Raw genomic sequence first — 56,478 nt, 5'->3', positions numbered from 1 at the left:
CAATATAAATTCTTGAAAGATCAATATTTAAGTAAGGTCATTGCTGAAATGATTAACGTACCAAAAGTGGATTATGATTATATCATTCCTATACCATCTCCCCATGAACGTAATATAATGAGAACTTTTAATCCAGTTGTAGAAGTATTAAAAGCTAAAAATGTGACTTACGATAATATATTGTCAATGAAATTAAGACCTAAACAAGCAAACTTAAATAAAAGATTACGCATAAAGGAAAGTAATCCATTTTATGTTAATGAAGAAGTTGATTTAACTAATAAAGCAATATTACTCATAGATGATATTTATACAACAGGATTAACTATTAACCATGCAATGTGTAAATTATCTGAATTAAATGTCAGAAAATTCAATGTGTTTGCGTTTGCAAGATAAGTGCGACGTGGTAAAATATAATTAAGCATTACCAATATAAGAGGTTAAAGGAGAGATTGACTATGATTAGATTTGAAATTCATGGAGATAACCTCACTATCACAGATGCAATTCGCAACTATATTGAGGAAAAAATTGGTAAGTTAGAGCGTTACTTTAATAATGTGCCAAATGCAGTTGCACACGTTAAAGTTAAAACTTATTCAAATTCAACTACTAAAGTTGAAGTAACAATCCCTCTTAAAGATGTTACTTTAAGAGCTGAAGAAAGACACGATGATTTATATGCAGGTGTTGATTTAATTACGAATAAACTTGAACGTCAAGTTAGAAAATATAAAACTCGTGTAAATCGTAAGCACCGTGATCGTGGTGATCAAGAAGTATTTGTTGCTGAAGTTCAAGAAGCACCACCTGAAGAAATTAGTGGCGCAGAAGAAAGTACAGACAATGATATTGAAATCATCCGTTCTAAACAATTTAGTTTAAAACCAATGGATTCTGAAGAAGCAGTTTTACAAATGAACTTACTAGGTCATGATTTCTATATCTTTACTGATCGTGAAACAGATGGCACTAGTATTGTATATCGTAGAAAAGATGGAAAATACGGTTTAATCGAAACATCTGAACAATAAAACTTAGATAAAGCTTATCTTAATTGAAATAAGCAAATTTGTTTTTATAATTAAATGGACAGATAGATATGGGGGAGTGAGATTAGGGATTCATATAGGAATTCCTTCTCACTTCCTTTTTATATTTAAAGCTACTTGATAGATTAATGAATGAAAATTTATGGTTTAATAGAGGGTAAATAAAGCTTATTTATATATAGTCTCACATATCATACAACGTTAACCATTATTGAAAATAACGAATTTCATATACCGTATAATAAATTTCGTAATTTATGCGAAGTTTATTTATTTGAGACGAGAAATAATACATAGTAACATGTTAGAATTAACTTGTTGACAATTCATTAGATTCAACATAAACATAGCATCATGCTAACTAAAATTTAGATGTTTGAATTTATGAAGAAAATAGCGTAAAGTATGTAAGCCTTAAAGACAAAAAATATTTACGTCATTGATAAAGGATAATTAGATATCCGAATGAGTATTTAAGTATAATTCTAAATGTATAAATGGTAAGATAAATTGTTGAAAGCCAAACAGTTTTTTAGCTAAAGGAGCGAACAGAATGGGATTTTTATCAAAAATTGTTGACGGCAATAAAAAAGAAACGAAAAAACTAGGTAAATTAGCTGACAAAGTACTCGCATTAGAAGAAGATACAGCTATTTTAACTGATGAAGAGATACGTAATAAAACGAAAGAATTTCAAGAAGAACTTTCTAAAATTGAAGATGTAAAAAAACAAAATGATTATTTAGATAAAATATTACCTGAAGCATATGCGCTTGTAAGAGAAGGTTCAAAACGTGTATTTAATATGATTCCTTACAAAGTTCAGGTAATGGGTGGTATTGCGATTCATAATGGTGATATTGCCGAAATGAGAACTGGGGAAGGTAAAACATTAACTGCAACAATGCCTACATATTTAAATGCATTAGCAGGTCGTGGTGTGCATGTTATCACTGTCAATGAATACTTATCTAGTTTCCAAAGTCAAGAAATGGCTGAATTGTATGAGTTCCTAGGTTTAACAGTTGGTTTAAACTTAAACAGTAAAACAACGACAGAAAAACGTGAAGCATACGCTCAAGACATCACATATAGTACTAATAATGAATTAGGCTTTGATTATTTAAGAGATAACATGGTAAATTATGCTGAAGAACGTGTAATGCGACCACTTCATTTTGCTATCATCGATGAGGTCGATTCTATTTTAATTGATGAAGCAAGAACACCATTAATTATTTCTGGGGAAGCTGAAAAATCAACATCTTTATATACTCAAGCAAATGTATTCGCCAAAATGCTTAAAGCGGATGAAGATTATAAATATGATGAAAAAACTAAATCTGTAAACTTAACAGAACAGGGTGCCGACAAAGCTGAACGTATGTTCAAAATTGATAATCTATATGATGTACAAAACGTAGATATTATTAGTCACATTACAACAGCATTAAGAGCTCATGTTACGTTACAACGTGACGTTGACTATATGGTTGTTGATGGAGAAGTACTTATCGTAGACCAATTCACAGGTCGTACAATGCCTGGTAGACGTTTCTCTGAAGGTTTACACCAAGCGATAGAAGCTAAAGAAGGCGTTCAAATTCAAAATGAATCTAAGACAATGGCATCTATCACATTCCAAAACTATTTCAGAATGTACAATAAATTAGCTGGTATGACTGGTACAGCTAAAACAGAAGAAGAAGAGTTCAGAAATATATATAATATGACAGTAACTCAAATTCCTACTAATAAACCAGTTCAACGTGTTGATAAATCAGACTTAATTTATATTAGTCAAAAAGGTAAATTTGATGCAGTTGTAGAAGATGTAGTTGAAAAACACAAAAAAGGTCAACCAGTTCTATTAGGTACTGTAGCTGTTGAAACGTCAGAATATATTTCAAACTTATTGAAAAAACGAGGCGTTCGACACGACGTTTTAAACGCTAAAAACCATGAACGTGAAGCAGAAATCGTAGCAGGAGCAGGTCAAAAAGGCGCTGTAACGATTGCCACAAACATGGCAGGTCGTGGTACAGATATTAAACTAGGTGACGGCGTTGAAGAAATCGGTGGTTTAGCGGTTATAGGTACAGAACGTCATGAATCACGACGTATTGATGACCAATTACGTGGTCGTTCTGGTCGTCAAGGTGATAATGGTGATAGCCGATTCTATCTTTCACTACAAGATGAACTAATGGTACGTTTTGGTTCAGAACGTTTACAAAAAATGATGAACCGACTAGGTATGGATGATTCTACACCTATTGAATCTAAAATGGTTTCAAGAGCTGTAGAATCCGCACAAAAACGTGTTGAAGGTAATAACTTTGATGCACGTAAACGTATCCTAGAATATGATGAAGTGTTACGTAAACAACGTGAGATTATTTATAAAGAAAGAAACGATATCATTGATAACGAAGATAGCTCACAAGTTGTAGATGCAATGTTACGTTCAACATTACAACGAGGCATTAACTATCATATTAACGAAGAAGAAGAAAACTTAGATTATCAACCATTTATTAACTATATAAATGATGTTTTCTTACAAGAAGGCGAATTAAAAGAATCAGAAATTAAAGGTAAAGATTCTGAAGATATTTTCGAAGTGGTATGGGCTAAAATTGAAAAAGCTTATGCTGAACAAAAAGAAACACTTGGCGATCAAATGAACGAATTCGAACGAATGATTTTATTACGTTCAATTGACAGTCATTGGACAGATCACATTGATACAATGGATCAATTACGTCAAGGTATTCATTTACGTTCATATGCACAACAAAATCCATTACGTGATTATCAAAATGAAGGACATGAATTATTTGATATAATGATGCAAAATATCGAAGAAGATACATGTAAATTTATTTTGAAATCAGTAGTACAAGTTGAAGATGACATTGAACGTGATAAAACAACTGATTTTGGTGAAGCAAAACATGCATCAGCTGAAGATGGTAAAGAAAAAGTTAAACAAAAACCTATAGTTAAAGGTGAAGAAATAGGTCGTAATGACCCTTGTCCTTGTGGAAGTGGCAAGAAATATAAAAATTGCCATGGTCAAGCATAATTTTGTGTAAAACAATGACAATAATATTTGATAGCCTGGGGCATAATTGTCTCAGGCTTTCACTTTTTGTAGAATTTAAAAAAACGGAGTTTAAAGAAGAGTTAAATGCTGTTAGCAAGCATTCATCTCTTTGATGACACGTTTATTTATCATACACTGCACTTAATCTTGAATATGATAGAATATAAATGTATAAAAATGATGGATCTGTTTATTTAAGATTAATTAAAAATAATATTTATGTTAAAACAATAAATCAAACTACAAGTGAAATAGGAGAGACATTATGGAATTATCAGAAATCAAACGAAATATAGATTCGTATCAAGACAATTTAAGTCAAATTAGGGGGTCTCTTTGACTTAGAAAATAAAGAGACTAATATACAGGAATATGAAGAAATGATGACTGAACCTAATTTTTGGGACAATCAAAATAAAGCACAAGATATTATAGATAAAAATAACGCTTTGAAATCTATCGTTAATGGTTATTATAAATTAGACGAAGCTGTTGAAGATATGTCAGCAACTGTTGAACTTTTACAAGAAGATTATGACGAAGACTTGAAACAAGAATTAGAAAATGACGTCGTTGCATTTAAAGAAGATATTGATCGTTTCGAATTACAATTACTGTTAGACGGTCCATATGATGCGAATAATGCTATTTTAGAGCTACATCCTGGCGCAGGTGGCACTGAATCACAAGATTGGGTGAGTATGTTATTAAGAATGTACCAACGCTATTGTGAACAGAGTGGTTTCAAAGTAGAAACAGTTGACTATTTACCTGGTGATGAAGCAGGAGTGAAAAGTGTGACATTATTAATTAAAGGTCATAACGCTTATGGTTATTTAAAAGCTGAAAAAGGTGTGCATAGGTTAGTTAGAATTTCACCTTTTGATTCGTCAGGTCGACGTCATACATCATTCGCATCTTGTGACGTTATTCCAGACTTTGATAACGATGAAATTGAAATCGAAATTAATTCTGATGACATTACAGTTGATACATTTAGAGCATCTGGTGCAGGTGGACAACATATTAATAAAACAGAATCAGCAATTAGAATTACCCACCATCCTACTGGTATTGTTGTTAATAACCAAAATGAACGTTCACAAATTAAAAACCGTGAAGCAGCTATGAAAATGTTGAAATCAAAATTATATCAACTTAAATTAGAGGAACAAGCACAAGAAATGGCAGAAATTCGTGGAGAACAAAAAGAAATAGGATGGGGAAGTCAAATTCGTTCATATGTATTCCATCCTTATTCAATGGTAAAAGATCATCGTACCAATGAAGAAACTGGTAAAGTAGATGCTGTAATGGATGGAGATATTGGTCCATTTATTGAATCGTATTTAAGATGGCAAATGGATAAATAAGTTATAAGTTAAATAGGCAACAATTGGAATAATATTTTGAAAGGTGCTTACGTGATAAGCGCCTTTTTAATTTATAATTTTTTAAGTATGTAGTAGTTAAATGTTTTGAAATCCATTTTAATAACGCAAATACGTATATTTGAAAAAGACTATAACTAAATAACTCTATGCAATTAGTAGTTTGTAATATTACTCAGTAATATTTTGACTAGGTGTAAAAATAGCCTAAAAAATTAATGGGATGACTGATACTAATGAATTTGTAATGAAATATATATGGCAAGTTTATATTATTGTGTATAAATATTATATTACATCAATTTAACATTACGCATTTTAAAATAATATTGTGGTATATTAAATTCATCAAATTAGAATTTACAACAAAGGAATGACATATTAATGAAGAAGACGTTTTTAGTATCATTATCATCAGCAGCTGCATTTATTGCATTAAGTAATGTTGCAGACGCTCAAGAACAAACATCTATATCTAATGTTAATGCATCTCAGAATGTAGCAGCAGTTGAAGCTGACAGCACGAGCCAATATATCGTCAAATCAGGTGATACGTTGTATCAAATCGCTTTAGATCATGATATTACTTTAGACGAATTGTATAAACTTAATCCTGGAGTAACACCATTAATTTTCCCTGGAGATATTATTGTAGTATCGCCAACAGGATTAGCAAACCAAGTTCAAAATACATCATATAGCTCTAATCAATTCGAAGCTGAAGAACCAATTCCATCAGCAAGTACACAATATAATAATGTGCCACAAGTATCAGCACCTCAAGTACAATATACAGCAGAACCATCGTATGAAGGTTCAAATGGTTTACATTCAATAAGTAATTCTGGGAACTTATATGCATTTGGTAATTGTACTTATTATGCATTTAATAGACGTGCTGAATTAGGCAAACCAATTGGTAGCCTTTGGGGTAATGCTGCTGACTGGGCTACCAGCGCTAGAAATGCAGGTTTCACAGTAAACAATACTCCAGTTGCAGGAGCAGTATTCCAATCTAATCCAGGTACTAATGGTGCTGGAGGATATGGGCATGTAGGTGTTGTTGAAAAGGTAAATAGTAATGGTACACTTACAGTTTCTGAAATGAACTGGAACGGTGGATTTAATGTTAAATCATATAGAACAATCACAAATCCAGGAAGTTATAATTATATACACTAATCTTTAACATTTAATAGGATTAAAATAGCAGTAATACAATGACTTAAAATTATTGTATTGCTGCTCATTTTTTATCGATATTTTGTGTACTAAGTGAAGGTTTTGAAAACGATATTAGGATATTGCTTTTAATCATAACGATGATTGGTATAATAAAAAATAAGTCTTCATCTATGATTAAATATAAAGGAGGCATCACACAATGGGCATTCATCAATATTATAAAAGATTATCTGATTTGGAAAAGCTTATTAGGTTGCCTGGCAAATTTAAATATTTTGAACATAACGTAGCTGCGCATTCATTTAAAGTAACTAAAATAGCACAATATTTAGGTACTGTAGAAGAATATAATGGTAATGTCATTGACTGGAAAAGTTTGTATGAAAAAGCTTTGAACCATGATTTTGCAGAAGTGTTTACTGGAGATATCAAGACCCCTGTAAAATATGCTAGTAGAGAGTTGAAAATGCTTTTTTCTCAAGTTGAAGAAGAAATGGTAGAGAATTTTATCGAAGAGGAAATTCCTTCTCAATATCGTGATATTTATAGATTGAGACTACAAGAAGGTAAAGATGACTCTATAGAAGGTCAAATACTAGCTGTAGCAGATAAAATTGATTTACTTTATGAAACGTTTGGAGAAATACAAAAACGTAATCCCGAACCATTATTTTTCGAAATATATGAAATGAGTTTAGAAACGATTATGCAATTCGATCATTTAGCTTCTGTTCAAGATTTTATTGATAATGTAATTCCTGAAATGTTAACTGAAAACTTTATCCCAAGAACAGAATTACGTGAAACGACAATGACAATACTTAATAAAAGAAACAGGTGAAATAAATGATTTGGTATGCATGTGCTGCATTTTTTCCTTGTATATTAATCGTTCTCTTTAGTGTAGTTACTAAAAATAAATGGATTGGTACTTCCGTAACTTTAATATTAATAGCTACGTCAATTTATAAAGGCTTTTTCCACAATGAATGGATTATCTTTATAGATGTTGTATCATTGCTAGCCGGATATTTAATCATAGATCAATTAGAATTTCACAAAAGAGAAGAATAACAGAAACAATACACTGAATTAACCATCATGATAAATAAATATTAGTTTAGAAAGCAAGCATAGTTCGTTAACTATGTTTGTTTTTTGTTTATCATATAATATAAAAAATTTAGCGAACAAATGTTTGTATTTCGTGGTAAAAATTTGATAAAATAGATAATAAATTATGAATAAATAATCCCATGTATACTTATAAGAACAGACTGATGCATGACTAATAAATAATAAGGGAAATAGATTAATAAATTCGTATAGTAGGAGTAACACTCTTTCAAAGATACTCAATTAACAATAAGTAATAGATTTTAGATGTAAACAACATAGGAGGCGTATGTCGTAATGGTCGAACATTATCCATTCAAATTAAATTCAGAGTTTGATCCACAAGGTGACCAACCTGAAGCTATAAAGAAAATTGTAAAGGGTGTTGAAGAAGGTAAAAGACATCAAACATTACTTGGTGCAACTGGTACGGGTAAAACATTTACAATGAGTAATGTGATTCAACAAGTGGGTAAACCTACATTGATAATCGCACATAACAAAACATTAGCTGGCCAATTATATAGTGAATTCAAAGAATTTTTCCCTGAAAATAGAGTGGAATATTTCGTTAGTTATTATGATTACTATCAACCTGAAGCATATGTACCATCTACGGATACCTTTATAGAAAAAGATGCTTCTATTAATGATGAAATTGATCAATTAAGACACTCTGCGACAAGTGCATTGTTTGAGAGAGACGATGTTATCATCATTGCTAGTGTAAGTTGTATTTATGGTTTAGGTAACCCAGAAGAATATAAAGATTTAGTTGTTAGCGTCCGCGTTGGTATGGAAATGGAACGCAGCGAATTACTAAGAAAATTAGTAGATGTACAATATACTAGAAATGATATAGATTTCCAAAGGGGTACATTTAGAGTCCGCGGTGATGTGGTAGAAATTTTCCCAGCATCTAGAGAAGAAATGTGTATTCGAGTGGAATTTTTCGGAGATGAAGTAGATCGAATTAGAGAGGTTAACTATTTAACTGGCGAAGTTATTAGAGAACGTGAGCATTTTGCTATATTCCCAGCATCTCACTTCGTTACTCGTGAAGAAAAAATGAAAGTAGCAATCGAACGTATTGAAAAAGAATTGGAAGAACGATTAAAAGAATTAAGAGATGAAAATAAATTACTTGAAGCCCAAAGATTAGAACAACGTACAAATTATGATTTAGAAATGATGCGAGAAATGGGCTTCTGTTCAGGTATTGAAAACTATTCAGTTCATTTAACATTACGACCACTAGGTTCTACACCTTATACATTATTAGATTACTTTGGTGATGATTGGTTAATTATGATTGATGAATCTCACGTAACATTGCCTCAGGTTAGAGGGATGTATAATGGTGACAGAGCGCGTAAACAAGTTTTAGTTGATCATGGTTTCAGATTGCCAAGTGCTTTAGATAACAGACCACTAAAATTTGAAGAATTTGAGGAAAAAACAAATCAATTAGTATATGTATCAGCAACGCCAGGACCATACGAACTAGAACATACTGATGAAATGGTCGAACAAATTATTAGACCTACAGGATTACTAGATCCGAAAATTGATGTACGTCCAACAGAAAACCAAATTGATGATTTGTTAAGTGAAATTCAAGATAGAATTGATAAGAATGAAAGAGTACTTGTTACAACGTTGACGAAAAAAATGAGTGAGGACTTAACTACCTATATGAAAGAAGCGGGTATTAAAGTAAATTATCTTCATTCAGAAATTAAAACGCTTGAAAGAATAGAAATTATTCGAGATTTAAGAATGGGTACATATGATGCCATCATTGGTATTAATTTACTAAGAGAGGGTATAGATATTCCTGAAGTTTCTTTAGTAGTCATTTTAGATGCGGATAAAGAAGGATTTTTACGTTCTAATCGCTCATTAATTCAAACAATTGGACGAGCAGCACGTAATGATCGAGGCGAAGTAATCATGTATGCTGATAAAATTACAGATTCTATGAGATACGCCATTGATGAAACACAAAGACGTCGTGAAATACAAACAGCGCATAACGAAAAATATGGTATTACGCCTAAAACAATTAATAAGAAAATTCATGATGTTATTAGTGCCACTGTTGAAAATGACGAAACAAATGAAAATAAACAAACTGAACTACCTAAGAAAATGACTAAAAAAGAACGACAAAAAACGATAGAAAATATAGAAAAAGAAATGAAAAAAGCAGCTAAAGATTTAGACTTTGAAAAAGCAACAGAACTAAGAGATATGTTATTTGAATTAAAATCAGAAGGGTGACAATTAAATGAGAGAACCATCCATAGTAGTGAAAGGTGCAAAAGCGCATAATTTAAAAGGTGTCGATATTGAATTACCTAAAGACAAATTAATTGTAATGACAGGTATTTCAGGTTCAGGTAAGTCTTCATTAGCCTTTGACACTATTTATGCAGAAGGTCAAAGAAGATATGTAGAATCATTAAGTGCATACGCACGACAATTTTTAGGTCAAATGGATAAACCAGATGTAGATACTATTGAAGGATTATCACCGGCTATTTCTATTGATCAAAAGACAACAAGTAAGAACCCACGATCTACAGTTGCAACCGTAACTGAAATTTACGATTATATCAGATTATTATATGCTCGAGTGGGTAAACCTTATTGTCCAAACCATAATATTGAAATAGAGTCACAGACTGTTCAACAAATGGTAGATAGAATATTAGAATTAGAAACGCGAACAAAAATTCAATTGTTAGCTCCTGTGGTTTCACATCGTAAAGGAAGTCATGAAAAGCTAATCGAAGATATTGGTAAAAAAGGTTATGTACGTTTACGAGTAGACGGAGAAATTGTTGATGTTAATGAAGTGCCAGATTTAGATAAAAACAAAAACCATACTATAGAAGTTGTTGTTGATAGACTAGTAATTAAAGAAGGAATTGAAACAAGACTAGCAGATTCTATAGAAACAGCACTTGAATTATCTGAAGGAAGTTTAACAGTTGATGTGATTGATGGAGAAGACCTAAAGTTCTCTGAAAATCATGCATGTCCTATTTGTGGATTCTCAATTGGCGAATTAGAACCCCGAATGTTTAGTTTTAACAGCCCATTTGGTGCTTGTCCTACTTGTGATGGGTTAGGTCAAAGATTAACAGTCGATATGGATTTAGTTATACCTGACCCAAACAAAACACTAAACGAAGGTGCCATTGAGCCATGGGAGCCAACAAGTTCAGATTTTTATCCAACTTTACTAAAACGTGTCTGTGAAGTTTATAAAATTAATATGGATAAACCTTATAAAAAACTTACCGATAGACAGAAAAATATATTAATGCATGGCTCAGGCGATAAAGAAATTGAATTTACATTTAACCAACGATTTGGTGGCGGCAAACGTAAAAGAAAAATGGTCTTTGAAGGTGTTCTTAATAATATTGATCGTCGATATCATGAATCACCATCAGAATATACTCGTGAAATGATGAGTAGATACATGACCGAGTTACCTTGTGAGACTTGTCATGGCAAGCGTTTAAGTAAAGAAGCATTGTCTGTTTATGTTGGTGGATATAATATAGGCGAAGTTGTTCAAGATTCGATTAAAGAAGCATTGAAATATTATCAAAACATTGAACTATCAGAACAAGACCAAGCAATAGCAAATCAAATTCTTAAGGAAATTATTTCACGTCTAGCTTTCTTAAATAATGTTGGGCTTGAATACCTTACATTAAACCGTGCTTCTGGAACATTATCTGGTGGTGAAGCACAACGAATTCGATTAGCAACACAAATTGGGTCTCGTTTAACAGGTGTACTTTATGTTTTAGACGAACCTTCAATAGGTTTACATCAGCGTGATAATGATCGTCTAATTAACACACTTAAAGAGATGCGGGATTTAGGAAATACATTGATTGTTGTAGAACATGATGATGATACGATGCGTTCTGCAGATTATTTAGTGGATGTAGGTCCAGGTGCTGGTAGTCACGGTGGTGAAATTGTTGCACAAGGTACACCAAAACAAGTGATGAAAGATAAAAACTCATTAACTGGACAATATTTAAGTGGTAAGAAGAAAATTGATGTACCTGAATATCGTCGGGAAGTTACGAAAAAGAAAATTAGTATTAAAGGTGCTAAAAGCAATAACTTAAAAAATGTAAATGTTGATTTCCCTCTATCAGTAATGACTGTAGTGACAGGTGTATCAGGCTCAGGTAAAAGTTCATTAGTTAATGAAGTGTTATATAAATCTCTAGCACAAAAAATTAATAAATCTAAAGTGAAACCTGGAGAATATGATTCTATTAAAGGCATAGATCAATTAGATAAAATTATCGATATTGATCAATCACCGATTGGTAGAACACCACGTTCAAATCCAGCAACTTATACAGGCGTGTTTGATGATATAAGAGATGTTTTTGCTCAAACCAATGAAGCTAAAATACGTGGCTATCAAAAAGGTCGTTTTAGTTTTAACGTTAAAGGCGGACGTTGTGAAGCTTGTAAAGGTGACGGTATTATTAAAATAGAAATGCATTTCTTACCAGATGTTTATGTTCCTTGTGAGGTATGTGACGGTAAACGATATAATAGAGAAACACTTGAAGTCACATATAAAGGTAAAAATATTGCTGATGTTTTAGAAATGACTGCTGAAGATGCAACTCATTTCTTTGAAAATATCCCTAAGATTAAACGTAAACTACAAACATTAGTAGATGTTGGTTTAGGATATGTCACATTAGGACAGCAAGCAACAACTTTATCTGGTGGTGAAGCACAACGTGTTAAACTCGCATCAGAATTGCATAAACGCTCTACTGGACGTTCCATTTACATTTTAGACGAACCAACAACTGGTTTACATGTTGATGATATTAGCAGATTATTAAAGGTATTAAATCGTCTTGTTGAAAATGGTGATACTGTTGTGATTATTGAACATAACTTAGATGTCATTAAAACTGCAGATCATATTATTGATTTAGGACCAGAAGGTGGCGATGGTGGTGGAACAATCGTTGCTACTGGTACGCCTGAAGACATTGCGAATGTAGAAAACTCTTATACAGGACAATATTTAAAAACAGTATTAGAAAGAGATAGAAATAAAGATTAATCATAAAAGAATGATGTTATAATTTATATTAAGGTGATTTCAGAGTATACTGGAATCATCTTTTTTAGATGTAGATATTTATCATCCAAATTAAAAAGGATTCACATTTTTCAAAAACAATATACATAATAAAGTATTCAATAAGGCTTAATTTATAGAGCGTATTTTCTAAATATTAAATAAGCGTAACTTTTTGATATAGAAAGTAGTTTGATTTTTGATATGATTAAAGAAAGCGAAATTGTAGTAACATTTCAAATAGAGGTGAACACATGTTAACAACTGAAAGATTAGTTGAATTATTAAAATTAGAATTAATAGCTGGGGAAGAAGGATTAAATAAACCTATTAAAAACACAGATATCTCTAGACCTGGTTTAGAAATGGCTGGTTACTTCTCACATTACGCTTCAGACAGAATACAATTATTAGGTACGACTGAGTTATCATTTTATAATTTACTTCCAGATGATGAACGTCAAGGAAGAATGAGAAAATTATGTCGACCAGATACACCTGCAATTATAGTAACAAGAGGATTAGAGCCTCCTGAAGAATTAGTTGAAGCAGCAAAAGAATTAAATACACCACTTATTGTTGCTAAAGATGCAACGACAAGTTTAATGAGTAGATTAACTACATTTTTAGAACATGAACTAGCAAAAACAACATCATTACATGGCGTACTAGTTGATGTTTATGGTGTAGGTGTTCTCATAACTGGTGACTCTGGTATCGGTAAAAGTGAAACAGCATTAGAATTAGTTAAAAGAGGACATAGATTAGTTGCTGATGACAATGTTGAGATAAGAGAAATTACTAAAGATGAATTAATAGGTAAACCACCAAAATTAATAGAACATTTATTAGAAATACGTGGTTTAGGAATCATTAATGTGATGACATTATTTGGGGCGGGCTCAATTTTAACTGAAAAACAAATCCGTTTAAATATTAATTTAGAAAACTGGGATAAAGAAAAGTTATACGATAGAGTCGGCTTAAACGAAGAGACTTTACGTATTTTAGATACTGAAATCACGAAAAAAACAATTCCTGTAAGACCTGGACGAAACGTTGCAGTTATTATTGAAGTTGCTGCTATGAACTATCGTTTAAATATTATGGGAATAAATACAGCAGAAGAATTTAGCGAACGACTTAATGATGAAATTGTTCGTAACAGTCATAAAAGTGAGGAGTAATTAGTTTATGGATTTAACTTTGAGTTATATTGATCCTGTCGCATTTCACCTAGGTCCATTACAAATACGATGGTATGGAATTATAATTGCTTGTGGTATCTTAATAGGGTATTTTGTAGCACAAGAAGCTTTGAAGAGAGTTGGTCTACATAAAGACACATTAGTAGATGTTATCTTTTATTGTGCCATATTTGGTTTTATTGTAGCTCGTATATATTTTGTAATATTCCAATGGCCATATTACATGCAAAATCCAGGAGAAATACCTAAAATATGGCATGGCGGTATAGCTATCCATGGAGGATTAATAGGTGGCTTTATTACAGGAGTTATCGTATGTAAATTAAAAAATTTAAACCCATTCCAAATTGGAGACATTGTCGCACCGAGTATTATTTTAGCTCAAGGTATCGGACGATGGGGCAATTTCATGAACCATGAAGCACACGGCGGTATAGTATCTAAAACATTCTTGGAACAACTTCATATACCTCGATTTATTATTAATAATATGTATATTGATGGTCATTATTATCATCCAACATTTTTATACGAATCAGTATGGGATGTGTTAGGATTTATCTTATTAATTTCGATTAGAAAGCATTTGAAACTAGGAGAAACATTCTTCTTATATCTAATTTGGTATTCAATAGGTCGTTTCTTTGTTGAAGGACTTAGAACAGACAGCTTGATGTTGACAAGTCATATAAGAGTGGCACAATTAGTATCGGTTATACTTAGTATTATTAGTATTATTTTAATTATTTATAGACGATATAAATTTCAACCACCTGTTTATAAAAATGCTGGTCCATTAAGTTGGCCAAAGCAAAAGGTGTAGATTTTCAATGAGAAAACTCCAAACACATGATAGATATCAAAAATCATCGATTAATCCATTATGGCAAATATATCGACTAATACGTTTTCCAAAAGTGTTTAAACAAACATTAATAATTTAAATTTGTCGAGTAATGCCAAATTTAAAATTAAAAAATGTTATCTATCGTAAGTATTTAAAAATGAATATTGGCAAACAAACTGTATTCGCATATAAAGTAGTACCAGATTTGTTTTATCCCGAATTAATAACTGTTGGCAACAATAGTGTGATTGGTTATAATACTACAATATTAACGCACGAAATTTTAGTGGATGAATTTAAATATGGTAAAGTTCAAATAGGTCTTAATACATTAATAGGTGCTAATGTGACAATACTTCCTGGAGTAACTATTGGAAGTCATGTCACCATTGGTGCAGGAACAGTTGTCTCAAAAGATGTGCCAGATTGCGCATATGCGATTGGTAATCCTATAAAAATAAATTAAAGATGGAGGTGACAATCTTTGGCAGATAAAAACAATAAAATTATTTCAATGGCTTTTGATGAACCGTTTTATCGTAAAATGGCTAATCAGAAGTGGAAGCAACAAGATTATAAAAAAGCAGTCGATTATTACGGTAAAGTGCTAGAATTGTCACCTGAGGATTTTGATATTCAATTAAACTATGCTCAATGTTTAGTAAAACTAGGTTTTGGAAGCCAAGCTGAAAAGGTATTTTATGAAAATATTATAAATGATAGACGTAAGGCAGATAGTTTTTATGAGTTGAGTCAGTTAAACATTGAATTAAATGAACCAAACAAGGCATTCTTGTTTGGTATTAATTATGTATTAATTACAGATGATCAAGATTTCCGAGATGAGCTTGAACAAACATTCGATGTGTCGTATTCAAACGAACATCAAATAGAAATCGAAGCACAACTATTTGCAGTACAACTATTATTTCAATTTTTATTTTCACAGGGACGTTTAGAAGAAGCGAGAACTTATATTTTAAATCAAGATGAAGATATTCAAAATCATCGAGTGATAAAAAATTTATTAGCGATGTGTTATTTATATTTAGGCGAATATGATATAGCAAAGGACATGTTTGAAGAGTTACTAAATGAAGATAATTCAGATGTTCATGCACTGTGTCATTATACGTTACTACTTTACAATACAAATGATATGGATAAATATAAGCGTTACTTAAATATTTTAAACAAAGTCATGCCAATGAATGACGATGAAAGTTTTAAATTAGGTATTGTCTTAAGTTATTTGAAACAATATCATGCTTCTCAAAAATTATTGCTTCCTTTATATAAAAAAGGGAAATTTGCTTCTATTCAAATGTTTAATGCCTTAAGCTACAATTATTATTACCTAGGAAATAAAGATGAAAGTATTCAATTTTGGAACAAGTTATTACAAATTTCTAAAGTTGATGTAGGTTTTCCACCATGGGTAATTGAAGAAAGTAAACATGTATTTGATCAACGTATTTTACCTTTATTAATGGACGACGATAGTCATTATAGATTATATGGTATATTCTTGTTGAATCAATTGAATGGTAAAGAAATATTGATTACAGAAGAAATTTGGGCCGTATTAGAAACGATGAATGATTATGAGAAACTATATTTAACATACTTAGTTCAAGGTTTGACACTAAATAAATTAGATTTCATACATCGTGGCATGGTCAAATTATATCAATTTGATGAATTTAGAAATGATACATCTTTATTTGTTCAATGGATAGATCAAGCTGAATCAATTATTGCAGATCAAGCTGATTTAACAGAATTAGATAGATATTTAGGTGCGTTCTTATATTTGTATTATCAACATACCAACCAAAAATTGACTAAAAAGCAAATAAAAGAATGGTTTGATATAAGTAATTATAAACTTGATAAAACGATAACTTATATTCTGAGCATATAAATTTATGAAATACTTATTTTGATATATAATGCGTTTAATGATTATTAAGTAGGAGGGCAAGTAAATGACTGAAGTAGATTTTGATGTAGCAATTATAGGTGCAGGCCCTGCTGGTATGACGGCTGCAGTTTATGCATCACGTGCAAATTTAAACACTGTTATGATTGAACGTGGTATGCCAGGTGGCCAAATGGCAAATACAGAAGAGGTAGAAAACTTTCCAGGATTTGAAATGATTACTGGACCAGATTTATCTACAAAAATGTTTGAACATGCGAAAAAATTTGGCGCTACTTATCAATATGGTGATAGTAAATCAATAGAAGATAAAGGCGACTATAAAGTAGTTAATTTAGGAAACAAAGAAATTACTGCACATGCAGTTATTATTTCAACTGGTGCTGAATATAAAAAAATAGGCGTACCAGGTGAACAAGAATTAGGCGGACGTGGCGTAAGTTATTGTGCAGTATGTGATGGTGCATTCTTCAAAAATAAACGTTTATTTGTTATCGGCGGTGGTGACTCAGCAGTTGAAGAAGGTACATTCTTAACAAAATTTGCTGATAAAGTGACGATTGTCCACAGAAGAGACGAATTACGCGCACAAAGTATTTTACAAGATCGTGCATTTAAAAATGATAAAGTTGATTTTATTTGGAGCCATACATTAAAAACAATAAATGACAAAGATGGCAAAGTAGGATCAGTAACTTTAGAGTCAACTAAAGATGGTTCAGAAGTAACATACGATGCAGATGGTGTATTTATTTATATTGGTATGAAACCATTAACTGCACCATTCACTGATTTAGGTATTACAAATGAAAATGGTTATATTGTAACTCAAGCTGATATGAGTACAGATGTACCTGGTATCTATGCTGCAGGCGACGTAAGAGATAAAGGTTTACGTCAAATTGTAACAGCAACAGGTGATGGTAGTATTGCGGCACAAAGTGCGGCTGATTATATTGAAAGTATTAAAGATAAATTAGAAGCTTAAATATCGTTTATAACAAGAAATAAAGCTAGAGCAATAGGAGGATTATAACAATGATAATCCATTTGTTGTTCTAGCTTTTTTATAAGTATTGATTACATTCCTTTGTGAAAATGAGTGTGGTATGATGAACCTATTAATATATGAATATCAACTGAACTGGCGGTGAACCGATAAAATGGTAAATTCTGAAAAAGAAATTGGGAAAAGTGAATTACTTGTTGTCACTGGATTATCTGGTGCAGGAAAATCTTTAGTGATTCAAAGTCTAGAAGATATAGGTTATTTTTGTGTAGATAACTTACCACCCGTACTATTACCTAAATTTGTTGAATTGATGGAACAAGGTAATCCATCATTACAAAAAGTGGCTATTGCAATAGACTTAAGAGGTAAAGAACTGTTTAAATCATTGGTTAAGGAAATTGATTTAATTAAAAGTAGAAATGACGTTATTGTAGACGTCATGTTTTTAGAAGCAACAACTGAAAAATTAATTTCAAGATATAAAGAATCTAGAAGAGCACATCCTTTAAATGAAAAGGGACAACGTTCACTTATTGATGCTATTAATGAAGAACGTCAACATCTTTCACGAATTAGAAGTATTGCAAATTATGTCATAGACACAAGTCAACTTAAACCTAAAGAATTAAAAGCTAGAGTAGTTAATTACTATGAAGATGAAAACTTTGAAACATTTACAATAAACGTCACTAGCTTTGGTTTTAAACACGGTATACAAATGGATGCAGATTTAGTATTTGATGTTCGATTTTTACCCAACCCATACTATGTTGAAGAACTACGTCCATTAACAGGAATGGATGAAGAAGTTTATACGTACGTTATGAAATGGAAAGAAACCGAAATCTTCTTTGATAAATTAACTGACTTATTGAAATTTATGATTCCTGGTTATAAAAAAGAAGGCAAGTCACAGTTAGTCATAGCAATTGGCTGTACTGGAGGTCAACATCGCTCAGTAGCATTAACTAAACGTTTAGGAGAATATCTTAACGACGTTTTCGATTATAAAGTATATGTTCATCATAGAGATGCACATATTGAAAGTGGAGAACAACAATGAGAAGAATGAAAGTAGTTTTAATTGGCGGAGGGACTGGTTTATCTGTATTGGCAAGGGGTCTAAGAGAGTTTCCTATAGATATTACTGCCATAGTTACTGTTGCTGATGATGGTGGAAGTACGGGTAAAATTCGTAATGAAATGGATATTCCAGCACCTGGGGATATAAGAAATGTGATTGCTGCACTGAGCGACTCGGAGTCTGTACTAACTCAATTATTCCAATATAGATTTGAAGAAAATCAAATTAGTGGTCATTCTTTAGGAAATTTATTAATTGCGGGGATGACAAATATTACTAATGACTTTGGACATGCTATTAGAGAACTAAGTAAAGTTTTAAATATTAAAGGTAAAGTAATTCCATCTACCAATACAAGCGTTCAGTTAAATGCTATTATGGAAAATGGTGAAATCGTATATGGCGAATCAAAAATTCCGAAGAAACAAGAAAAAATAGAAAAAGTCTTTTTAGAGCCAGATGATGTAGAACCTATGGAAGAAGCGGTTGAAGCGTTAGAAGAAGCTGACTTGATTGTATTAGGTCCTGGATCACTATACACGAGTGTTATTTCTAATCTTTGTGTCAAAGGGATTTCTAAAGCCTTAATTAATTCATCTGCACCTAAATTATATGTAGCTAATGTTATGACTCAACCTGGTGAAACAGACGGCTATACCGTGAAAGAACATATTAATGCATTGCATCGCCAAACAGGTCAATCATTTGTAGATTATGTTATTTGCTGTACCGATCAATTCAATGAGAATGTTTTAAGAAAATATAAAGAGAAAAATTCTGATCCTGTTGATGTAAATGTTGAAGAATTAAAGCAAGATGGAATAGAAGTCATTACGGCTTCAAATCTAGTCGAAATATCTGATGAACATTTTGTAAGACATAATACAAAAGTTTTATCAAAATTAATTTATGAAAAAGCATTAGATCTTATTAGTACAATTCAATTTGATCCAAATGATAATCGTAAATAATATTTTAGTTATTGGATACAGATGAAACTTGTTTTTTATTGAAAGAAAAAATATTGAGATGAAGATATTTAATCCATTTTGAAATAAAATTAAAAAATGTAGTTATTATCTTATAAATCTAAAGGGTAATGTTAGAAAGGAATGAATGTTCTATGAGCTTTGCATCAGATATGAAAAATGAATTAACTCGTATAGATGTAGATGAAGCTAATGCAAAAGCAGAGCTCAGTGCATTAATTCGTATGAATGGGGCATTAAGTCTATCCAATCAACAGTTTGTGATTAATGTTCAAACTGAGAATGCAACTACCGCAAGAAGGATATATTCCCTGATCAAACGTATTTTTAATGTAGAAGTAGAAATATTAGTACGTAAAAAAATGAAATTAAAGAAAAATAATATTTATATTTGTCGTACAAAAATGCGAGCAAGAGAAATTCTTGATGAGCTAGGTATATTAAAAAACGGTGTATTTACACATGAAATAGATCCAGATATGATTCAAGACGATGAAATGAGACGTAGTTATTTACGTGGCGCATTTTTAGCGGGTGGATCAGTCAATAACCCAGAAACGTCATCATACCATTTAGAAATATTTTCTCAATTTGAAAATCATTCTGAAGGTTTAACGAAGTTGATGAATAGTTACGAATTAAATGCGAAACATCTTGAGCGTAAAAAAGGTAGCATTGTTTATTTAAAAGAAGCAGAAAAAATTTCTGACTTCCTTAGTTTAATTGGTGGTTACCAAGCGCTGTTGAAATTTGAAGATGTAAGAATCGTCCGTGATATGAGAAATTCAGTAAACCGATTAGTGAATTGTGAAACAGCAAATTTAAATAAAACAGTAAGCGCTGCAATGAAACAGGTTGAAAGCATTCAATTAATAGATCAAGAAATAGGTTTAGATAATTTACCAGATCGTTTAAGAGAGGTTGCCAAGTTAAGAGTTGAGCACCAAGAAATTTCCTTAAAGGAATTAGGGGAAATGATATCAACTGGCCCCATATCAAAATCAGGTATGAACCATCGTTTAAGAAAATTAAATGAATTAGCTGACAAAATTCGAAATGGTGAGAAAATAGAATTGTAAAAAAGAACCCCATTAACGTGGGATTCTTTTTTGTAAATATATAATAGTTGCTTATTTTAGCCCCCTCGAAGGAGATTTATAAATGCTATAACTATGGTGATTAAAGCATTTGAAGTCCCTACAGAGTCCCTAAACTACATCTTTTCTAAAATATTAGTCGTTTTTGTTTCTTCTTCACTGTATTTTTCTTCTAATAAATGTGAGTAAACAGATGTAGTAATTGCTATATTTTTATGACCTAACCGTTTTGAAATATAGTAAATAGAAATACCTTTGGCTAATAAATATGAACAATGTGTATGTCTAATAGCATGTGATGTAATGATAGGTATTTCATTTACTTCACATGCTTTTTTTAATGTTTTGTTTATTGCATTCACAGTAATAATACTACCAGTATCTTTAAAAATGTAACCATCATAACTGATGATTAAATTATTTATCATATCTAAAATATGTTTCATATCTGATTTGGCTACACTTACATATCTAGGAGAAGTATCTGTTTTATGTTCGTTAATATATATTTGATTTTTCAACTGGTTTATATATTCTAATTTCATATATCTAACACCGCTGATTCGACAACCAGTACAAATCATGATAAATAAAGCTAATGCTGATCTACTATTTATAGTTTTTAAATATGCTTTTAACTTTTCATAATCGTTTAAAGATATATATTTTTCTTTTTCTGGCTTAGTCGGATTGCCAGCTTTATAATTCACTTTGTAAGTTGGATTTTTGTGTATTAACCCATCATAAACTGCGTCTTCTAAAGCAGAACGAATAGCACCGTTTGTTTTTCTTATCGTTTCTTTAGCGTGTTCTTTAGAAAAGTCATTTATAAACTTTTGATAGACTTGTTTGTTAATTTTTGATAATTCCGTGTTACCAATTTTATGATCCTGAATATGCTTTAAAGTAAAACGATAATGACGATAAGTGTTTTCATTAACAACTGGTTGTTTATATGTTTTAATCCAGTTCTCAAAGTATGCTTTTAATGTAATATTGTGGTCTGTATTAAAGCCATTTCGCAACTCATTAAGTTTATCCATTCCTGCAGAATTTGCCTCTCGTTTTGTCCTAAAACCTTTTTTGCGATATCGTTTACCTTCATATTTAAACTCATATTGCCACTTTTCACCATCATAACGTCGTGTTTGCATACTATCTCTCCTCAAAAAGGTAAAAATAATAAGGGTAAGTATATTACCCTTTTAAAATATTCTCAAATTAAACCTTTAAAAATAAGTAATAATATTATTAGAATTACAAAATAAATTAATATGTATATTAAATACCCTTTTATTGTCATTTTCTTTTCTTGAATACGTAGAATTAGATAAAAAGAATGTAAAAACAACATAACGATTATGATGATAGTACTAAAAAGGAAATAAAACATAATAAGAAATAGTCCTTTCTCACATAAGAAATATTAGCTGTTGTTGATTTTGTCGTTGTTGTGATTTACATCTCTTTAATGTATCAATTATTTGAGTTATGATCTAATTTACTTTCGACATTTTTAAGCACTTTTCGTACTTTATAATTAGAAATATTTTTAGGTAAAGCGTATTTAAAATATTTATTTTTATTTGTTTGTACTTCATAAATTACTTCACTTAATTTTATTTTACAATTTAAAATTTTCAAAATTAGTCTCCTTACCAATAGAATCTTAATTTAGTACAAAAAGTCATAAAGCATAATTGCAATAATAAAGATGCACAATGCATATAATATAGTCCATATAGCGTAAGTTCTTTTTAAAATTCCCATTTTTATTTTAAGAAACATATATGCATTGTATACAAATAATAGTATACATATACCACATAAAATAAAAAGCCAATTTATAACTAGAGTCATTTCTACACCTCGAAACTATACTGCTATACTGAATTACTTTTGTTTATATATAAAACCATCACTAGATACAGAATAAATAATAGGGGTAGGTGAACTACCCGGTTATTTATTCTTGAAATAGTAATCAATGTAACTTATAATATATTTAAGATAACTCGAGAAGGATTAGCTTTGGGTCCCCGAATGGGGGTAGGCGTAAGCTGAGAATTCCTATGACCCTGGGGTTATCTTTTTTTTATTTGCTTTTTTAATGTTATCTATCCCCATGATAAATGCTTCTTGACATTTAAGTAATAAACGCTCTTTCAAGTTTTCTTTCTCCATCCCTCAACTTCCTTTGGAAGCATTACATTATCTTTACTTATTAATCCCTCTTATTTCAACATCATATAATTCTTTGTATCTTTGTCTCATTTTACTATCTAAGAATTCTTCGTATGAAGAATTAAAGAAATCAGCAAGAATTAGTGCGTCCTTCATTTTAGGGTCTTTTTGATGATTTTCCCACTCCCATAAATGATGTGGTTCATAATCAGTACCGTAAATTTTATTGAGTTTGTTTGTTAATTCATCGATTTCTAAATTATTCTTTTTACGTAAATTATATAAAGTGTTCATCTTATATTTCTCCTTTATTATATTTATATTAAAGCGCCGCTAGGACGCTGTTAATCAATTTGATGTAGTTCATATACTCTTAACGGCTCAAACGTAATAGAGTAAAATAAAAGGGTACTAAGTACCCAATAAATTATTTGCCTGTTGCGTCTATATAAGTATCTCCATTTGAATCAGTTTTTTTGTGTACCCACTGGAACATCACTTTTACCAAACGCTGATGGGTGACCACCAGAATGGTTTTGTGGCACTTGTTCCATTTGTGACTCGTTATGCGTAGTAGGTTTTGCTCTATTCCATTCATCAATTTCAGCTTGTGTCATATAACCTTTATTGTTTTGTGGATTTTGATTGTTGTTACTTTGTTGCTGATTATTTTGTTGTGTTACTTGAGCTTGTTTACCTTCTGTGCGTTCATTATTACCGTTGTTGTCTTGTGCTTTGCCATTGTCGTTTTTAGATGTGCTTTCAGATTCATTGTTAGCAGTATCATTATAACTATCATCTGAACTAGCTTGTTGTTTATCGTCGCTAAAAGTGTCGTTTGATTTTTCTTTGCTATCTGCTTTTTTATCTTTCTTTGAATCATTAGGTTTCTTGTTTGATTTGCTTTCAGACTTCTTATTATCACCTTTATTTAAAAAATATCTTATCTTCATCGTAAGCATCTACAGAATTTGCAATGTATACTCGTGTTTTTAAAATTAAATAATCTTGATTTCTTTTAAAACTAACTTCAGGAAGATTGAATTTAAATTCTTCACTTCTTTGTTCCTCTTTATTAATATTTATGTTTTTGTGTAAAATAAGGGTTTCTAATTCGTTTTCTAATACAGGTATCTGACTGCGTTCATCAGGGTTGTCATACCTTTCTATTAAAGATAGTTCAATTTTATTAACAATTTGAGTTGTATTTCCACCATATAAGTTTATTATTCCTGACAATGAATCGTTAGGTGAAATGTATTCAGATTTGACTAAAGTGTCTACTTTAAGAGAATTAATACCTATAGAAGTTAATAAATTTTCGAACATGATATTTCCTCCTTTAAATCTATTCAGATAATAAAATAACCAAGTGACCTATGAAAGAAAAGAAACCTAATAACAAAAAAGCTAAGGCTATAGTCCTGCAAGTCCTTTTATAGGTAAGCCCTTCCGTCTGCGATAAAAAGAAACTGAAAATAAATAAAAAAATACTAATTAAAAACAAACCGATAATCACATAGATCAATGTATTCATCCCCTTAGATTAAGTTTATTTCATCTTGATCATATGCAGTAACTAAATGTGAATTATATAATTATAAAAAAATAAAATTATATAGTATTATCACGATAATAGAGATAAAAACTATAGTTAATACCGTCCACATGGTATAAGCTCTTTTAGAAATTTGTTCGTTCGCTTTTATAAGTTTATAAATATTGATGATTAACAAAATAACATTTACAATTAGTAAAATTAATAGGCATTCAATAACGAATGTCATCATCTACGCCTCCTTTGGACTTACTGTCTTTTTTTATCAATTTCTCTGGCGTATTTTTGTAATTTTCTGCGTGTTTTTATAATACTTTCCTTTTTAGGACGTGACTTCCTAAAAACATTACCTCTGTTAGTTCTCACGGTATAAAAAATTTTCCTCAGTTTAACTTGATAATTAATTATTTTCATTATATTTCTCCTTTATAAATTTATATTATAGCGTCAGTAGGACAGAGTTAATCAACTCTATGCAATTTGTACACTTTCAACGGCTCAAACGTAATAGAGTAATTACCGTAGTGAGTTTTAATAACCGTATTCAGTTCTCATTATGTGATTATATTCTGCCAACTGCTCTCCTAACATTTCTTCAAGAAATGACATATAAGTTTCCATGTGCCTATGTTCAAACATTGAAATATGATATTCTAATCCACTGTCCATGTGTTCATCAAAGATATCTAATGCAACTTTTGCAGCTTGATAACTAATTTTGAATAGATCTGCCGCATCACCTACACTCAATACATTACGATATTTGTATCTAACATTAAGAGGGAATAGGAGGCATGAGGCAAACGAGTTAGCTTCATATTCCTCTAAATGAGTACGTTGAGAATCTTGGAATATAGGTGTTTTCTCGTAGCTCATACCATCATGTTCCATGATATAGTGACCATATTCATGAGCTAGAGTAAAACGTAATCTTCTATTATATATATTGTCGTTATAAATAATGGCGAATTTATTTCCCTTTTTAATATGAAAAGCCTCATCAGAACCACCGTATGTTTGTAATTCATTTAAAGTGTATCCAGTCATATTACAAAAATCTTCAAACGTAAATAATTCCACATTACTATCATTCTCTATTATTTCTTTAATAGGTAAAGGGAATCTATCTATATAATTAGTTTCAATTAATGCACTTACAGCTCGTGCTGCTTTTAAAAATGAATTTTGATATACAAAATGCAAAATAAAATCCCCTTTATTTGTCTTTAGTGTATTCGTCCCAATTATCGAAGAAAGTTTCAAACATTTTTAATGCTTTTTCTCTATCTTCTTTAGTCATGTTTTTTACGCCACGATGCATAATACGAATTTCTTCATCTTCTTGCTCGCCAGCGTATTCATCTTTTTCTCTTCCTAATAAGTAGTCAACAGATACGTCGAAGTAGTCGGCTACTTTTTGAATTTTATCAATTCCTGGTTTAGTTTTTTTCCATCTTCTTATTTGTCCGTTAGAAAAACCTAAAATCCTCTCTAATTCAGCAAAAGTCAAGCTTTGTGAGTTACATAAGTTGCGTATTCTTTGTACTAAATTCATAAAATTCTCCTATCACAGTTAACTTATTTGTTATTTTAGTTTGACAAATAGCATATAAGTTATTATACTGTATTTAAGCTTTAAATTTAGCCATTAAACAAATAACAAATATTCGTTAGGGAACGAGTGACAGCAACCGATTTAACAGTGCTTAATTGCGTTGTTATAGGTTTATTAAGCTATGCTTAAATATTAGCACAAAAGTTATTTTAATTCAATGGATAATTTATATGCTTAGTAAAAAAGTTAATGGAGGTGTAATCATGGCAACAACAGAATTCGGCATGAAAGTAAGAATGGAATTACTTAAACGTAACATCACGAATAAGCAACTAGCAGATATGTTAGGTATTTCAAGTGCTTACTTATCAGATATCTTACGTGGACGTAGAGATGCATTTGAACAAAAGAAACGAATTGCGAAAATCTTAGAAATCAAAGAAGAGGTGAAAAGTTAATGAATGAAATTCAACAGCTATTCAATTTAAAACGTAATGAAGATGGAACAGTTGCAGTAAGTGGTCGTGAATTACACAAAGGATTAGAAATCGGAACTCAATATGATAAATGGATGGAACGGATGATTGCATACGGTTTTGAAGAAAATATCGACTATATCATTCAAAGTGTAAAAGTACAAAGTCAAAAAAGACTACGTACTTATGAACAACTCGACCACATCATGACACTAGACATGGCGAAAGAAATTTCAATGATACAACGTAGTGAAATTGGAAGAAAAATCAGAGGTTACTTCATCAAAGTAGAAAGACAACATAATGAGTTAGCGAGTGCATACGGAATTACTTCATTAGATGATATGAACCAACTTATTGAACAATTAGTTAGTGACAAACTCGATTACTTAATTTCAACAGGAAAAGTAAGTAATCAGAAATTAGAAGAATTAAACGAAAAATTCGAAGGCGAATATGTAACGCCACAAGACATTGACGCTATCAAATTTGCTATCAAGTCTAAAGCTGAACAAATTCTAGGTAAAGCTGGTATTCAAGTAACGATAGATGAATTCCTAATCGGAGATGTATATGAACAAGCATTAGCAAACAGGAAAGCTAAAGAAGAGTATCGTCATCAATTAGGAAAAGTTAAATCTAAATTATTAGTTAAGTCTAAAAAAAATCTTGGTATGAAAGGTAACGCACCTAACAACCACATCAAACGTAAAGACGTAGACCTAATAATTCAATTCATCAAAGATGTTAGACCATCTGCGATTGAAATATAGGAGGAATCATGATGACACCAGAACAAAGAAACATACTTACGATTGTTCATTATTACTTACAAATGGATAGTAACGATGAATCAGAAACATACGAACACACTATAGAAGAAGCAGGCAAGATAGAAACAATAGAAGTAAGCAGAGAACAACACTTAGAAGAAGTAATGCGTTGGGCAGCACAAGAATTAGAAAAACACTTCGAACTATTACCAGAACCCAAAAATGATTAATACCCACAATCGAACAAACAACTTAAAGGAGTGAATGGAATGCGAGAAGAAAATAAAAAATCTCGATGTAGTGACAACCACATCAAGATTACTGGTTGGGAAATAGTTGATATTAACAGAAAACTAAACTTCTTTAATTACTTACTAATAATTTTAATAGTGCTAGAAGCATTCCAAATACTCCTGTTATAGAAGGGATTAAGACTTTAAAAGTCGTTTTCCAGAAAGCTTTTCTACCAACGGTGATTATACCAAACAATCGAACAAACAATTTAAAGGAGGAAATGGAATGAAATATTTAAATCTAATCAAAAAAGCACTCTTAATAGCAACTACTGCAATAGTTAATAAAAAGGTGCTTGATAGAAAAAGACCTAAACTTATTCATCAATTAAACATTAACGGAAAAGATTTAGAAATTAAAAAATTAAAAATAAACAAAGCTATTAGAGAATTAGAAAAATCTAAAAACACGATTGATGAATTAATTGATGAAGGTATACCATTCGAGACTACTTTCTAACAAAATCGAGTTTACATCTTGGACATTTATTGTGTTTCTTCTTGGTTGTAATTTTCATACGTTTACCACAATTAGGACAAGATGTCTCGATGGTCATATGATCCTTAGCCATAGGCAACACCTCCCTTCACAAAGGGATAACAACATTATACACGAAAGGAGCACCTAAGATGACGCAAACACTTAGCGTAACCGTCCCAATTCCCGACACACATGTACTCATCGCAAAAGATGAATACGATGAATTGTTAAATTACTCACTTGATCCAGTTTGGGACTTAAAAGAGTTAAAACGCAAATTGAAAATGTCATCTGATGACACTATCAAAGACAGATTATTATTCAATCCTAAATTTGAAAAGTTACTTAAACAACAAGGAATCGCACATTATCCAGATGAAAGTTTAAATCGTTGGAGATTCAACGCAAGAAAGATGAATAAATTCATTGATGAACATTTCGAAGAAATACACAGAAAGGGGAGATGAATATGAAGATACTACAACTCATTAAAATAGCACTCCTAACAGCAATTTTGGTAGAGGAAGTTAGGAATGCTAAGAGAATTAAGAATAGATTAAATTACTTAGATTCTGAAATAACGAAATTAAGAGTTATTGATCTTCGGGTGCCAAACTAACCGCAGAAATCTTTTCGTAACAAACAAAAAGATGAGTCAAATTAATTTGAGTATTACCTGAATATAACATTACTTCTTTTAAGTTAAAACCAATTTCCAAATCATGATAATTTTGTGCGTCATCACTTAAATTTTGGAGTTGGCTTATAAAATTATCATCTTTATTTTCAGAAGTATAAGGTTTCCCAATAACCAAATTACCATCGAGTACAATCATCATTTTGAAATTGTTATCTAAAGCATTCGATAGATATTGACGTACTAAATCTATTTTTACTTCGTTCTCCATATTTCTCACCATCCTTTCACGTTAGATAAAAGGATTATAGCACGAAAATATGGAGCGAAAATTAATTGCAGTAAAGATATACAAGTATACAACAGAAAGGAGTGTTACCAATGAACAAATCATTCTTAATCGCATTATTAGCATGGGTAGTGTTCTCGCTGTTCTTCACTTTTGCAGGAATAAACTTCATCACTGCAGTAGGAGTTGCAAATGTTATTAGTATTGGAGTGTTTATATTCTTCGAATACATCTACTTCGACAACAAAAAAAAGACTGAATGCTAGTCGAATAGCATTCAGTAAAAAAAGTAAAAGTTTAGAAAAAAGGCACAAATAAATTATAAAACTAGGAGAGGTATTATGCAAGAGCAATTATTGGAATTACTCAAAATCGCATGGCAGAACGAATGGCGACTTAAATCTCAACTAGCTGAACGTGATGAAGAATTAGAGCGTCAACGACGAATTATGCAATCAGAAATCAATATGTATAAAGAACAAAAAGAAATGTACAAAAGAGCATTCAAAATTTTAAAAGGAGAATGTGCAGATGAAAGAAACAGTGACTTATCTCATTAAACGTAAAGACATTGACGATGAATTATATATTACTAATCGCCCTAGTGAAAACTTTCCAGATATCAAATACTCAACTAATAGACGAGACGCAAAAGACTTCGACGGTATGGATAACTCAGTAATTGACATGACTAAACACAAAGCTATTAAAAAAATCGTTAAAGAAACAACTGAATATGAGGAGGTTGAGTATGACTGAACAAACATTATTCAATCAATTAAACAGTAAAGATGTAAATGAACATGTAGAAAAGAAAAACGGTTTAACTTATCTTGCGTGGTCTTATGCACATCAAGAACTAAAGAAAATAGATAGCAATTACACAGTTAAAACACATGAATTCCCACACCCAGATATACCTTTAGAAAACTATTTTGTACCATATTTAGCTACACCAGAGGGTTATTTTGTACAAGTGTCAGTGACTGTTAAAGGTCAGACTGAAACAGAGTGGTTACCAGTATTGGACTTCAAAAATAAGTCACTACCTAAAGGTAACGCAACAACATTTGATATAAACAAAGCTCAAAAGCGTTGTTTCGTGAAAGCTGCAGCACTTCATGGATTAGGTCTTTATATCTATAACGGCGAAGAAGTACCAAGTGCAAGCGACAATGCAATTACTGAGTTAGAAGATAAAATAAATCAATTTGTAACTTTATCACAAGAAAAAGGTAGAGACGCAACATTAGATAAAACAATGCGTTGGCTAGGCATTAGTAACATAAACAAAGTGAATCAAAAAGAAATCGCACAAGTATATCAAAAATTAGATGCAGGACTAAAACAGTTAGATAAAAAGGAGACTGAATAATGAACACAGTAAATCTAATCGGAAATATAGTAGCTAATCCAGAACTAAAAGGTCAAAACAGTAATGTGGTTAATTTCAGAATTGCAGTCCAACGACAATTTAAGAATAAACAAACGAATGAATACGAAACAGACTTCATCAATTGTGTTGCGTTTGGTAAGACTGCAGAAATTATCGCTAATAACTTTACAAAAGGTAATAAAATCGGCGTTACTGGTTCTATTCAAACTGGTAGTTATGAGAATAAGCAGGGTCAGAAAGTGTTCACTACAGACGTTGCAGTTAACAACGTAACTTTTATTGAACGAAAGAATAACAATCAATCTAACAACCAACCACAACAGCAAAGTGGTAATAATCCATTCAATAATGACAACAACGTAAATATAGATAATGACGATTTACCATTCTGATTGGACTGATTAAATGGCTTTAATCAAAAATTACATCACTGAAGATGATGGCACAACAACCGTCGTCATCTCTGGTGTTGAATTAGGAAACAAAGAAACGTTACTACTCGATAACGGTTTAGAAGTCGAGGTCGATGTGCAGGTCGTAGATCCGTTCAAAATCACTGGTAAACAACGTAGAAAGATATTTGCACTTGTAAAGGACATAGAGGCTCATACAGGCTCGTCAATGGATTACATGAGGCATTTATTCATCGAATACGTAAGGACTTACTACGGCTACGACAACCGCATTTCATTAAGTGACTGTACACGTACACAAGCAGGCCAAGTTATAGAAGTAACGTTGGACTGGATATTCCACAACGATATACCACTTAACTATAAAACAAGCGACCTACTAAAAAATGATAGATCATTTCTTTACTGGTCGACGGTCAATCGTAACTGTGTCATATGTGGCAAACCACATGCAGAACTTGCACATTATCAAGCAGTAGGACGAGGACGTAACAGACGCAAGATTAATCATATAGACAACAAAGTATTAGCTTTGTGTTCAAGTCATCATCGAGAACAGCACAACATAGGCATGGACAGTTTTAATGAGAAATACAAATTACATGACAGTTGGGTGGACGTAGATGAACGACTCAATAGAATGCTTAAAGGAAGGTGAATGTATGAAAAAACGTGATCATATCATTTATCTATCGATACTGATCCTAAGTTTAATAGCGATTGTTCTTTCAATTGTTTCTCTTTGTATTTAGTAATATAAACACCTTTACTAGTGTAAATTTCAAAATTGTAAGCATTCAAAATTTTTTCTAAATCAAAAACAATAAATATCTTATGAGAAGCATAGGCATTTAGGTTAATTGGTAACAAACTGCTTTCATTTCTAATGTGTTTAGTTTTAGTTAATAACACTTTGTTTTGAATACATTCAAATTTTGAGCTTTTATCTTCATCTATTAAGACTATTTTAGTGATAGAAACTGGATTTTTAGTTTCATTTATTACATTCAATTCAAATACATTCCTTTCATAAGAGACAAAATGATTTTTTAAATCTACTGAAATTTTCAATTGATTTTCTTTGTAGTCATGCCAGTACTTATAAGCTGTTAAACATAAAGAAATTATTGAAACTATTAACGCAATTAAAGAAATCCAATTCATTTTTTAACACCTCAAAAATATTATATCAAAAAGGAGTTGAGTGGATGAACAACTTGTTGATTGACGATTATCCAATACTCGTACTGCCTAAGTTAGCAACTGAGATAGGACTTAACGAGGCAATCATATTACAACAAATTCATTACTGGTTAAATACCAGCAAGCACCATCATAATGGTAAAAAATGGATTTACAATTCTTACCCTGAATGGCAAAAGCAATTTACGTTTTGGAGTGAAAGGACTATCAAGCGTACATTTGGAAGTTTAGAAAAACAAAATTTATTACATGTTGGCAACTATAACAAAGCTGGCTTTGACCGTACAAAATGGTATTCAGTTAATTATGAAACGTTAAACAAACTAGTGGAACGACCATCGGGACAAAATGACCCGACGATGAGGTCAAATTGGCACGATGGAATGGGTCAAAATGACCCGACCAATACCAGAGACTACACAGAGACTTCTTCAGAGAGAGACAAGGACGTCGTGTCACATGTATTTCAATACATTAGTAATAATTTAGAAATTATACAAAGTCCATTAAAAGCACAACAACTAGAAGAGACTATAAATGACTTTAAAGATAACAAACTAGACATCGTTACTGTAGCTACTGATTACTGTAAAGAAAACAACAAAGGTATTAACTACCTTATCAAAGTATTAGAGAACTGGAATAAAGACGGTGTCGATACTAAAGAAAAAGCAATAGCTAAGGTTACACCTAAACAACCTAAAGAAGATGATTACTTAGCTAGGAAGAAACAAGAAATATTAGGAGGTTAGACATTATGCCAATGACTAAGGCTGAAGCATTCGAAATCATAGAGCTAGTTAATAATGTCTACGATATGAAGTTTAATGATACCAAGTTTGACTTGTGGTTAGAACAAATCATGAATTATGGCGACTACGACAGAACCTTACACAAAACTAAGAAATACATTAGGGAAAGCCGTTATAAACCTACAATTGCACAAATTATTGATCGTAAACCACCAGAAATGGAAAGTGCAGTGATACCAGAAGAACAAACTGATAAATATAGAATGCAGCATGATAAAGAATTCAGAAAGAACCGACAACAGTTAAGAGAACAATGGCAAAAGATGAAAGAAGATTGGGGGTTAGATGATGACTATTGATGTATTGAACACCGAAGAGTCGATAATTTCTAATCTTATGCGTAACCCAGAGTTACTAGGCAAATTCAGATTAAAACCAGAGATGTTTACTGACAAGAAGTTAAAAGGGTTTCTGGAATATGTACTCGAACAAGGCAAAGTTGATGTTAATCAAAATTATTTTAAAAGTCGTGATGACAACGAATTTATATCTACTGAGAGACTAGGTCGAATATACAACTCAGAGGGAACTGACAAGGTATTTTTTATGGATGACCAATTGAACCTATTACAAGAATACGTCTTGTCACAGGCTCGTGAGAAAGTCTCAGAGTATCAATCAATGCCAACTAAGAATAATTTTAATTATTTGGTCGAGGAATTAGAAAAATTAAAGGGCATGACGATTAAAAAAGCTGACGCTACTGATAGTTTTTTAGCTGAGGTTGTCGAAAACATATTATCTGATGAACCGAAACAATTTATTAAAACAGGGGTTTCATCTATAGACAATAAAATTATTGGTTTTGAACCAGGTCAACTCAATGTGTTAGGTGCTAGACCGTCGTTAGGTAAAACGGCACTTGCTTTAACAATGATGTGGAATATTGCAAGACGAGGTTATCCAACAACGTTTTTCAGTTTAGAGACAGGTGGCAACAACATTGTCGAGAGATTAGTAGCGTCTATTACAAACATACCACTTACCAAAATTAAACAAGGTAATGGACTTGATGACAATGAAGTTTCAAATGTTATGAAAGCAATTGACCAAATCAAGAAGTGCAAGTCATTAAAGATTGAAGACCAAGCACAAATGACACCACAAGACGTTAGGGAAGTAGCGTCTCAAAAGTCAGATAAACCTCATGTCATCTTTATTGATTACCTAACACTTATGCAATCAGACGTACCTCAAAGAGATAGAAGGTTAGAAGTCGAAAAGATATCTCGTGATTTAAAAATCATCGCAAAAGAAACAGGTTGTATCATCATCGCATTATCGCAGTTAAGTCGTGGTGTTGAATCTCGTAATGATAAACGCCCTATGATGTCTGATTTACGAGAGGCAGGCGGTATTGAACAAGACGCTAACATGATTTTCTTTCTTTATCGTGATGATTATTACGATAAAGATCAAGTTGATGTGGATACTGGTAAGTCTGATATTGAGTTTATCATATCGAAAAATAAAGACGGAGAAACTGGCGTGGCACATATAGAATTTTATAAAAAAACGCAGAGGTTTATTGGATGAAAGTATACGAATATCAAAAATTACTAGGCATTATGTATCGAGAAGATTATCAAAACGACTCACTCATCGCTAAAACACTATTAGAGGTTGGGTGGGCGTTAGATAGATTGTTAAAAGCTGGCACAATAACACCATTTAATCAGTACGAAGACGTCCAGGAGTTAATCATGAACGAGACGAAATGGAGAGATAAAGATGGGAATTATCGAAAGGTACTACCTATATAGAGAAGATGGCACGGAAGATATTAAAGTCATCAAGTATGAAGATGATACAAATGAGGTTTATTCGCTCACAGGAGCTCATTTTAGCGACGAAAAGAAAATCATGACAGATAGTGAGCTAAAACGATTTAAGGGCGTGTATGACCTCAGATACGAAAAAGAACTAGGGTTACAAGCAAACTTATTTGAATTTTTGTAGAGGTGGCACATGGAAATAGAAATTAAATTTAATGAAACATATAAAGCACCTATTGGATCACCTCGCCCAAGGTTTCGTAATGCAGGTAAATTTGTTCAAACTTATATGCCAACATCATACACAAAGCACAAGACGTATATACAGGGACAAATGCCGAAATTATTAACAGATAAGAATTTGAAAGTGTCGTTGTACTTTTATTTTGAACCACCGAAAAGTTGGTCCAAGAAACGAAAGTTAATTGCAATAGGCACATATAAACGTACTAAGCCAGATGTAGATAATTTGATTAAGACAGTATTAGACGCTGCAAATAAACATGTGTGGCAAGACGATAATCAAGTAGTGCATATAGATAGTTACAAGATGTATGCCGAAGAATCGAAAATCGTCATGGTCATAAAGGAAGTGGATTAAATGCCAGAAGAAACAGTAAACGCGGAAGTCACAATCAAGGTGATTATACAAGAAGAAACAAATAATAAAGAACAATTAATCAAAGATATAAAAGATAGTCCGTCAGATGTATTTCAGGGCTATCACAGAGTAACTGGGGTATCTATAGAAGAATTTTAGGAGTGGAGTAAATGAAAGTAATCAAATGTGCAATAAAGCGAGAAGAATTAGATAGGATTTTAAATGAAAGAAATATGACATATACACAGTTCGCAAGTGAAATATACATTGATCAAACCTATCTATCTAGATTAGTAAACGGAGAAAGATATATCTCGGATAATGTAAGACGAAATATACAAAATTATTTGAAAGTAGAGTTTGACGATTTATTCGAACAAGTCGAAATAAATAAATCTAATGGTTACAAACAAATCCCAGAATTGATTTTAACTAAGAAAGAAATAAATGAATTAGTTGAAACAGGTAGTAAAGAATTGTTAATTAGTGGCAAAAAAATAAATTTAAAGGTGGTTAATTAAGATGATTGAACAAGTTCCAGAATTCTATAAAGGCGATGGGTTGAATTCAAAGCAATTGTACGAAATCCAAAGAGCAGAGATGAGACACGAAAAAGAATTAAAACGTAAACGTAGAGAAGAAAGATTAGCTAGAGCCAAACGTTCATTGGAATTATTGAAAAAGAACAGAGTTGATAGTAGTTATTTTAGAAATCTAGAAAGAAATAATTTAATCGCAACAATCAAAACTGATTCATACGGCAGAGTGCAAAGGGGATAGAGAGATGAGGATAAAAGATTTAAATGCTGGAGATTGGGTGCAATTTATAGGAGATAATGGACAGTCGCAATATGGTAAGTATACTCAACGTTGCAAAAATTTAGTGACTGGTGAGGATTTTACCGACTTGATTATGCATAATGGACAAACCTACAGACTAACTGATAATGATGATTTTGTTGTGGTAGACTTACCGTTTACACAAAAGCTAGATGAAGTAGTGGGCGTATCTAATAGAACACCGAAACATTATCAAGGTAGTGACGGGATAGACGTGATTGAATTCTTATATCAACAACTTTCATTTGAAGAATTCAAAGGCTATATGAAGGGCAATATGATTAAATACCCTGTGCGTAGTGGCAGAAAAGACAATGAAAAAGAAGATATCAAAAAAGCGTATGACTATGCAGGAAGATTACTTGAAAAAATGGAGTGATTAATCATGATCTATATGTATGAACCATTTGCACATACTATCACTAAAACAACTGTTAAGCATTTAAGTTATATTACTGGTATTCCAGAAATGACAATATACCAACAGAAACACAAAGGTCAGTTTAACTATAAACTAAATTGTTTCTTTACAGACAAACTACCACGTATAAAAAAGAAACAAGAAATCAATGAGCTTATAAAAGTAAGTGATGAAGTTTGGAAGTTCAATGAACATTATCAATTGTATGTAAGTAATCTAGGTAGATTTAAGACATTAGACGGACAATTTAAATTTGCTAATAACAACAAAGGTTCATTGAACATCATTTACAAAAATAAACATCATCGAGCTAGCGACATAGTATTTAAAACTTTTATTGCAGGTATTCAGAATGGTATGCACGCGTATCCTAAAAATAGAATTTACAACGACATCACCGCAGATAATTTATTTGCAACGTCATTCAAGAAATATAGATTGTACAGAATAAATAAAGGTTGTTCTAAAGCGGTATATCTAATCGATTCTAATAACAACATTGTTGAAGAGTATTCAAGCACTAGAGAGGCTAGTAAGCATATGAATTTAGATAGAACGAATGTATCAAGGAAATGTAATAGAAACCACGTTGAAGATGGATTAATGTTCATGTGGGTAACTGATTACAAAGAGGCAGCACAATGACAACTAACACATTAGAACTCTCATCAACGATCAACCAACGTTATAAATACGATACAGCAGGCAAGACACCAACTCAGATACAAAGTGAATTGCGTAAAAAAGGCGTAAAAGGTTTTGTGGTTAAGGTGGCTGGAAGTAAAGTCACGATGAAAGTATTAGAAGAACACATTAAAAGTAATAGGGAGTGTATGAGATGAACATCAAAAAACAACTATACACATTTAAAGCAACATGTACCAATGTTGTTGACGGGGACACGTTAGACATTGATTTAGATTTAGGGTTTGAAACATTTGCTAAAAGGCGTGTCAGGTTACTCAATGTTGATACGCCAGAGAGAGGTCAAGAAAATTATAGTAAAGCTACTAACTTTACTAAGCAATGTGTAGAGAATAAGAAAATATATGTTCAGACGTATAAAGATGATGCTTTCGGCAGATATTTAGCCAATGTCTTTTATGATACAGGTGATGAGATACGTTCGTTGAATGATGATCTGCACATTAATCAATTAATTAAACCTAATTCGAAATGGAATGAATCAAAATAATCAATTCGGAGGACAACGATAATGACTAATCAATTAGATCAATTAGTAAAAGCAGTAGAAGAGTGGAGTATCGATAAAGGACTTGATAAAGGTAATAGCTTTACACAGTATGCTAAATCAAGCGAAGAAATGGGTGAGGTTGCTGCTGCACTATGCAGAGACAACACAGACGCTCTCAGAGACGGTATAGGAGACGTTGTTGTTACTTTAGTGATTTTGGCCCAACAAAATAATATGACGTTACGGGAGTGTTTAGAACAAGCTTATGGAGAGATTAAAGACAGAACAGGAGTCATGTCAAAAGACGGGAGCTTCATCAAATCAGAAGACATCGAAAGATAAAGATATTCTGACTAAAATTCGGGAGGTGTTGGGGAAGTGAACGACTTATTCTTATTAGGTTTATTAGCGATAGGTGTATTCGCTGTGTTGTATGTATTAACAATTATTGTAGCTCTAGCGTTATATAACAAAAATAAAAAAGAGTATGAAGAATTCAGAGATAAAGTAAATAAAGAACGCCGTGAATTTGAAGCTATGGCTTATAAGAGAATGGAAGAACAACGTAAAGAAATGAATCAATCAAGAGTAATATCCCATGTTAATAAAGAATTAGATAAACATTTTAAGGAGTGAGTGGGAATGTATGGTATTAATTACAAAAGCTTTTAAGAAATAAAAGAACAAATATTATATAAAAAAGTAACTGCTTGGACCGATGAAACATTAACGCTAGATGATGGAACAGTAATTGAAATAGTTGAAAGTGAACAAGACTGCTGTGCACACGCTGGGGGAACATGGACGAATGTAAAGCTAGACGCAGTTATTACTAACGTGAAAATAGAAGACGAAATTACACGTCCTCAAATTGAGGATTATCCATATGAAGAAAGTGAAAGTCTTGCTACTGTGGTTCTGTATCATAATCAAAATCCGATTGCACAAGGTGAATGTTATGCGGATGCAGGTAATGGTGACTTTTATTACAGTGTTTGCTCATTAAAAATTAAAGACGTTCATTATCCAGTGGTTGAACATTAATGACACAATACCTAATCACAACATTCACAGATTCAACAGGACGCAAACACAACCACGTTACACAGTCGAGAGATAATCAAACATTTACGGTGGTTGAGGCAGAGAGTAAGGAAGAGGCGTTGAAAAAATATGAGGAGGCAGACAATGATTAAACATATTTTAAAATTACTATTCACATTAGCAATGTATGAGCTAGGTAAGTACGTTACTAATGCAGTAATTGAACACTACAGATATAGAGAAGATGAAGTTGATAAACCACCACAAGACTTTAACCAACATGATCATATCCATTTAAACGCTGAGGTGAGTAACTAATGTGGATAATCATATCAATCATACTTGCAGTTATTATATTATTCCTTGTTGGAAATAATGGTATGTTACGTAATGAAAACAACGGTTTGAGATACACTAACGTATACTTATTTACTCGTTTTGTTAAAGATAATGGTGAAGAAGGGATTAGAGAGTTACAAGAGGAAATGGAAAAGGTAGCTAACAAGTTTAATAAAAATTAATAATTTTTTAAAAAGTAGGGTAGCTCAATACCATGATTTGATATAAAATGAAAAACACTATACAAACAATCTGGAGATGTTTTAAATGTTAAAGACTACCATTAAAGTTAAAAATGAAAAAAGAGAGCTAACTAACTTGGAACTACAAAAGATGCAAGATAATGCTTTAGATCATGGTATTGTTAGTAACAGAATAAGGGATAATTGGACTGAAGAAGAAGTGTTTAACGTACCTAAAGGTATGAGCCGTACTCAATATGCTGAGTATAAATCTTTAAAAAATTTAGAAATTGCTAATAAAAATGATAAAAGTAACGACACACGAAATACTCTAAAGAAACCATGGCTATATAAAGTAAGACAATTACATGGGCGTTCAGAGTATGTACAAAGTCAAATGGATAACAATTCTTTTGTCAAACTGAAAAAGGATTGCTATGGAAGAATGCAAAGAGTTTAAAATTAATTATATATATATTTAAGGTAAAGGTACTAATTTACTCTAGTACCTTTATAATTTATACTATTATTAGTACCTGGTACTAAATGTAGGTAACGGAGGTAGTAGATGTATACACGTGACGAAGTAAGAAACATGATAGACAATTATAAGTGGATGCGTAATATTATTGAAGCACAGGTATATGATGCAGATAGTACATCTACTGCACAGTATGGTATAGAAGCAGTAATGCCTAAAGCTAAAGGTGGTACAGGTGATAAGGTATTAGTCAAAGTGTTAGATAGGAATAGAGAGTATCGACGTAACATTAAGATACTACAGAAGATGGAGTTCATAGATAAGTATGAGGACTACATCACAGATGAAAAGAACTATCACATATTACAGATGCTAAAGCTAGGAGTTAAGCATAAGACTATTAAGGACTTAATGGAGATTAATAGTGACTCTAAGTTCTATGCATGTATCAATGAGATAGTCAGTGTGTATATGGATGCACAACGTGGACACTATGATGAGAAGACATCGAAGAGATAGAAGAGATAGAAGAGATAGAAGACATCGAAGGTTATGTGCATTAGTTATATTAATAACATTATAATATAGTCATACGATAAGAATATAAGAGGCACATCACATAATGGTGTGTCTTTTGTTATGCACAAGGTGATTATAGTGAGCAAGTTTAGTGAGTATATAGATATAAGGAACAATAACCGTAAGTTCTACATGAGAGCCAAATGGAGAAAGACAAGACAGCAAGTATTGGCACGAGATCATTATGAATGCGTGAGATGTAAAGAAAAAGGTAAGCTAACAATCAATCAACATCAGTCATTAGAAGTTGACCATATTCTTGAATTAGAAACTCATCCAGAACTTGCTTATGAATTAGATAACTTACAAACCTTATGCAAATATCATCATAATAAAAAACATGGTAGATTTGAATTTAATCCAAACAGAAAAGAAATAAAATTTAATGACGAACAATGGTAAAAACATTTATATAATTAAATTATACAATACAAATAAAATTGTAAAATCCCCCCCCCGGTTTCAAGAATCCCATACCTAAAGGATTTGTCGGAAACCGGCGCTTGGGTCAATTATCCGAGTTTAAAGCTTTAATAGATACATTAGGGGATTGACAATTAAAAATATTATCTAATTCAAATAAATATGAAAGGGGGAGGGCAAATGAAAAATGACGAATATTTAAAAGATAAGTTAACACCTAATCAAATTAAAAAGATAAATAACTCAGAAGACTTTCTAATGTCACAAATTGACACCAATAATAATGTTGAAGTCGAAAAAGTAGAACGTTATATCAACTTATTAAAACTTTTCTATGCATTAGATGTATATATTGAACAGTCAGGTCCAATTACAATTGTTAAAAACGCAAGTCAAGAATTTGTTAAGGCTAACCCTGCTATTGCAGAGAAGAATAAAGTCAGTGGCTCATTACTTGCATTGGAAAAATCATTCCAATTAGATAAGAAGGCAGAGCAAAAACGATTAGAAGAAGCTGCGAAAGGACCTGATTTAACATGAAGATACCTAAATACGTTACAGACTATATAGAAAAAGGTAAATTAGGTAAAGCTTTATTTAATAAAGAACGTCATAAGTTAATATCTTTTTTAGAAGATAACATTTTGCAACGTGACGATCTTTACTTTGACACACAACGAATTGAAGACTACATCAAGTTTAGTGAAAAATGGTTTTTCCCACTACAAGATTTTCAAAAATTTATATCATGTTTTGTATTTTTGTATGAAGAAGATACAATGACACCTTACTTCTCTGAGTTCTTTATTTCAATGGCACGTGGTGGAGGTAAAAATGGTTATATTAGCACATTAGGTGCTTTTTTTATGACACCTTTACATGGCATACCTAAATACAATATGTCAGTGGTTGCTAATAGTGAAAAGCAAGCACAGGTTAGCTTTAGAGAAATATATGAAATGATTGAGGGCAATGATTTATATGTAACTGCTGAAAGACCTAATAACCCTTTTTACTTAAGTAAGGTCTATGTAGAAGGGCTATCAACTAAATCGCAATTTCTTTTTGATACTTCTAATGAAAAAACAAAAGACGGTGCACGTGAGGGTTGCATTTTCTTTGATGAGATTCATGGGTATGAGAAAGATTCTGTTATCAATATTAAACGAAGTGGTTTAGGTAAGGTTGCGCATCCTAGAACGTTCTATATCGGTACAGATGGATATGTTCGAGAAGGCTTTTTAGATAGATTGAAAGAACGTGCAGATAATGTATTGAAAGGTATTAGCCCTGAAGATAGATTATTCCCATTCATTTGTAAGATTGATGATAAGGATGAACTTGATCAACCTGAAAAATGGGAAAAAGCGAATCCCATGTTCGAAGAGCCTACAAGTGATTACGGTAAACAACTTTTCAAAGAAGTACATCAACAGTATTTAGGACTTAAGTTTAATCCATCTAATAGACCAGAGTTTATGACAAAGCGTATGAATATGCCTGAAACTGATTCACAAAGTGTTGTAGCACCTTGGGACGACATCATGGCGACTAATCGACCTATACCGCCCTTAGAAAATAATGAATGTATCGGTGGTTTAGACTATGCAAGTTTAAAAGACTTTGCAGCAGTTGGATTATTGTTCCGTTCAGGCGAAGATTACATTTGGAAGACTCACTCATTTGCAAGAAAAGAATTTTTAGATACTTATAAGTTAAAGCCACCTATTAAAGAATGGGAAGAAAGAGGCTTATTAACAATTGTAGATGAGCCAACAATAAGCCCTAAACATATTATTGATTGGTTTAGTGAAGCACAAAGAAACTATGGGCTAAAAAAAGTAATAGCTGATAACTTCAGAATGGATTTATTAAGACCCTTATTTGAAGATGCAGGTATTGAATATGAAGTAATTAAAAATACTAGAGCGATTCAGTCGTTGTTAGCACCACGTGTTGAGGACATGTTTGCACAACGTCATTTAATATTTGGAGATAATCCTCTCATGCGTTGGTATACACAGAATGTTGCCGTTAAGATTCGTAAAGACGGCAACAAAGAGTATGAAAAGAAAGAGCCTATCCGACGTAAAACTGATGGTTTTCAAGCGCTTATACATGCGTTATATAGAGCAGATGAGTTAAAAGATTCTAACTTAGATGATGAGATAGACTTGTTACGTGGTTTAAGGTTCTAAAGAAGGGAGGTCCAAATTAAATGGGATTATTTGATACTGTATTTAAACGGCATTCTGAATTGTCGTGGATGTATGATCTTGAGTTTCTTCAAGATAAAAGTAAAAAAGCTTATTTAAAACAAATTGCTTTAAATACGGTTATTGAAATGGTTGCAAGAACTATATCTCAAAGTGAGTTTCGTGTAATGACAGGTAATAAGCGAGAAAAAGACGACTTGCATTATAAATTAAATGTACAACCGAACAAAAATCAAAATGCAGTCGATTTTTGGCAAAAGTTTATTTACAAATTAATCATAGATAATGAGGTACTTGTCGTAAAAAATGATGACGGGTACTTTTTTGTTGCTGATGATTTTGTAAAAGATGATGATATGGGGCTATACCCTCACAAATTCATAAATGTTATGGTTAACAACTTTGAATTTAAACGTTTCTTTTCAATGGATGATGTTATTTATTTAACTTATAGTAATCAAAAACTTGAGGACTTTTCGATAGGCTTATTTGAGGATTATGGCGAGATATTTGGTCGCATGATTGACTTGCAACTGATGAATAATCAAGTTAGAGGCGTCTTAAACATAGATACCACTCAATTTAAGGCTGAAGATGGAAGAGCAAAACTACAAGGCTATATAGATATGATGTTTGAGGCATTTAAAAACAACTCTATAGCTATAGCACCATTAACAAAAGGCCTAGAATATGAAGAACATTCTAGTAAAGGCGCTTCACAAGGTACTCAAGAGTTTAAAGAGCTAGAAGAATTAAAGCGCACTATACTTACAGATATAGCAAGAATGATAGGCGTACCACCATCGTTAGTCATTGGCGAAATGGCAGACCTAGAAAAACAAATTGATTCATATTTGAAGTTTTGTATTAATCCTTTATTACGAAAAATCGAATCTGAATTAAATTCAAAATTTTTCTATGAACAAGAATATTTAAATGAAGATAAACATATTAAAGTCGTAGGTATCGATAAGCGAGACCCACTACAAATGTCAGAATCTATTGATAAGTTAGTTTCATCTGGTACATTTACTCGAAATCAAGTACGAATCATGACGGGCGAAGACCCTGCCGATGACCCAGAATTAGATAAATTTATCATCACGAAAAACCTTCAAACTGCAGATGCATTTAAAGGAGGTGAGACTAATGCAAGTGGACAAGAGTAAAGGCTTTTTCAATGTTAAAAAAACGTCACCTACATCAGCTAGCATAGATATGTATGGCGAAATTGTAGATGAACGTATGAACGATATTGAAACAAGTGCCACATCGTTTAATCAAGCTTTAAAAGACTTAGGAGATGTAGAGAATATTACTTTAAATATTAATTCTCCAGGTGGTTCAGTATTTAGCGGAATAGCTATTTACAATATGATTAAAAGCCATAAGTCACATATTACGGCAAATGTACAAGGCTTAGCTGCAAGTATAGCGACAGTTATTGCTATGGGAGCAGATAAAGTTGTTATGCCATCTAATAGTATGATGATGATTCATAATGCATGGACTATTGCGATGGGCAATGCAAATGACTTAAGAAAACAAGCCGATGATTTGGATAAAATTAATAGTACAGTATTTAATAGCTATGTTGCTAAAAACCCTGATATTGATCATGCGCTTCTTCAAAAGATGTTAGACGAAGAAACATGGTTAAGCGCCGAAGAATGTAAAAACTTAGGACTTATTGATGAAATTCAGAATGCAACACCTATAGCAGCAAAAATCTCACCGGAAATGGAGGCGCAGTTTAAGAACATGCCAAATAAATTTAAACATTACAACGCGGACAACTTACCGCAAGAACAAGACACACCGCCACAAGAAGAAAAGAAACCTGAAGAAAAAGATATTGATTTAAAAGTTGTAAATGATAAGTTAGATGACATCTTTACTTTGTTAAAAGATGTTGCTAAAAGTGTGGTTAAGGATGATTCAAAACAAGAACATGAAGATAATCCACCTAAGCCACCAGAACAACCACAAAATAAAAAATTCAATCGTTTCACATTTTAACTAGCTTCTCGTGAGTAACGGGAGGCTATTTTTAATGTTCAAAATTAAGGAGGAAATAAAAATATGGCTGATATGAAACAAAATGAGCAAAAGCTCAAAAATTATCATGAGCACAAGCAAAAATTTGCTAACTTAGTGCAAAATGGTGCAAGTGATGAAGAACAATCAAAAGCATTTGGTGCTATGTTTGACGCTTTATCAAATGACTTACAAGAAGAAATCGAGGATAGAGTTAACAACCGTGTTGTTGACAATGGTATTTTAGCGAAACGTTCTCAAGACCCATTAACTTCTGAAGAACGTAAATTCTTTAACGAAATTAATTATGAAGTAGGCTATACAGATGACAAAATCTTACCAGAGACTGTTGTTGAACGTGTGTTTGATGATTTACAAAAAGAACATCCGTTATTATCTAAAATTAATTTCCAAAATGCAGGTATTAAAACTCGTGTAATCAAAGCAGACCCAGCAGGTCAAGCGGTATGGGGTAAAATCTTTGGCGAAATTAAAGGTCAATTAGACGCTGCATTCCGTGAAGAAGATTTCACACAATACAAATTAACTTGCTTTGTAGTATTACCAGATGATTTATCAATCTTTGGTCCTAACTGGATTGAACGTTTCGTACGTACGCAAATTCAAGAAGCTATCTCAGTAGCATTAGAAGCAGCAGTTATCAATGGTGGGGGTGCCTCTAAATTACAACCTGTTGGTTTAATGAAAGATATTAACTCAGATAATGGTGCAGTAACTGATAAACAATCGTTAGGTACTTTAACATTTGCTGATGCAGATACAACTGTATTAGAACTTAAAGATGTATTGAAGAACTTATCAGTAGACGCAAGAGGCAAGAAATTAAAAATTGACGGTAAAGTAACATTAGTTGTAAATCCTCAAGATGAATGGGATATTCAAGCACGTTACACATACTTAACTGCTAATGGTGGTTTTGTCACTGTGTTACCTTATAATGTTTCTGTTGTTGCGTCTGAATTTGTTCCTGAGAAAAAATTAGTCGCTTTTGTAACTGATCGTTACGATGCAGTTCGCGGTGGCGGATTAACAGTTAAGAAATTTAATGAAACTTTAGCTTTAGAAGACGCAGTATTATTCACTGCTAAAACATTTGCGTATGGTCAACCAGCAGATAATAAAGCTTCTGCTGTTTATGATTTAAATATCGCTACTGGACCTAAATCACAAACAGCAGCAGGTGGTACAACTGACGGTAAAACGCCAACTGCATAAGGATTGAGGTGATGTAAATGGAGCGCATCACAGATGATTTGTTAGATGAGTTTAAAGACTATACCAAAATCTCACATGACACAGAAGACGAGTATTTAAAAAATCTTTTGAAGAAGTCATACAGTAATCTTGTGTCGAGATTTGGTGAGTTTAACATCTATGAGAATTTAGAAGGCCAAGACCTAGTCTTTGCAAGATCACGTTATGCATATGAAGATTTGCTTGAGTATTTCAATGATAATTACCAAGATGATTTGATTAACTTTGGTTTGAATAATGTGACTGGAAGTGGTACACATGAGAACACCATTTAAGAAGCCATTCATAACAACTAAAAAGTTAAATACTAGAGTTCATTTTTATGAGTATCAAGCAAATAAAGGTCCAGAGGCAGGCGTTAAACGTAAGAAAATTTTATACAGTTGTTGGGCATACGTCCCACAATGGAAGATGACAGAGTTACAAAATGCTATTGCTAATGGCACAGAGCATGACGTAAAAGTATTTATAAGAGACACTCATGGACAATATATACCATCAGAAAGGCACTATATTAATGTGGAATCGCCTTACATTACGCAAGACTTAAACATTAAATTAGTACAACCCGATGTTGAGAATGAAGATTTCTTAATGATTTTGGGTGGTGTGACAACATCATGAGTATAAAATTTGATGAAAAAGTAGTGATGAAAGAACTTGAGAAAAAGTTCAATAAGACGAGAATGCGAAAGATATACGATGAGGCTTTAATTGCAGCAGGTAAAGTGATACTTGAAGCGGTTAAAGCTAATATTCGTTATTTTAGAGATACAGGTGCTGAGTATGGTGAAGTAAAACTATCTAAACCAATGTGGGAAAATGGTACACGATCCATTCGCTTGTATTGGGAAGGTGAAAAACACAGATATGCTATTGTTCATTTAAACGAAAAAGGTTTTCACAATAAAAGTGGCAAGTTTATTAAGCCGAAAGGTATGGGAGCGATAGATAAGGCTATCAGAAGTGCAAGAAACACTTTTTACAAAGTCATTCAAGAAGAGGTGGAAAAAGCGTTATGATTGATATACTAAATGTTATATATGAAAAGCTAATTAGTAATGACGCTTTGATGCGACTTGTAGATAAAGATAACATTAAGTTTAATGATTACCCTGATGTACAAGACATCATAAAGCCCTATATTGTGTTAGATGACTTTGACGACCCTATACCTGAAACGTATATTGATGGAGACAGATATGCTTATAGCTATATCGTTCAAATCGATGTGTTTGTCAAATACTCTGATAATTACAATGCAAGACTAAGAAGAAACGAAATATCGCAATTGATTAGTGATTTATTATGGAAAGAATTAAAAGCTAGCCAAGTAACAAACTTAGGCAATGAATATAATAAGGACTTTAGCCTGTATCGTTCAACGAGACGATATGAGGCTATTTTTTATAAGGAGGAAAATTAATTATGGTCAAACAAGCAAAAACGCCACGTTCATATATTAATATTAAGGATTTAGGGTTCGCAGTATTAACTACAGATGAAGTAGATAATATGGTTTACGAAAAAGTAACTCAAACAAGAGGTTTACAAGAAGTTTCTGTTGAATCTGGTGGAGAAATCGTTAACGCTTATGCAGACGGCGGTATCATTGAATCAGGTACAACTGATGGTGAAGCTTCAATTAACTTAACTATGCATGCATTCCCACAAGAAATTAGAGAAATTATCTTCAATGAAGTTTACGACGAAAATGGTATCTATGAAGAATTAAAAGGTAAACAAAGTAACTATGTTGCTGTTTGGTTTAAACGTGAACGTCGTGATGGTTCATTCCAACGTGTCGGTTTAACTAAAGTTATGTTCTCTGAACCGAAAATGGAAGGTCAAACTGCAGAAGATAAATGGGAATTCTCTCAAGAAGAAGTTGAAGGTACTGCAATGCATCGTATCGGCGACGACAAACGTAAAATCATTTTTGATTCTAAGTCTAAAGATGATGATGAGTCAGAATTCTTCAAACGTTTATTACTAGGTGCTTATGATTCTAAAACAGAAGTATCAACACCAACTGCATAATTAATGATTTAAGGCGACTGTCAAAGGTCGCCTATTTTTGTATACAAAAATAAAACTCTTGAGGAGTGATTAAATGGCCAAATTTAAAGTTTTATCTGATTGTAAAGATAAAAGAACGGACAGATTATACAAACAAAATGAAGAAGTAGAAGCAACAGTAAAAGAAATTAATGATTTTGAAAAGCGTTTAGAAAAAGCAGGACATGAAACACCATTTTTTGAAAGATTAGATAACAAATAAGGAGAGAAATAAAATGGCTAAATTAAAACGTAACTACATTCAATTAGTAGAAAACCCAAAAGCTGAAGAAATTAAAATGGAGACTTTCTTAACACCACACTTTATTCCAATGGATGTGCTTTATGAAGCAACAGACATCATGGCAGAGTTAGAACGTGTGGAATCAGGAGAAGTTGAAATGAGTTTTAAAGAACAATTAGATAAATTAATCGATGTTGTTGTTAAAATTTACGGTGGTCAATTCACTGCAAAAGACGTAAAAGCTCGATTACATGCACCAGATGCAGTAACTGCTTTACAAAGACAAGTTGAATTCATCGCAAATGGACAACAAGACGAAGAAACAAAAAAGTTTATTCAGAGCATCAGTTAAACCAATTAGATGAAGATGATTTAACTTACTCAAGTATGTTAAATCATTTAGATATTGTTGTCAGAGATTTAGTAAAGGAAGGAAAAGATGTTAATAAAGTGTTAAAGATGCCTTATCACTATGTATTACAAATACTAGATGAACGTAACACTAATAAAGTCACTTCCGATGCTAAAGCAGATGCAATATTTGCAAATTTCTAGCCTTAGCATAATTGCTAGGGCTTTATTTTTTTATCCTATTTTAAGAAAGGGGGACAATGAGTGGCAGATATTAAAGGTTTATCCATATTAATGAATATGAAAGATGTTGGGGTTGAGCGTTCTCTCAAACAAATCAAAGCTCAATTCAAAACATTAAGTAGTGAGATGACAAGATCTAATGCAGATTTTAAAAATACTGAACGTTCAATGAGTAACTTAAATACTAGAACTAAAGAGTTAAGAAAAGGTATTGATGTTACTGAAAACAGTATGAAAGACATTGCCAATCAATTGAAAAAAATGTCTACAGAAGAACAACGTTCAAGTGTAGAAGCGGAAAAGTTAAGATTGGAGTATAGTCGTCAAAATAGAGCCTTAAATATGTATCAAAGACAGTTAAATCAAACAGAAACAGAATTAAATCAGTTCGGTCAATCAACAAAACGAACTGTATTTTCTATGGAGAAGATAGATAATGTTTTGGGTACGATGAGACGTCAATTAAATATTACAAATATGGCTTTTGAACGCGGAGAGAAGTCTACAAAAGGCTACGAAAGCTATTTAAACAGCTTAAATGTCGTAATAGAAAAGCATAAACGTACAATCCAAACGCTTGAAACAAGATATCGTAATGTAGCAAGACAACAAGGTGTGAATAGCCAAGAGGCTTTACAGTTAAGACAAAAGATACTTCAAGAAAAGCAATCCTTAGACACTTTAGAGGTACAATACCGTCAAACTTCAGCTCAAGCACAACGGTTTGCAATGGAACAAAAGTCTGCAACGATGTCTATGACTCAAATTAGACAAAAGATTACACAAGTAGCACAATCTTTACGTATTAGTGCTAATAATTTTAAGTTGTCAGGCCAAACGGCAAGTGCCTATAAAGCGAAAATTGAATCGCTAAATAATGGCATGAAACAACAACAACTCATTGTTCAGAATTTAGCGAAACAATATGATTACGCTAAGCATCAGTATGGTGCAACAAGTAAAGAGGCTCAAGAGCTAGGTGTTCAATTAAGTGAAGAGAGACTTAAACTTAAAAACTTAGGTGTTGAATTAAATAGTACAACTCAAGCTCATAGACGTTTGAAAATGGAACAACAACAAGGTATTTCTTCCATGTCTCAAATTCGTAATAAAATGACAGATTTGAATAACACTTTAACTTTATCTAGAAGTAATTTTTCTAAAGCAGGAGAAAGTGTAAATAGTTATAAAAATCATTTGATTACGTTAAAGAACAACATGACACAACAAAAGACAGTTTTAAGAGAATTAACCGCTCAATACAATTTTGTAGCAAATGCTCAAGGTAAAAACAGTCAAGAGGCACGTGAACTTGCAAGTGCAATTGTCCAACAAAAAGTGAAAATGAATGAACTTGAATCTGAGATACGTCAAACAGGACAAGCTTATAATGAGTTATCGCAAAAGCAACGTAATGCACAGGCTTTAAGTGCAAGTGGTTTTGGTAGATCAATACAAAGTGTCAACAAATATAGAGATTCAATTAACAGTGCAGGAATGGCTATGAGAAATATAGGCTCTAATATGTCAATGTATATTTCTTTACCAGTGGTTGCAGGATTTGGTGCTGCAATTAAAAAAGGCATGGACTTTGAATCTCAAATGGCTAAGGTTGGTGCTATTGCAGGAGCAAGTAAGGGTCAATTAAAAGCAATGACTGATCAAGCTATTGACTTAGGTGCTAAGTCTGTATTTAGTGCGTCTGAAGTTGGTAATGGTATGAAAGAATTATCAGCATTGGGCTTTAAGGCTAAACAAACAATGTCTGCGATTCCAGGTGTTATTGATGCAGCAGCAGCAAGTGGTGCAGACATGTCTACTACTGCAACTATTATGGCGTCTACAATGAACTCATTTGGTTTAGAAGCGTCTAAATCGGGTCATATCGCCGATGTATTAGCTATGAGTGCGAATAAATCTGCCGCAGATGTAAGCTACATGGGAGAAGCATTGAAATATGCAGGAACTCCTGCTCATTCATTAGGTATGAGTCTTGAAGATACATCTAGTGCTATTATGGCAATGAGCAATGCAGGTTTAAAAGGTGAGCAAGCAGGTACAACATTACGAGCTTCATTAATTCGATTAGCTAAACCTACCAAAGCGTCACAAAAAGCAATGGACGAACTAGGTATTTCCCTTACAGATTCTAAAGGTAAGTTTGTTGGTATGCCTGCTTTAGTAGGACAATTCCAAAAAGGATTGCAAGGTATGACGAAAGAACAAAAACTTGCAGCAGTGTCTCAAATTGTTGGTACTGAATCGGCTAGTGGTTTCTTAGCAATGATTGATGCAGGTCCTGATAAAATAGGAAAGTATAGTAAATCACTTAAGAATTCAGACGGTGCAAGTAAAGAAGCAGCAGACAAGATGAACAATACACTTAAAGGTGCCGTTGAACAACTTGGTGGTGCGTTTGAATCATTAGCAATTAAGATCACTCAAAGTAATGGCGGACCTTTAACAGGTTTGATACATGTATTGACTGGTATAATTGGTGCCATTACTAAATTACCTGGACCTGTGATACAAGTTATCACAGTTTTTGCGGGATTGGTTGCAGCAATAGGACCGTTGCTTATAATGACTGGTGCGGTTGCTAATGGAATTACAGGAATAGCAGGAGCTATGACATTACTGAATGAACTAGGTGCAGGCGAAGGTATCATGGCAGGCTTCAGAAATGGCATATCTAAAGCTTTAGGACCAATAAGAACAATGATTGGTTTATTAAGAGCTCAAGCAGTTGCTGCATGGGCGTCATTAGGACCTTATGCATTAATTGCAGGGGCTATTGCAGCCGTTGGAGCGGCGTTTTATGTAGCTTACAAGAAATCTGAGACCTTTAGAAACATAGTTAACGCTGTCATCACACCTGTAAAGAATGGCTTTATCGCTTTATGGAATGTCATTAAACAGTTCGGTAGTGCTATTAAATCAGTCTTTAGTGGCGACACTGCAGGTGGCTTTAACATTCTTAAAAAAATACTACCTGAAGAAGCGGCAAGACAATTTACGTCTACTCTCGTGATGTTGCGAGGTGCGTACACACAATTTATTTCATTTGTTCGTTCTACTGCAGTAGCTATTGGTTCGTTCTTCAGAGCTTTTTGGCAAGAGAATGGTTCGACAATTATAAATGCATTTAACGCAGTTAAAAGTGCAGTAGGTTTAGTATTGAGCACATTATTCAATGTGGTTATCAAACCTATACTTAATGGTATTAGAAGCGCGTTCAGTATTGTGTTCGGTGGCATCAAAGCCATTGTTATCAATGTGTTTACTGGTATTAGAATGATTGTACAAGGTAGCTTAACTGCTATTAGTGGTGTCATTAAACTGTTCAAAGGTATTTTCACTGGCGATTTTGGTTTAATGTGGCAAGGTATTAAACAAATATTCAGTGGCGCATTAATGGCAATTGGTGGATTAGTTCGAATGACATTTGGCAATCTACTTATATTCTTAAGAACAATAGGTCTGTTATTCATCAACGCAGTACGCACTGTTTGGAATGTAATTAAAAATGTAATTATTAGTTCAGTTCGAATTTCTGTTAACGTAGCTAAAGCACTCATGGGTGGATTGCGCAACTCATTTGTAGCTATATGGAATGGTATTAAAACTGTCAGTATAGTAATTTGGAACGGAATCAAAAATGCAATAGTTGGTATAATACGATTAATGATTGCTATTGGTAAGCGTGTAATAGGTGGATTAAGATCTTTTATCGTTAGTGCTTGGAATTTCATTAAAGCAGTTTCTATTCGCGTTTGGAATGCAATTAAAAACGGTGTTGTTGGAGCTATACGAGGTTTATCTAACGGAGTACGTAAAATTATTACCACTTTACGCGGTTGGATTGTTTCGGTTTGGAACTACATCAAAAACAAAGTCATTGCTTTAGCCAAAGCTTTAAGTACTGGTGTAAAACGTGCGTTTAATAATCTTTGGGGAACAATTAAAAAGATATTTGGTGCTATCCGTAATTTTACAATCAAAGTATGGACTTATATTAAGAATAAGGTTATTGCTTTAGCAAAAGGCCTTTATAATGGTGTAAAACGTGCTTTTACTGGTACATGGAACTTTGTAAAGCGTGTATTTAATAATATAAAAAACTTTTCTGTTAAAGTATGGGGTTATATAAAAAATAAAGTTGTTAATTTTGCAAAAGGTTTATTTAACGGTGTAAAAAGATACTATAATAATTTATGGAACAATACTAAAACGGTATTTGGTAAATTACGTGGTTGGCTTACTAAAACTTGGAAAAATATCAAAAATTCTGTAATAAATTACGCTAAAAACCTTTGGAGTGGCGTTAAAAATACATGGAACCGTTTAAAAAGCGGTACAAGTAGCATATTCGGTAGAGTAAAAAGTGATACCATTTCTAAATGGAAAGGTATAAAAAATTCTGTAACTGGTCTTGCAAAAAGTTTATGGAGCAGTGTTAGAAATACATTTAGAAATATGGCCAGTGGATTAAAAACATTGATTGGTAGAATCAAAGGTCATATTGGTGGCATGGTTAGTGGAGTTAAAGGCGGATTAAACAAATTAATCAAAGGTGTTAACTGGGTAGCCGGTAAATTAAGTATGGATAAATTGCCATACATTAAATTACACACTGGTACTGAATCTACTCATACTCAAAATGTTGTAACTAATGGAAAAATTAATCGTGATACATTTGCTACAGTTGGAGATAAAGGTCGAGGAAATGGTCCAGGTGGTTTCAGACATGAAATGATTCGTTACCCTAATGGAAAAACTGCTATCACACCTAATAGAGATACAACAGCTTTCTTACCTAAAGGATCATCAGTTTTAAATGGTGCTCAAACACATAGTATTTTAAATAGTAATCCTCAATTTTCTAAAGGATCATTACCTAGATTTGCAGGTGGTACTGGTTTTAATTTGCTTGGTGGAGGTAAGAAACCTAAAAAACATAAACACGGCGATAGTGTTGTCGGCGATGTTATAGGAAATGCTAAAAAAACTGCAGGAAACGTTGGTAAACAAGCCAGTGCGATCACAGGTAAGGTTGTTAAAAGCGGGAAAGCTATTGTAGATAAAACACTAGAAACTGCAGGTAAAGGTAAAGATTGGCTTAAAAAATCTGTTGGTGATGTGTTGGACTACATTGAACATCCAGGGAAATTACTTAATAAAGTCCTTCAAGGTTTTGGTATTAGTAAGGATAGTTTCGGTATAAGTAAGGCCGCCGAACTACCATACAATATGATGACTGGTATGTTTAAAAAACTTAAAGAAGCTGCTACTAAAAAAATTGGAGAATGGCTAGAAGATAGTGGTGGGGGCGACGGTGGTTACATTGACTTATCCAAAGGTATCAACTTTGGATTTGCAAGAACTGCTGCTGAAGCTGCAAGAGCAGGTTATCCATTCCCTCGACCGCATCACGGTTTAGATATTAACTATAAACACGACAAAGTTTATTCGACGATGTCAGGTACTGCTCGAGCCTTCAAAGGTTGGAGTGGTGGTTTTGGTAATCATATGGAAGTAACCAATGGTAATGTTAAGTCTATCTATGGTCACTTGCACAAACTAGCATTTACAGGTAGTAAAAAAGTACATCCAGGAACATTCTTAGGTATTTCTGGTGGTGACCCTGGTGAAGACGGACAAGGTGCAGGTAGCTCTACTGGACTTCATTTACACTATGAAATGCAATGGGGTGGAGTAGCAAAAGACCCTACAAGTTGGTTGAAAAACATAATGGGGGCGGCGGTGGAGGTCAAAATAAGGCTGCTTCCAAATGGAGAGGTGATATTCGACGTGCCGCTAAACGCATGAAAGTAAACCTTTCAGGAAGAGAATTGAATGGTATCATCGCTCAAATTCAACGTGAGTCAAACGGTAATGCAGGGGTTACACAAGGTAACATCGGAGATATAAACAACTTGCGTGGTACGCCTGCACAAGGGTTACTTCAGTATGTGCCTAGTACATTCAGAAGTTATGCAGTAAGAGGTCATAAAAATATCAAAAATGGTTACGATCAATTATTAGCATTCTTCAATAACTCAAATTGGCGTAGAGATTTACCTTACGGACGTTCAGGTTGGGGTCCTAGTGGACATCGTAGATTTGCTACAGGCGGATTAATCAAAAATGCAGGTTGGTATAACATCGCAGAAGGTGGCTATCCTGAATGGATAATTCCAACAGACCCATCACGACGTGGAGACGCAATGAAGATGTTGGCTTTAGCCGCTCAAGATATTCAAAGAGGTCGTTCTAACACAAGTAGTAATAAACGTCCTAACCAACTACCTAATATTAATAGTAGTAGTGATGATAGCTCTATACTTATGCAAATGGTTGCACAACAGCAAGAACAAATAGCATTACTTACACAGTTAGTTACTAGCAATCAAACTATTGCAGATAAGGATTTTGAGCCTACGATTGACCAGTTTACTCATGAACAACAAGTATTCAGCTCTATTGATAAATACAATAGACAGAAACAAAGAAAATCAAGATTTAAACCAGGGGAGGTTAGATAATGCTTGATACAATCAAAGTAAATAACAAAAAACTTCCATGGTTAATAGTTGAAAGAGGGTTTAAGATACCCTCTTTTAATTTTGCATTAGAAACCGAAGAAGTTGCAGGTCGTCCAGGAAGTATTGTTAAGAATAGAAACTTAAAAGAAATTAAATTTGATTTGCCTTTAATCGTTCATAATGACTATTTATCTCATGGTGGGGTTAAAACACATGATGATGTGTTAAATGAATTAGTTCGATTTTTTAATTATGAAGAATCAGTTCCACTGCAATTTACTTCACAAGATTGGTACTGGAATGCATATTTTGAAGGCCCTATAGAATTAAAAAAAGACAAATATGGATTTTATTCTTTTACCATTTCTGTTGTCT

The 56,478-nt window shown here is 32.6% G+C and carries 74 protein-coding genes and 1 pseudogene (2 of these 75 only partly in view); 66 read left to right on the top strand and 9 right to left on the bottom strand.

All coding sequences use genetic code 11. The features are described 5' to 3' along the window. From NSQ15_RS09940 to whiA, 17 genes and pseudogenes are all read left to right on the top strand, one after another. Positions 1–399: the 3' portion of a ComF family protein gene (locus tag NSQ15_RS09940; RefSeq protein WP_070452474.1), read on the top strand. Its footprint begins 276 nt before the window's first position; the window shows 399 of its 675 coding nt (coding positions 277–675); the start codon falls outside the window, past its left edge; its stop codon occupies positions 397–399. A gap of 62 nt (positions 400–461) precedes the next feature. Next, positions 462–1,037, top strand: coding sequence for a ribosome hibernation-promoting factor, HPF/YfiA family (gene hpf / locus NSQ15_RS09935; RefSeq protein WP_017638181.1), 576 nt, complete (start codon positions 462–464; stop codon positions 1,035–1,037). A gap of 571 nt (positions 1,038–1,608) precedes the next feature. Next, positions 1,609–4,143, top strand: coding sequence for a preprotein translocase subunit SecA (gene secA, locus NSQ15_RS09930; RefSeq protein ID WP_029056486.1), 2,535 nt, complete (start codon positions 1,609–1,611; stop codon positions 4,141–4,143). 286 nt (positions 4,144–4,429) lie between these two features. Then, positions 4,430–5,537 (top strand): peptide chain release factor 2 gene (prfB, locus tag NSQ15_RS09925; RefSeq protein WP_096807838.1). Its coding sequence is split into 2 segments (ribosomal slippage): positions 4,430–4,501 and positions 4,503–5,537, totalling 1,107 coding nucleotides; the frame shifts between segments, so codons are not numbered across the junction. A gap of 402 nt (positions 5,538–5,939) precedes the next feature. Next, positions 5,940–6,737: a COG3942 and LysM peptidoglycan-binding domain-containing protein gene (locus NSQ15_RS09920; RefSeq protein WP_070452471.1), complete on the top strand. Its 798-nt coding sequence runs from the start codon at positions 5,940–5,942 to the stop codon at positions 6,735–6,737. Between the two features lie 202 nt (positions 6,738–6,939). Next, entirely contained in the window at positions 6,940–7,581 is a 642-nt protein-coding gene (locus tag NSQ15_RS09915) for a YfbR-like 5'-deoxynucleotidase (protein ID WP_017638176.1), read from the top strand. Positions 7,582–7,586: 5 nt separating this feature from the next. Continuing rightward, complete coding sequence (locus NSQ15_RS09910; protein WP_017638175.1) at positions 7,587–7,814, top strand: CsbA family protein; 228 nt, start codon at positions 7,587–7,589, stop codon at positions 7,812–7,814. A gap of 339 nt (positions 7,815–8,153) precedes the next feature. Continuing rightward, complete coding sequence (uvrB, locus tag NSQ15_RS09905; protein ID WP_340747131.1) at positions 8,154–10,139, top strand: excinuclease ABC subunit UvrB; 1,986 nt, start codon at positions 8,154–8,156, stop codon at positions 10,137–10,139. A gap of 7 nt (positions 10,140–10,146) precedes the next feature. Then, entirely contained in the window at positions 10,147–12,987 is a 2,841-nt protein-coding gene (gene uvrA, locus NSQ15_RS09900) for an excinuclease ABC subunit UvrA (protein ID WP_124760783.1), read from the top strand. Between the two features lie 272 nt (positions 12,988–13,259). Continuing rightward, complete coding sequence (hprK, locus tag NSQ15_RS09895) at positions 13,260–14,192, top strand: HPr(Ser) kinase/phosphatase (protein ID WP_070452466.1); 933 nt, start codon at positions 13,260–13,262, stop codon at positions 14,190–14,192. A 7-nt stretch (positions 14,193–14,199) separates the two neighbouring features. Beyond that, entirely contained in the window at positions 14,200–15,036 is an 837-nt protein-coding gene (gene lgt, locus NSQ15_RS09890) for a prolipoprotein diacylglyceryl transferase (protein WP_070452463.1), read from the top strand. Between the two features lie 7 nt (positions 15,037–15,043). After that, positions 15,044–15,575 (top strand): annotated as a pseudogene (locus NSQ15_RS09885) (acyltransferase); the annotation flags it as partial. After that, the gene (locus NSQ15_RS09880; protein WP_070452460.1) at positions 15,545–16,984 is read left to right on the top strand and encodes a tetratricopeptide repeat protein; all 1,440 of its coding nucleotides are present in this window, start codon (positions 15,545–15,547) and stop codon (positions 16,982–16,984) included. The pseudogene NSQ15_RS09885 and the gene NSQ15_RS09880, both read left to right, overlap by 31 nt. Before the next feature lie 64 nt (positions 16,985–17,048). Beyond that, positions 17,049–17,990, top strand: coding sequence for a thioredoxin-disulfide reductase (trxB, locus tag NSQ15_RS09875; RefSeq protein ID WP_340747130.1), 942 nt, complete (start codon positions 17,049–17,051; stop codon positions 17,988–17,990). A gap of 175 nt (positions 17,991–18,165) precedes the next feature. Beyond that, positions 18,166–19,077 (top strand): RNase adapter RapZ, encoded by a 912-nt coding sequence (gene rapZ / locus NSQ15_RS09870; protein ID WP_017636950.1) that lies wholly within the window; start codon positions 18,166–18,168, stop codon positions 19,075–19,077. Continuing rightward, a complete protein-coding gene (locus tag NSQ15_RS09865; RefSeq protein ID WP_070452457.1) occupies positions 19,074–20,069 on the top strand; it encodes a gluconeogenesis factor YvcK family protein in 996 nt (331 codons plus the stop codon). Before rapZ ends, NSQ15_RS09865 begins: the two co-directional genes overlap by 4 nt. A 152-nt stretch (positions 20,070–20,221) precedes the next feature. After that, the gene (whiA, locus tag NSQ15_RS09860) at positions 20,222–21,166 is read left to right on the top strand and encodes a DNA-binding protein WhiA (protein WP_017636948.1); all 945 of its coding nucleotides are present in this window, start codon (positions 20,222–20,224) and stop codon (positions 21,164–21,166) included. A gap of 134 nt (positions 21,167–21,300) precedes the next feature. Here the strand turns inward: whiA and NSQ15_RS09855 are convergent, their stop codons facing one another. From NSQ15_RS09855 to NSQ15_RS09830, 6 genes are all read right to left on the bottom strand, one after another. Continuing rightward, complete coding sequence (locus NSQ15_RS09855; RefSeq protein WP_017636947.1) at positions 21,301–22,338, bottom strand: tyrosine-type recombinase/integrase; 1,038 nt, start codon at positions 22,336–22,338, stop codon at positions 21,301–21,303. Between the two features lie 1,063 nt (positions 22,339–23,401). Next, positions 23,402–23,662, bottom strand: a complete 261-nt coding sequence (locus tag NSQ15_RS09850; protein ID WP_017636944.1) for a transcriptional regulator — start codon at positions 23,660–23,662, stop codon at positions 23,402–23,404. 173 nt (positions 23,663–23,835) lie between these two features. Continuing rightward, on the bottom strand, positions 23,836–24,321 hold the full coding sequence (locus NSQ15_RS09845) for a hypothetical protein (protein WP_029056498.1): 486 nt from the start codon (positions 24,319–24,321) through the stop codon (positions 23,836–23,838). Next, positions 24,296–24,697, bottom strand: coding sequence for a sporulation protein (locus tag NSQ15_RS09840; protein ID WP_017636942.1), 402 nt, complete (start codon positions 24,695–24,697; stop codon positions 24,296–24,298). Before NSQ15_RS09840 ends, NSQ15_RS09845 begins: the two co-directional genes overlap by 26 nt. A gap of 760 nt (positions 24,698–25,457) precedes the next feature. Further along, positions 25,458–26,129, bottom strand: coding sequence for an ImmA/IrrE family metallo-endopeptidase (locus tag NSQ15_RS09835; RefSeq protein WP_017636939.1), 672 nt, complete (start codon positions 26,127–26,129; stop codon positions 25,458–25,460). A gap of 13 nt (positions 26,130–26,142) precedes the next feature. Beyond that, entirely contained in the window at positions 26,143–26,481 is a 339-nt protein-coding gene (locus NSQ15_RS09830; protein ID WP_017636938.1) for a helix-turn-helix domain-containing protein, read from the bottom strand. 263 nt (positions 26,482–26,744) lie between these two features. Here NSQ15_RS09830 and NSQ15_RS09825 point away from each other — a divergent pair, with 263 nt between their 5' ends. The 4 genes from NSQ15_RS09825 to NSQ15_RS09810 all read left to right on the top strand — a co-directional run bounded on the left by NSQ15_RS09825 (position 26,745) and on the right by NSQ15_RS09810 (position 28,483). Continuing rightward, positions 26,745–26,939 (top strand): helix-turn-helix domain-containing protein, encoded by a 195-nt coding sequence (locus tag NSQ15_RS09825; RefSeq protein WP_009382133.1) that lies wholly within the window; start codon positions 26,745–26,747, stop codon positions 26,937–26,939. After that, on the top strand, positions 26,939–27,730 hold the full coding sequence (locus NSQ15_RS09820) for a phage antirepressor Ant (RefSeq protein WP_017636937.1): 792 nt from the start codon (positions 26,939–26,941) through the stop codon (positions 27,728–27,730). The genes NSQ15_RS09825 and NSQ15_RS09820 overlap by 1 nt, the downstream gene beginning before the upstream one ends. A gap of 11 nt (positions 27,731–27,741) precedes the next feature. Beyond that, a complete protein-coding gene (gene tscA, locus NSQ15_RS09815; RefSeq protein ID WP_017636936.1) occupies positions 27,742–27,960 on the top strand; it encodes a type II toxin-antitoxin system antitoxin TscA in 219 nt (72 codons plus the stop codon). 289 nt (positions 27,961–28,249) lie between these two features. Further along, positions 28,250–28,483 (top strand): hypothetical protein, encoded by a 234-nt coding sequence (locus NSQ15_RS09810; RefSeq protein WP_340747129.1) that lies wholly within the window; start codon positions 28,250–28,252, stop codon positions 28,481–28,483. Here the strand turns inward: NSQ15_RS09810 and NSQ15_RS09805 are convergent. Continuing rightward, positions 28,473–28,595: a hypothetical protein gene (locus NSQ15_RS09805; RefSeq protein WP_017636933.1), complete on the bottom strand. Its 123-nt coding sequence runs from the start codon at positions 28,593–28,595 to the stop codon at positions 28,473–28,475. The two genes, NSQ15_RS09810 and NSQ15_RS09805, sit on opposite strands and share 11 nt — an antisense overlap. 58 nt (positions 28,596–28,653) lie before the next feature. On the opposite strand from NSQ15_RS09805, the gene NSQ15_RS09800 reads away from it, so the two are divergent. Then, positions 28,654–28,971 carry a DUF771 domain-containing protein gene (locus NSQ15_RS09800; RefSeq protein ID WP_017636932.1) on the top strand — a complete coding sequence of 106 codons (318 nt, stop codon included), beginning with the start codon at positions 28,654–28,656 and terminating at the stop codon, positions 28,969–28,971. A gap of 126 nt (positions 28,972–29,097) precedes the next feature. Here the strand turns inward: NSQ15_RS09800 and NSQ15_RS09795 are convergent, their stop codons facing one another. Next, a complete protein-coding gene (locus NSQ15_RS09795; protein ID WP_017636930.1) occupies positions 29,098–29,412 on the bottom strand; it encodes a hypothetical protein in 315 nt (104 codons plus the stop codon). A gap of 110 nt (positions 29,413–29,522) precedes the next feature. On the opposite strand from NSQ15_RS09795, the gene NSQ15_RS09790 reads away from it, so the two are divergent. The 6 genes from NSQ15_RS09790 (at position 29,523) to NSQ15_RS09765 (ending at position 31,897) form a co-directional block, all read left to right on the top strand. Then, a complete protein-coding gene (locus tag NSQ15_RS09790) occupies positions 29,523–29,696 on the top strand; it encodes a hypothetical protein (RefSeq protein WP_017636929.1) in 174 nt (57 codons plus the stop codon). Between the two features lie 75 nt (positions 29,697–29,771). Continuing rightward, positions 29,772–29,990, top strand: coding sequence for a hypothetical protein (locus NSQ15_RS09785; protein WP_017636928.1), 219 nt, complete (start codon positions 29,772–29,774; stop codon positions 29,988–29,990). Further along, positions 29,962–30,189 carry a DUF2483 family protein gene (locus tag NSQ15_RS09780; RefSeq protein WP_017636927.1) on the top strand — a complete coding sequence of 76 codons (228 nt, stop codon included), beginning with the start codon at positions 29,962–29,964 and terminating at the stop codon, positions 30,187–30,189. Before NSQ15_RS09785 ends, NSQ15_RS09780 begins: the two co-directional genes overlap by 29 nt. Continuing rightward, positions 30,182–30,805, top strand: coding sequence for a Sak single strand annealing protein (locus NSQ15_RS09775; protein WP_017636926.1), 624 nt, complete (start codon positions 30,182–30,184; stop codon positions 30,803–30,805). The genes NSQ15_RS09780 and NSQ15_RS09775 overlap by 8 nt, the downstream gene beginning before the upstream one ends. Then, a complete protein-coding gene (locus NSQ15_RS09770) occupies positions 30,805–31,218 on the top strand; it encodes a single-stranded DNA-binding protein (RefSeq protein WP_017636925.1) in 414 nt (137 codons plus the stop codon). The genes NSQ15_RS09775 and NSQ15_RS09770 overlap by 1 nt, the downstream gene beginning before the upstream one ends. Positions 31,219–31,231: 13 nt before the next feature. Next, on the top strand, positions 31,232–31,897 hold the full coding sequence (locus NSQ15_RS09765) for a putative HNHc nuclease (RefSeq protein ID WP_017636924.1): 666 nt from the start codon (positions 31,232–31,234) through the stop codon (positions 31,895–31,897). A gap of 23 nt (positions 31,898–31,920) precedes the next feature. Here the strand turns inward: NSQ15_RS09765 and NSQ15_RS09760 are convergent, their stop codons facing one another. Further along, positions 31,921–32,403 (bottom strand): hypothetical protein, encoded by a 483-nt coding sequence (locus tag NSQ15_RS09760; RefSeq protein ID WP_017636923.1) that lies wholly within the window; start codon positions 32,401–32,403, stop codon positions 31,921–31,923. Positions 32,404–32,447: 44 nt separating this feature from the next. On the opposite strand from NSQ15_RS09760, the gene NSQ15_RS09755 reads away from it, so the two are divergent. The 38 genes from NSQ15_RS09755 to NSQ15_RS09570 form a co-directional block, all read left to right on the top strand. After that, complete coding sequence (locus NSQ15_RS09755; RefSeq protein WP_026083463.1) at positions 32,448–33,194, top strand: DnaD domain protein; 747 nt, start codon at positions 32,448–32,450, stop codon at positions 33,192–33,194. Positions 33,195–33,199: 5 nt separating this feature from the next. Beyond that, positions 33,200–33,553, top strand: coding sequence for a hypothetical protein (locus tag NSQ15_RS09750; RefSeq protein ID WP_017636921.1), 354 nt, complete (start codon positions 33,200–33,202; stop codon positions 33,551–33,553). Continuing rightward, positions 33,543–34,790, top strand: a complete 1,248-nt coding sequence (locus tag NSQ15_RS09745) for a DnaB helicase C-terminal domain-containing protein (RefSeq protein WP_340747128.1) — start codon at positions 33,543–33,545, stop codon at positions 34,788–34,790. The genes NSQ15_RS09750 and NSQ15_RS09745 overlap by 11 nt, the downstream gene beginning before the upstream one ends. Further along, positions 34,787–35,017 (top strand): hypothetical protein, encoded by a 231-nt coding sequence (locus NSQ15_RS09740; protein ID WP_017636919.1) that lies wholly within the window; start codon positions 34,787–34,789, stop codon positions 35,015–35,017. Before NSQ15_RS09745 ends, NSQ15_RS09740 begins: the two co-directional genes overlap by 4 nt. After that, a complete protein-coding gene (locus tag NSQ15_RS09735) occupies positions 34,986–35,213 on the top strand; it encodes a DUF3269 family protein (RefSeq protein ID WP_017636918.1) in 228 nt (75 codons plus the stop codon). Before NSQ15_RS09740 ends, NSQ15_RS09735 begins: the two co-directional genes overlap by 32 nt. A 9-nt stretch (positions 35,214–35,222) precedes the next feature. After that, on the top strand, positions 35,223–35,630 hold the full coding sequence (locus NSQ15_RS09730; RefSeq protein WP_017636917.1) for a RusA family crossover junction endodeoxyribonuclease: 408 nt from the start codon (positions 35,223–35,225) through the stop codon (positions 35,628–35,630). Then, entirely contained in the window at positions 35,631–35,789 is a 159-nt protein-coding gene (locus NSQ15_RS09725; protein WP_017636916.1) for a hypothetical protein, read from the top strand. 11 nt (positions 35,790–35,800) lie between these two features. Further along, positions 35,801–36,151: a helix-turn-helix domain-containing protein gene (locus NSQ15_RS09720; protein ID WP_017636915.1), complete on the top strand. Its 351-nt coding sequence runs from the start codon at positions 35,801–35,803 to the stop codon at positions 36,149–36,151. A gap of 1 nt (position 36,152) precedes the next feature. After that, positions 36,153–36,410: a hypothetical protein gene (locus NSQ15_RS09715; RefSeq protein WP_017636914.1), complete on the top strand. Its 258-nt coding sequence runs from the start codon at positions 36,153–36,155 to the stop codon at positions 36,408–36,410. A gap of 4 nt (positions 36,411–36,414) precedes the next feature. Next, complete coding sequence (locus NSQ15_RS09710; RefSeq protein ID WP_017636913.1) at positions 36,415–36,849, top strand: DUF3310 domain-containing protein; 435 nt, start codon at positions 36,415–36,417, stop codon at positions 36,847–36,849. 6 nt (positions 36,850–36,855) lie between these two features. Beyond that, a complete protein-coding gene (locus tag NSQ15_RS09705; RefSeq protein WP_029056515.1) occupies positions 36,856–37,536 on the top strand; it encodes a hypothetical protein in 681 nt (226 codons plus the stop codon). Then, positions 37,533–37,733, top strand: a complete 201-nt coding sequence (locus NSQ15_RS09700) for a hypothetical protein (protein WP_340747127.1) — start codon at positions 37,533–37,535, stop codon at positions 37,731–37,733. The genes NSQ15_RS09705 and NSQ15_RS09700 overlap by 4 nt, the downstream gene beginning before the upstream one ends. Next, positions 37,730–38,086 carry a thermonuclease family protein gene (locus NSQ15_RS09695; protein WP_017636910.1) on the top strand — a complete coding sequence of 119 codons (357 nt, stop codon included), beginning with the start codon at positions 37,730–37,732 and terminating at the stop codon, positions 38,084–38,086. The genes NSQ15_RS09700 and NSQ15_RS09695 overlap by 4 nt, the downstream gene beginning before the upstream one ends. A 21-nt stretch (positions 38,087–38,107) precedes the next feature. Then, positions 38,108–38,428 carry a MazG-like family protein gene (locus NSQ15_RS09690; RefSeq protein WP_017636909.1) on the top strand — a complete coding sequence of 107 codons (321 nt, stop codon included), beginning with the start codon at positions 38,108–38,110 and terminating at the stop codon, positions 38,426–38,428. 36 nt (positions 38,429–38,464) lie between these two features. Beyond that, positions 38,465–38,722 carry a hypothetical protein gene (locus tag NSQ15_RS09685; protein ID WP_017636908.1) on the top strand — a complete coding sequence of 86 codons (258 nt, stop codon included), beginning with the start codon at positions 38,465–38,467 and terminating at the stop codon, positions 38,720–38,722. 39 nt (positions 38,723–38,761) lie between these two features. Continuing rightward, positions 38,762–39,130, top strand: coding sequence for a DUF7448 domain-containing protein (locus NSQ15_RS12520; RefSeq protein WP_026083462.1), 369 nt, complete (start codon positions 38,762–38,764; stop codon positions 39,128–39,130). After that, positions 39,130–39,282, top strand: coding sequence for a DUF1381 domain-containing protein (locus NSQ15_RS09675; RefSeq protein ID WP_017636906.1), 153 nt, complete (start codon positions 39,130–39,132; stop codon positions 39,280–39,282). The genes NSQ15_RS12520 and NSQ15_RS09675 overlap by 1 nt, the downstream gene beginning before the upstream one ends. Next, positions 39,275–39,448 carry a transcriptional activator RinB gene (rinB, locus tag NSQ15_RS09670; RefSeq protein WP_017636905.1) on the top strand — a complete coding sequence of 58 codons (174 nt, stop codon included), beginning with the start codon at positions 39,275–39,277 and terminating at the stop codon, positions 39,446–39,448. The genes NSQ15_RS09675 and rinB overlap by 8 nt, the downstream gene beginning before the upstream one ends. Next, the gene (locus NSQ15_RS09665) at positions 39,448–39,651 is read left to right on the top strand and encodes a DUF1514 family protein (protein ID WP_017636904.1); all 204 of its coding nucleotides are present in this window, start codon (positions 39,448–39,450) and stop codon (positions 39,649–39,651) included. Before rinB ends, NSQ15_RS09665 begins: the two co-directional genes overlap by 1 nt. 85 nt (positions 39,652–39,736) lie before the next feature. Continuing rightward, positions 39,737–40,111, top strand: a complete 375-nt coding sequence (locus NSQ15_RS09660) for an SA1788 family PVL leukocidin-associated protein (RefSeq protein ID WP_017636903.1) — start codon at positions 39,737–39,739, stop codon at positions 40,109–40,111. Positions 40,112–40,219: 108 nt separating this feature from the next. Then, a complete protein-coding gene (locus NSQ15_RS09655; RefSeq protein WP_017636902.1) occupies positions 40,220–40,651 on the top strand; it encodes a hypothetical protein in 432 nt (143 codons plus the stop codon). Between the two features lie 138 nt (positions 40,652–40,789). Then, complete coding sequence (locus NSQ15_RS09650) at positions 40,790–41,113, top strand: HNH endonuclease (RefSeq protein WP_017636901.1); 324 nt, start codon at positions 40,790–40,792, stop codon at positions 41,111–41,113. Positions 41,114–41,314: 201 nt separating this feature from the next. Beyond that, positions 41,315–41,674 carry a hypothetical protein gene (locus tag NSQ15_RS09645; protein ID WP_017636900.1) on the top strand — a complete coding sequence of 120 codons (360 nt, stop codon included), beginning with the start codon at positions 41,315–41,317 and terminating at the stop codon, positions 41,672–41,674. Beyond that, positions 41,671–43,332, top strand: a complete 1,662-nt coding sequence (locus NSQ15_RS09640; protein WP_017636899.1) for a terminase TerL endonuclease subunit — start codon at positions 41,671–41,673, stop codon at positions 43,330–43,332. Before NSQ15_RS09645 ends, NSQ15_RS09640 begins: the two co-directional genes overlap by 4 nt. 20 nt (positions 43,333–43,352) lie before the next feature. Next, positions 43,353–44,519 (top strand): phage portal protein, encoded by a 1,167-nt coding sequence (locus NSQ15_RS09635; RefSeq protein WP_070452448.1) that lies wholly within the window; start codon positions 43,353–43,355, stop codon positions 44,517–44,519. Continuing rightward, complete coding sequence (locus NSQ15_RS09630) at positions 44,500–45,369, top strand: head maturation protease, ClpP-related (RefSeq protein WP_017636898.1); 870 nt, start codon at positions 44,500–44,502, stop codon at positions 45,367–45,369. The genes NSQ15_RS09635 and NSQ15_RS09630 overlap by 20 nt, the downstream gene beginning before the upstream one ends. Positions 45,370–45,432: 63 nt before the next feature. Further along, on the top strand, positions 45,433–46,623 hold the full coding sequence (locus NSQ15_RS09625; RefSeq protein WP_017636897.1) for a phage major capsid protein: 1,191 nt from the start codon (positions 45,433–45,435) through the stop codon (positions 46,621–46,623). Positions 46,624–46,640: 17 nt separating this feature from the next. Further along, positions 46,641–46,937: a hypothetical protein gene (locus NSQ15_RS09620; protein WP_017636896.1), complete on the top strand. Its 297-nt coding sequence runs from the start codon at positions 46,641–46,643 to the stop codon at positions 46,935–46,937. Beyond that, positions 46,921–47,286, top strand: a complete 366-nt coding sequence (locus NSQ15_RS09615; protein ID WP_017636895.1) for a hypothetical protein — start codon at positions 46,921–46,923, stop codon at positions 47,284–47,286. Before NSQ15_RS09620 ends, NSQ15_RS09615 begins: the two co-directional genes overlap by 17 nt. After that, positions 47,283–47,684 (top strand): hypothetical protein, encoded by a 402-nt coding sequence (locus tag NSQ15_RS09610; RefSeq protein ID WP_017636894.1) that lies wholly within the window; start codon positions 47,283–47,285, stop codon positions 47,682–47,684. Before NSQ15_RS09615 ends, NSQ15_RS09610 begins: the two co-directional genes overlap by 4 nt. Next, complete coding sequence (locus NSQ15_RS09605) at positions 47,681–48,088, top strand: hypothetical protein (protein WP_017636893.1); 408 nt, start codon at positions 47,681–47,683, stop codon at positions 48,086–48,088. The genes NSQ15_RS09610 and NSQ15_RS09605 overlap by 4 nt, the downstream gene beginning before the upstream one ends. Next, a complete protein-coding gene (locus tag NSQ15_RS09600; protein WP_051009442.1) occupies positions 48,088–48,702 on the top strand; it encodes a major tail protein in 615 nt (204 codons plus the stop codon). The genes NSQ15_RS09605 and NSQ15_RS09600 overlap by 1 nt, the downstream gene beginning before the upstream one ends. Positions 48,703–48,775: 73 nt before the next feature. Next, a complete protein-coding gene (locus NSQ15_RS09595; protein WP_017636891.1) occupies positions 48,776–48,943 on the top strand; it encodes a hypothetical protein in 168 nt (55 codons plus the stop codon). A 13-nt stretch (positions 48,944–48,956) separates the two neighbouring features. Further along, positions 48,957–49,316, top strand: a complete 360-nt coding sequence (gene gpG / locus NSQ15_RS09590; protein WP_017636890.1) for a phage tail assembly chaperone G — start codon at positions 48,957–48,959, stop codon at positions 49,314–49,316. 35 nt (positions 49,317–49,351) lie between these two features. After that, positions 49,352–49,519, top strand: coding sequence for a phage tail assembly chaperone GT (gene gpGT / locus NSQ15_RS09585; protein ID WP_017636889.1), 168 nt, complete (start codon positions 49,352–49,354; stop codon positions 49,517–49,519). Positions 49,520–49,579: 60 nt separating this feature from the next. Continuing rightward, the gene (locus NSQ15_RS09580) at positions 49,580–55,387 is read left to right on the top strand and encodes a phage tail tape measure protein (RefSeq protein ID WP_340747126.1); all 5,808 of its coding nucleotides are present in this window, start codon (positions 49,580–49,582) and stop codon (positions 55,385–55,387) included. Continuing rightward, positions 55,294–56,103, top strand: a complete 810-nt coding sequence (locus NSQ15_RS09575) for a lytic transglycosylase domain-containing protein (RefSeq protein WP_340747125.1) — start codon at positions 55,294–55,296, stop codon at positions 56,101–56,103. Before NSQ15_RS09580 ends, NSQ15_RS09575 begins: the two co-directional genes overlap by 94 nt. Then, positions 56,103–56,478, top strand: the beginning of a protein-coding gene (locus NSQ15_RS09570; protein ID WP_017636887.1) for a phage distal tail protein. It continues 1,115 nt past the right edge of the window; only the first 376 of its 1,491 coding nucleotides appear in the window; the start codon lies at positions 56,103–56,105; the stop codon falls past the right edge of the window. Before NSQ15_RS09575 ends, NSQ15_RS09570 begins: the two co-directional genes overlap by 1 nt.

This window comes from Staphylococcus sp. FSL W8-0774 (assembly GCF_038006785.1).
Taxonomy (GTDB): domain Bacteria; phylum Bacillota; class Bacilli; order Staphylococcales; family Staphylococcaceae; genus Staphylococcus; species Staphylococcus pasteuri.
Note: the sequence above shows the minus strand (reverse complement) of the source record. Positions and strands in the feature narration are given on the sequence as shown.

Bases quoted from the DNA above. Each gene is read 5' to 3' on its own strand.
- hpf (WP_017638181.1), top strand. From the start codon at position 462: ATGATTAGATTTGAAATTCATGGAGATAACCTCACTATCACAGATGCA.
- secA (WP_029056486.1), top strand. From the start codon at position 1,609: ATGGGATTTTTATCAAAAATTGTTGACGGCAATAAAAAAGAAACGAAA.
- NSQ15_RS09920 (WP_070452471.1), top strand. From the start codon at position 5,940: ATGAAGAAGACGTTTTTAGTATCATTATCATCAGCAGCTGCATTTATT.
- NSQ15_RS09915 (WP_017638176.1), top strand. From the start codon at position 6,940: ATGGGCATTCATCAATATTATAAAAGATTATCTGATTTGGAAAAGCTT.
- NSQ15_RS09910 (WP_017638175.1), top strand. From the start codon at position 7,587: ATGATTTGGTATGCATGTGCTGCATTTTTTCCTTGTATATTAATCGTT.
- uvrB (WP_340747131.1), top strand. From the start codon at position 8,154: ATGGTCGAACATTATCCATTCAAATTAAATTCAGAGTTTGATCCACAA.
- uvrA (WP_124760783.1), top strand. From the start codon at position 10,147: ATGAGAGAACCATCCATAGTAGTGAAAGGTGCAAAAGCGCATAATTTA.
- hprK (WP_070452466.1), top strand. From the start codon at position 13,260: ATGTTAACAACTGAAAGATTAGTTGAATTATTAAAATTAGAATTAATA.
- lgt (WP_070452463.1), top strand. From the start codon at position 14,200: ATGGATTTAACTTTGAGTTATATTGATCCTGTCGCATTTCACCTAGGT.
- trxB (WP_340747130.1), top strand. From the start codon at position 17,049: ATGACTGAAGTAGATTTTGATGTAGCAATTATAGGTGCAGGCCCTGCT.
- rapZ (WP_017636950.1), top strand. From the start codon at position 18,166: ATGGTAAATTCTGAAAAAGAAATTGGGAAAAGTGAATTACTTGTTGTC.
- NSQ15_RS09865 (WP_070452457.1), top strand. From the start codon at position 19,074: ATGAGAAGAATGAAAGTAGTTTTAATTGGCGGAGGGACTGGTTTATCT.
- whiA (WP_017636948.1), top strand. From the start codon at position 20,222: ATGAGCTTTGCATCAGATATGAAAAATGAATTAACTCGTATAGATGTA.
- NSQ15_RS09855 (WP_017636947.1), bottom strand. From the start codon at position 22,338: ATGCAAACACGACGTTATGATGGTGAAAAGTGGCAATATGAGTTTAAA.
- NSQ15_RS09850 (WP_017636944.1), bottom strand. From the start codon at position 23,662: ATGAACACTTTATATAATTTACGTAAAAAGAATAATTTAGAAATCGAT.
- NSQ15_RS09845 (WP_029056498.1), bottom strand. From the start codon at position 24,321: ATGAAGATAAGATATTTTTTAAATAAAGGTGATAATAAGAAGTCTGAA.
- NSQ15_RS09840 (WP_017636942.1), bottom strand. From the start codon at position 24,697: ATGTTCGAAAATTTATTAACTTCTATAGGTATTAATTCTCTTAAAGTA.
- NSQ15_RS09830 (WP_017636938.1), bottom strand. From the start codon at position 26,481: ATGAATTTAGTACAAAGAATACGCAACTTATGTAACTCACAAAGCTTG.
- NSQ15_RS09825 (WP_009382133.1), top strand. From the start codon at position 26,745: ATGGCAACAACAGAATTCGGCATGAAAGTAAGAATGGAATTACTTAAA.
- NSQ15_RS09820 (WP_017636937.1), top strand. From the start codon at position 26,939: ATGAATGAAATTCAACAGCTATTCAATTTAAAACGTAATGAAGATGGA.
- tscA (WP_017636936.1), top strand. From the start codon at position 27,742: ATGACACCAGAACAAAGAAACATACTTACGATTGTTCATTATTACTTA.
- NSQ15_RS09810 (WP_340747129.1), top strand. From the start codon at position 28,250: ATGAAATATTTAAATCTAATCAAAAAAGCACTCTTAATAGCAACTACT.
- NSQ15_RS09805 (WP_017636933.1), bottom strand. From the start codon at position 28,595: ATGGCTAAGGATCATATGACCATCGAGACATCTTGTCCTAATTGTGGT.
- NSQ15_RS09800 (WP_017636932.1), top strand. From the start codon at position 28,654: ATGACGCAAACACTTAGCGTAACCGTCCCAATTCCCGACACACATGTA.
- NSQ15_RS09795 (WP_017636930.1), bottom strand. From the start codon at position 29,412: ATGGAGAACGAAGTAAAAATAGATTTAGTACGTCAATATCTATCGAAT.
- NSQ15_RS09790 (WP_017636929.1), top strand. From the start codon at position 29,523: ATGAACAAATCATTCTTAATCGCATTATTAGCATGGGTAGTGTTCTCG.
- NSQ15_RS09785 (WP_017636928.1), top strand. From the start codon at position 29,772: ATGCAAGAGCAATTATTGGAATTACTCAAAATCGCATGGCAGAACGAA.
- NSQ15_RS09780 (WP_017636927.1), top strand. From the start codon at position 29,962: ATGAAAGAAACAGTGACTTATCTCATTAAACGTAAAGACATTGACGAT.
- NSQ15_RS09775 (WP_017636926.1), top strand. From the start codon at position 30,182: ATGACTGAACAAACATTATTCAATCAATTAAACAGTAAAGATGTAAAT.
- NSQ15_RS09770 (WP_017636925.1), top strand. From the start codon at position 30,805: ATGAACACAGTAAATCTAATCGGAAATATAGTAGCTAATCCAGAACTA.
- NSQ15_RS09765 (WP_017636924.1), top strand. From the start codon at position 31,232: ATGGCTTTAATCAAAAATTACATCACTGAAGATGATGGCACAACAACC.
- NSQ15_RS09760 (WP_017636923.1), bottom strand. From the start codon at position 32,403: ATGAATTGGATTTCTTTAATTGCGTTAATAGTTTCAATAATTTCTTTA.
- NSQ15_RS09755 (WP_026083463.1), top strand. From the start codon at position 32,448: ATGAACAACTTGTTGATTGACGATTATCCAATACTCGTACTGCCTAAG.
- NSQ15_RS09750 (WP_017636921.1), top strand. From the start codon at position 33,200: ATGCCAATGACTAAGGCTGAAGCATTCGAAATCATAGAGCTAGTTAAT.
- NSQ15_RS09745 (WP_340747128.1), top strand. From the start codon at position 33,543: ATGACTATTGATGTATTGAACACCGAAGAGTCGATAATTTCTAATCTT.
- NSQ15_RS09740 (WP_017636919.1), top strand. From the start codon at position 34,787: ATGAAAGTATACGAATATCAAAAATTACTAGGCATTATGTATCGAGAA.
- NSQ15_RS09735 (WP_017636918.1), top strand. From the start codon at position 34,986: ATGGGAATTATCGAAAGGTACTACCTATATAGAGAAGATGGCACGGAA.
- NSQ15_RS09730 (WP_017636917.1), top strand. From the start codon at position 35,223: ATGGAAATAGAAATTAAATTTAATGAAACATATAAAGCACCTATTGGA.
- NSQ15_RS09725 (WP_017636916.1), top strand. From the start codon at position 35,631: ATGCCAGAAGAAACAGTAAACGCGGAAGTCACAATCAAGGTGATTATA.
- NSQ15_RS09720 (WP_017636915.1), top strand. From the start codon at position 35,801: ATGAAAGTAATCAAATGTGCAATAAAGCGAGAAGAATTAGATAGGATT.
- NSQ15_RS09715 (WP_017636914.1), top strand. From the start codon at position 36,153: ATGATTGAACAAGTTCCAGAATTCTATAAAGGCGATGGGTTGAATTCA.
- NSQ15_RS09710 (WP_017636913.1), top strand. From the start codon at position 36,415: ATGAGGATAAAAGATTTAAATGCTGGAGATTGGGTGCAATTTATAGGA.
- NSQ15_RS09705 (WP_029056515.1), top strand. From the start codon at position 36,856: ATGATCTATATGTATGAACCATTTGCACATACTATCACTAAAACAACT.
- NSQ15_RS09700 (WP_340747127.1), top strand. From the start codon at position 37,533: ATGACAACTAACACATTAGAACTCTCATCAACGATCAACCAACGTTAT.
- NSQ15_RS09695 (WP_017636910.1), top strand. From the start codon at position 37,730: ATGAACATCAAAAAACAACTATACACATTTAAAGCAACATGTACCAAT.
- NSQ15_RS09690 (WP_017636909.1), top strand. From the start codon at position 38,108: ATGACTAATCAATTAGATCAATTAGTAAAAGCAGTAGAAGAGTGGAGT.
- NSQ15_RS09675 (WP_017636906.1), top strand. From the start codon at position 39,130: ATGACACAATACCTAATCACAACATTCACAGATTCAACAGGACGCAAA.
- rinB (WP_017636905.1), top strand. From the start codon at position 39,275: ATGATTAAACATATTTTAAAATTACTATTCACATTAGCAATGTATGAG.
- NSQ15_RS09665 (WP_017636904.1), top strand. From the start codon at position 39,448: ATGTGGATAATCATATCAATCATACTTGCAGTTATTATATTATTCCTT.
- NSQ15_RS09660 (WP_017636903.1), top strand. From the start codon at position 39,737: ATGTTAAAGACTACCATTAAAGTTAAAAATGAAAAAAGAGAGCTAACT.
- NSQ15_RS09655 (WP_017636902.1), top strand. From the start codon at position 40,220: ATGTATACACGTGACGAAGTAAGAAACATGATAGACAATTATAAGTGG.
- NSQ15_RS09645 (WP_017636900.1), top strand. From the start codon at position 41,315: ATGAAAAATGACGAATATTTAAAAGATAAGTTAACACCTAATCAAATT.
- NSQ15_RS09640 (WP_017636899.1), top strand. From the start codon at position 41,671: ATGAAGATACCTAAATACGTTACAGACTATATAGAAAAAGGTAAATTA.
- NSQ15_RS09635 (WP_070452448.1), top strand. From the start codon at position 43,353: ATGGGATTATTTGATACTGTATTTAAACGGCATTCTGAATTGTCGTGG.
- NSQ15_RS09630 (WP_017636898.1), top strand. From the start codon at position 44,500: ATGCAAGTGGACAAGAGTAAAGGCTTTTTCAATGTTAAAAAAACGTCA.
- NSQ15_RS09625 (WP_017636897.1), top strand. From the start codon at position 45,433: ATGGCTGATATGAAACAAAATGAGCAAAAGCTCAAAAATTATCATGAG.
- NSQ15_RS09620 (WP_017636896.1), top strand. From the start codon at position 46,641: ATGGAGCGCATCACAGATGATTTGTTAGATGAGTTTAAAGACTATACC.
- NSQ15_RS09615 (WP_017636895.1), top strand. From the start codon at position 46,921: ATGAGAACACCATTTAAGAAGCCATTCATAACAACTAAAAAGTTAAAT.
- NSQ15_RS09610 (WP_017636894.1), top strand. From the start codon at position 47,283: ATGAGTATAAAATTTGATGAAAAAGTAGTGATGAAAGAACTTGAGAAA.
- NSQ15_RS09605 (WP_017636893.1), top strand. From the start codon at position 47,681: ATGATTGATATACTAAATGTTATATATGAAAAGCTAATTAGTAATGAC.
- NSQ15_RS09595 (WP_017636891.1), top strand. From the start codon at position 48,776: ATGGCCAAATTTAAAGTTTTATCTGATTGTAAAGATAAAAGAACGGAC.
- gpG (WP_017636890.1), top strand. From the start codon at position 48,957: ATGGCTAAATTAAAACGTAACTACATTCAATTAGTAGAAAACCCAAAA.
- gpGT (WP_017636889.1), top strand. From the start codon at position 49,352: ATGTTAAATCATTTAGATATTGTTGTCAGAGATTTAGTAAAGGAAGGA.